The 51,786-nt window shown below is 73.8% G+C and carries 30 protein-coding genes; 7 read left to right on the top strand and 23 right to left on the bottom strand.

The genetic code is table 11. From position 1 onward, the window contains the following. From ACFVHI_RS26465 to ACFVHI_RS26390, 16 genes are all read right to left on the bottom strand, one after another. Positions 1–7,598: amino acid adenylation domain-containing protein (locus ACFVHI_RS26465; protein WP_380343396.1), on the bottom strand; the 7,598-nt coding region annotated here is incomplete at its 3' end. Positions 7,599–7,815: 217 nt separating this feature from the next. After that, positions 7,816–8,811 (bottom strand): TauD/TfdA family dioxygenase, encoded by a 996-nt coding sequence (locus ACFVHI_RS26460; protein WP_380343393.1) that lies wholly within the window; start codon positions 8,809–8,811, stop codon positions 7,816–7,818. A gap of 8 nt (positions 8,812–8,819) precedes the next feature. Beyond that, on the bottom strand, positions 8,820–9,032 hold the full coding sequence (locus tag ACFVHI_RS26455) for an MbtH family protein (protein WP_063350320.1): 213 nt from the start codon (positions 9,030–9,032) through the stop codon (positions 8,820–8,822). 143 nt (positions 9,033–9,175) lie between these two features. Further along, positions 9,176–10,360 carry a cytochrome P450 gene (locus ACFVHI_RS26450; protein WP_380343390.1) on the bottom strand — a complete coding sequence of 395 codons (1,185 nt, stop codon included), beginning with the start codon at positions 10,358–10,360 and terminating at the stop codon, positions 9,176–9,178. A 2-nt stretch (positions 10,361–10,362) separates the two neighbouring features. Then, positions 10,363–11,160 (bottom strand): thioesterase II family protein, encoded by a 798-nt coding sequence (locus ACFVHI_RS26445; RefSeq protein ID WP_380343387.1) that lies wholly within the window; start codon positions 11,158–11,160, stop codon positions 10,363–10,365. Further along, a complete protein-coding gene (locus ACFVHI_RS26440; RefSeq protein ID WP_380343384.1) occupies positions 11,157–12,926 on the bottom strand; it encodes a non-ribosomal peptide synthetase in 1,770 nt (589 codons plus the stop codon). The genes ACFVHI_RS26445 and ACFVHI_RS26440 overlap by 4 nt, the downstream gene beginning before the upstream one ends. A gap of 9 nt (positions 12,927–12,935) precedes the next feature. Next, positions 12,936–17,426: an amino acid adenylation domain-containing protein gene (locus tag ACFVHI_RS26435; RefSeq protein WP_380343381.1), complete on the bottom strand. Its 4,491-nt coding sequence runs from the start codon at positions 17,424–17,426 to the stop codon at positions 12,936–12,938. Positions 17,427–17,458: 32 nt separating this feature from the next. Beyond that, on the bottom strand, positions 17,459–22,189 hold the full coding sequence (locus ACFVHI_RS26430; protein ID WP_380343378.1) for an amino acid adenylation domain-containing protein: 4,731 nt from the start codon (positions 22,187–22,189) through the stop codon (positions 17,459–17,461). A 229-nt stretch (positions 22,190–22,418) separates the two neighbouring features. Further along, a complete protein-coding gene (locus ACFVHI_RS26425; RefSeq protein ID WP_380343375.1) occupies positions 22,419–23,690 on the bottom strand; it encodes a glutamate synthase-related protein in 1,272 nt (423 codons plus the stop codon). Beyond that, positions 23,687–24,679 carry an asparagine synthetase A gene (locus ACFVHI_RS26420; RefSeq protein WP_380343372.1) on the bottom strand — a complete coding sequence of 331 codons (993 nt, stop codon included), beginning with the start codon at positions 24,677–24,679 and terminating at the stop codon, positions 23,687–23,689. The genes ACFVHI_RS26425 and ACFVHI_RS26420 overlap by 4 nt, the downstream gene beginning before the upstream one ends. Positions 24,680–24,789: 110 nt before the next feature. Continuing rightward, positions 24,790–26,079, bottom strand: a complete 1,290-nt coding sequence (locus ACFVHI_RS26415; protein ID WP_063350314.1) for a methylaspartate mutase — start codon at positions 26,077–26,079, stop codon at positions 24,790–24,792. Then, on the bottom strand, positions 26,076–26,477 hold the full coding sequence (locus ACFVHI_RS26410) for a cobalamin B12-binding domain-containing protein (protein WP_380343369.1): 402 nt from the start codon (positions 26,475–26,477) through the stop codon (positions 26,076–26,078). The genes ACFVHI_RS26415 and ACFVHI_RS26410 overlap by 4 nt, the downstream gene beginning before the upstream one ends. Positions 26,478–26,719: 242 nt before the next feature. Continuing rightward, entirely contained in the window at positions 26,720–28,015 is a 1,296-nt protein-coding gene (locus tag ACFVHI_RS26405; protein ID WP_079136076.1) for a helix-turn-helix domain-containing protein, read from the bottom strand. Positions 28,016–28,278: 263 nt separating this feature from the next. Next, positions 28,279–28,731, bottom strand: a complete 453-nt coding sequence (locus ACFVHI_RS26400) for a MarR family winged helix-turn-helix transcriptional regulator (protein ID WP_063350313.1) — start codon at positions 28,729–28,731, stop codon at positions 28,279–28,281. After that, a complete protein-coding gene (locus ACFVHI_RS26395; protein ID WP_380343365.1) occupies positions 28,731–30,218 on the bottom strand; it encodes an MFS transporter in 1,488 nt (495 codons plus the stop codon). The genes ACFVHI_RS26400 and ACFVHI_RS26395 overlap by 1 nt, the downstream gene beginning before the upstream one ends. Positions 30,219–30,349: 131 nt before the next feature. Beyond that, positions 30,350–31,015 carry a LuxR C-terminal-related transcriptional regulator gene (locus ACFVHI_RS26390; protein ID WP_380343362.1) on the bottom strand — a complete coding sequence of 222 codons (666 nt, stop codon included), beginning with the start codon at positions 31,013–31,015 and terminating at the stop codon, positions 30,350–30,352. Positions 31,016–31,188: 173 nt separating this feature from the next. On the opposite strand from ACFVHI_RS26390, the gene ACFVHI_RS26385 reads away from it, so the two are divergent. Further along, positions 31,189–34,524, top strand: coding sequence for a cytochrome P450 (locus ACFVHI_RS26385; RefSeq protein ID WP_380343360.1), 3,336 nt, complete (start codon positions 31,189–31,191; stop codon positions 34,522–34,524). A 203-nt stretch (positions 34,525–34,727) separates the two neighbouring features. Further along, complete coding sequence (locus tag ACFVHI_RS26380; protein ID WP_244293523.1) at positions 34,728–35,984, top strand: hypothetical protein; 1,257 nt, start codon at positions 34,728–34,730, stop codon at positions 35,982–35,984. Positions 35,985–36,071: 87 nt separating this feature from the next. Here the strand turns inward: ACFVHI_RS26380 and ACFVHI_RS26375 are convergent, their stop codons facing one another. Next, positions 36,072–38,111 (bottom strand): transglycosylase domain-containing protein, encoded by a 2,040-nt coding sequence (locus ACFVHI_RS26375; protein WP_244293522.1) that lies wholly within the window; start codon positions 38,109–38,111, stop codon positions 36,072–36,074. 303 nt (positions 38,112–38,414) lie between these two features. Then, complete coding sequence (locus ACFVHI_RS26370; RefSeq protein ID WP_380343356.1) at positions 38,415–40,595, bottom strand: hypothetical protein; 2,181 nt, start codon at positions 40,593–40,595, stop codon at positions 38,415–38,417. A gap of 201 nt (positions 40,596–40,796) precedes the next feature. Here ACFVHI_RS26370 and ACFVHI_RS26365 point away from each other — a divergent pair, with 201 nt between their 5' ends. Further along, complete coding sequence (locus tag ACFVHI_RS26365; protein WP_380343353.1) at positions 40,797–42,908, top strand: phosphocholine-specific phospholipase C; 2,112 nt, start codon at positions 40,797–40,799, stop codon at positions 42,906–42,908. An 83-nt stretch (positions 42,909–42,991) separates the two neighbouring features. Here ACFVHI_RS26365 and ACFVHI_RS26360 read toward each other — a convergent pair whose 3' ends face one another. Further along, the gene (locus ACFVHI_RS26360; protein ID WP_380343351.1) at positions 42,992–44,002 is read right to left on the bottom strand and encodes an NAD-dependent epimerase/dehydratase family protein; all 1,011 of its coding nucleotides are present in this window, start codon (positions 44,000–44,002) and stop codon (positions 42,992–42,994) included. Positions 44,003–44,258: 256 nt separating this feature from the next. Between ACFVHI_RS26360 and ACFVHI_RS26355 the strand changes: the two genes are divergently transcribed. Together ACFVHI_RS26355 and ACFVHI_RS26350 are read left to right on the top strand one after the other, a co-directional pair. Further along, positions 44,259–45,290 carry a cytochrome c oxidase assembly protein gene (locus ACFVHI_RS26355; protein WP_380343348.1) on the top strand — a complete coding sequence of 344 codons (1,032 nt, stop codon included), beginning with the start codon at positions 44,259–44,261 and terminating at the stop codon, positions 45,288–45,290. Between the two features lie 74 nt (positions 45,291–45,364). Further along, positions 45,365–45,997, top strand: a complete 633-nt coding sequence (locus ACFVHI_RS26350; RefSeq protein ID WP_380343345.1) for a YdcF family protein — start codon at positions 45,365–45,367, stop codon at positions 45,995–45,997. A 19-nt stretch (positions 45,998–46,016) separates the two neighbouring features. On the opposite strand, the gene ACFVHI_RS26345 is transcribed toward ACFVHI_RS26350, so the two are convergent. The 4 genes from ACFVHI_RS26345 to ACFVHI_RS26330 all read right to left on the bottom strand — a co-directional run bounded on the left by ACFVHI_RS26345 (position 46,017) and on the right by ACFVHI_RS26330 (position 50,827). Continuing rightward, positions 46,017–47,303: an RICIN domain-containing protein gene (locus ACFVHI_RS26345; protein ID WP_380343342.1), complete on the bottom strand. Its 1,287-nt coding sequence runs from the start codon at positions 47,301–47,303 to the stop codon at positions 46,017–46,019. Between the two features lie 243 nt (positions 47,304–47,546). After that, a complete protein-coding gene (locus ACFVHI_RS26340; RefSeq protein WP_380343340.1) occupies positions 47,547–49,769 on the bottom strand; it encodes an NADP-dependent isocitrate dehydrogenase in 2,223 nt (740 codons plus the stop codon). Between the two features lie 165 nt (positions 49,770–49,934). Beyond that, positions 49,935–50,291 carry a DUF4180 domain-containing protein gene (locus ACFVHI_RS26335; RefSeq protein WP_063350303.1) on the bottom strand — a complete coding sequence of 119 codons (357 nt, stop codon included), beginning with the start codon at positions 50,289–50,291 and terminating at the stop codon, positions 49,935–49,937. Positions 50,292–50,392: 101 nt separating this feature from the next. After that, positions 50,393–50,827 (bottom strand): helix-turn-helix domain-containing protein, encoded by a 435-nt coding sequence (locus tag ACFVHI_RS26330; RefSeq protein ID WP_063350302.1) that lies wholly within the window; start codon positions 50,825–50,827, stop codon positions 50,393–50,395. Positions 50,828–51,063: 236 nt separating this feature from the next. On the opposite strand from ACFVHI_RS26330, the gene ACFVHI_RS26325 reads away from it, so the two are divergent. Both ACFVHI_RS26325 and ACFVHI_RS26320 read left to right on the top strand, forming a co-directional pair. Continuing rightward, positions 51,064–51,369, top strand: a complete 306-nt coding sequence (locus ACFVHI_RS26325) for an SAV_915 family protein (RefSeq protein ID WP_063350301.1) — start codon at positions 51,064–51,066, stop codon at positions 51,367–51,369. After that, entirely contained in the window at positions 51,366–51,692 is a 327-nt protein-coding gene (locus ACFVHI_RS26320; RefSeq protein ID WP_063350300.1) for a hypothetical protein, read from the top strand. Before ACFVHI_RS26325 ends, ACFVHI_RS26320 begins: the two co-directional genes overlap by 4 nt. Positions 51,693–51,786: the final 94 nt, after the last annotated feature.

The following is a 51,786-nucleotide window of genomic DNA, read 5'->3' as shown; positions in this document are numbered from 1 at the left end:
CGCTCCACCACCGCCCGCAGCAACCGCCCGAACCACACCGCCAGCGACTCCACCGTCTCCCGGTCGAACAGATCCGTCGCGAAGTCGATCGCGCAGTCGATCCCGGCAGGTTCGCCGTCCGGGCCGAAGACCTCCTCCATGATCACGTTGAGGTCGAACTTGGCGACCCCGGTCCCGGCCGGCAGGGTCTCGACGCGCAGTCCGGGCAGCTCCAGTTCGGCTTGCTCGTTGCTCTGCAGGACCAGCATCACCTGGAAGAGGGGGTGGCGGGCCAGCGACCGCGCCGGATTCAGCTCCTCCACCAGACGCTCGAACGGCACGTCCTGGTGCCCGAACGCCCCCAGATCCGACTCCCGCACCCGACCCAGCAACTCCGCGAAACTCGGGTCACCCGCCGTATCGGTGCGCAGCACCAGCGTGTTGACGAAGAACCCGACCAACTCGTCCAACGCCTCGTCCGAACGACCGGCCACCACCGTGCCGATCGGCACATCCGTCCCCGCACCCAACCGGGTCAACAACGCCGCCAACGCCGCCTGCACCGTCATGAACAACGTCACCCGATGCGCACGCGACAGCCCCACCAACCCACGATGCAGCTCCACACCCAGCGGCAGCACCACCCGGTCGCCCCGGTGCGACGCCACCACACCACGCGCACGATCCACCGGCAACGCCAACTCCTCCGGGAGATCGGTCAAGATCCCGCGCCAGTAGTCGAGTTGACGCGACAGCAGGCCGTTCTCGTCCGACTCCTCCCCCAGCAGTCGGCGCTGCCAGAGCGCGTAGTCCGCGTACTGCACCGGCAGCGGCTCCACCACCGGCACCTCGCCCCCGGACCGGACCGCGTACGCCGTCGACAGGTCCCGCAGCAGCGGACCCATCGACCAGCCGTCGCTGACGATGTGATGCAGCACCAGGAGCAGCACGTGGCTCTCCTCGGCCGTCCTCAGCAGGGTCGCGCGGAAGGGGGGTTCGGCCGCCAGGTCGAAGGGGCGGCGGGACTCCTCGTCCACGGCGTCGGCCAGCGCGTCGGCCGGGCAGTCCCGGCGTTCGACGGTGACCCGGGCCTCCTCGGGCGGCAGGATCCGCTGGTAGGGCTCGCCGTCCGCCTCGGCCACGAGCGTGCGCAGGCTCTCGTGCCGCGCCACCACATCACCCAGCGCCGCCTCCAGCGCCGCCACGTCCAGCTCGCCGCCCAGTCGCAGCGCGACCGGCACGTTGTAGAGCGCGCTGGGGCCCTCCATCCGGTCGATCAGCCACAACCGCTGCTGCGCGAACGACAACGGCACCCGCTCCGGACGCTCGACGCCCCCCGACAGCACCGGCCGGCCGGCCGCCGCACCCGAACGGGCCGCGAGCCCCGCCACCGTCGGCGCCTCGAACACGTCCCGCACCCCCAGCTCCACCCCCAGCACCGACCGCACCCGGCTCAACAACCGCGTCGCCAGCAGGGAATGACCACCGAGCGCGAAGAAGTCGTCGTCGGCGCCCACCCGTTCGACGCCGAGGACCTCTGCGAACAGCCCGCAGAGGATCTCCTCCTCCGCCGTCCGCGCCGCCCGGCCACCCGCGAACTCCGCGAAGTCCGGCGCCGGGAGCGCGGAGCGGTCCAGCTTGCCGTTGGCGTTGAGCGGCAGCACCTCCAGCCCCACGAAGGCGGCCGGCACCATGTGGGCGGGCAGTTCGGCCGCGACGGCGGCGCGCAGCTCGGCCGGGTCCGACGCGGCCGAGCCGACCAGGTAGGCGACCAGCCGCGCCCCGCCCGGGCCCTGCTCGTACGGCAGCACCGCGGCCTGGAGCACCCCGGGCTGCGAGGTCAGCGCGGTCTCGATCTCGCCGAGTTCGATCCGGAAGCCGCGGATCTTGACCTGCTGGTCGGTGCGGCCCAGGTAGTCCAGGTCGCCGTCCGGGCGGCGGCGCACCAGGTCGCCGGTGCGGTACATCCTCTCCCCGGGCTCGAACGGGCAGGCCACGAACCGTTCGGCGGTCAGCTCCGGCCGGTTCAGGTAGCCCCGGGCCAGACCCGCCCCCGCCAGGTACAGCTCACCGGGCACCCCGGCCGGCACCGGGTTCAACCGGGAGTCCAGCACGTAGGCGCGGAGGTTGCCGAGGGGGCGGCCGATCAGCGGGCGCTCGCTGTCGGCGAGGCGGTGGTACAGGGCGTCGACGGTGCACTCGGTCGGGCCGTACAGGTTGTACGCGATCAGGTCCGGGGCGTCCCGCAGGGTGGTCCACAGGGCCTGGCCGGTGGCCTCGCCGCCGAGCAGCAGCAGGGCCGGCGGGCAGCGGGTGAGCAGCCCCTCCTCGATCAGCTGGTCCGCGTAGGTGGGAGTGAGGTCGAGGACGTCGATCCCGGTGCGCTCGGCGTGGCGCACCAGCGCGGCGGCGTCGCGGCGCACGTCGTCGCCGATCAGGTGCAGCTCGTGCCCGGCCGCGAGCCAGAGGAAGCCCTCCAGGGAGGCGTCGAAGGACAGCGAGGCGGTGAGCGCGACCGTCAGCCGGCGGCCCGGCCGGGCTCGCTCGACGGCGGCCCCGACCTCGGCGCGGTGGAAGGCCAGCAGATTGGCGAAGTTGCCGCGGGAGACCACGACGCCCTTGGGCCTGCCGGTGGAGCCGGAGGTGTAGATGATGTAGGCGGCGTGCCCCGGGTGGGCGGTGCCGGGCAGGTCGTGGTCGTCGTGGAAGGCCCACAGCTCGTCGTCGACGGGCAGCACGGTGCGTCCGTCCAGCGACTCGGCGAGCGGCCAGCGGTGGTCGGTGAGCACGACCGCCGGGGCGGAGTCGGCCAGCATGTGGGCGATCCGCTCCGCCGGGTACTCCGGGTCCAGGGGCAGGAAGGCCGCGCCGGCCTTCAGTGTTGCCAGCGTGGCGACCACCGACTCCACCGAGCGCGGCACGGCGAGGGCGACCACGGTGTCCGGCCCGGCGCCCTCGTCGGCGAGGGCGCGGGCCAGCCGGTTGGCCCGGGCGTTCAGCTCCGCGAAGGTCAGCGACTCGGGGCCGCAGACCAGGGCGACGGCCCCGGGGGTGCGCGCGACCTGCTCCTCGAACACCGTCAGGTAGGGCACGCCGGCGTCCGGCAGCGCCGTGTCGTTCCATGCGGCGAGAGCGTCCCGCTCGGCCTCGCCGAGCACCTCCAGGGCGGCGACCGGGCGCTCGGGGTCCTCGACCGCCTGGCGCAGGATCAGCTCCAGGGCGGTGGCGAGCCGCCGGACCGTCTCCCGGTCGAACAGGTCGGTCGCGTACTCCAGGCCGCCGCTCAGCCCGGCCGGGGAGCCGTCGGCGGCGAGCCGCTCGACCAGGCTGAGGGTGAGGTCGAAGGTCGCGGTGCCGAAGTCGACCGGCTCCTCGGTCACGGTGACGCCGGGCAGGTCCGGCCCGTCCTCGGGGGTACCGGCGAAGGCCAGCATCACCTGGAACAGGGGGTGTCGGGCCAGTGACCGGGCCGGGTTCAGCGCCTCGACCAGCGACTCGAACGGCGTGTCCTGGTGCTCGTACGCCGCCACGTCGGTGTCGCGGACGCGGTGCAGCAGTTCGGCGAAGCTGGGGCGGCCGGAGACGTCGGTGCGCAGCACCAGGGTGTTGGCGAAGTAGCCGACCAGGTCGGTGACGGCCTCGTCGAGGCGGCCGGCCACCGGGGTGCCGATCGGCAGGTCGGTGCCGGCGCCGAAGCGGTGCAGCAGGGTGGCGTAGGCGGCCTGGAGGACCATGAACAGCGTGGCGCCGTGCTCGACGGCGAGGGCGCCGAGGCGTGCGTGCAGTTCGGCGTCGAGCTCCAGCGGGAGGACGGTCCCGCGGTGGCTGGCGACCGGGGGCCGGGGCCGGTCGAGCGGCAGCGGTAGCTCCTCCGGCAGGCCGGCCAGCGCGTCGCGCCAGTAGGCGAGTTGGCGGGCGGCCAGGCTCTGCGGGTCGCCCTCGTCGCCGAGCAGGGCGTGCTGCCAGAGCGCGTGGTCGGCGTACTGGACGGGCAGCGGCTCGCCGTCGGGGGCGCGGCCGGCGAGCCGGGCCCGGTAGGCGTCGGTGAGGTCGCGGTAGAGCGGGCCCAGCGAGGCGCCGTCCCCGGCGATGTGGTGCAGGACGAGGACCAGGACGTGCTCGTCCGGGCCCTCGGGCCGCAGGTAGGCGTGCAGGGGCAGGTCGGCGGCCAGGTCGAAGGTGTGGCGGGCGAGTTCGTCCACCGGCCGGTCGGTGGTGGTGAGCAGCGGGGCGGTCGGCCCGTCGAGGACGTGCTGGTACGGGACGCCGTCCTGTTCGCCGAAGACGGTGCGCAGGGCCTCGTGCCGCCGGACGGTGTCGCCGAGGGCGTCCGCGAGGACGGCGGGGTCGAGCGGGCCGCGCAGCCGCAGGGCGAGGGTCACGTTGTAGGTGCTGGCGGGGCCGTCCGCCTGGGCGAGGAACCAGAGGCGGCGCTGGGCGAAGGAGAGCGGCACCCGGTCGGGCCGGGGGCCGGGCCGCAGCGCCGGGCGGGCCGGGGCGGGCGCGTCGGCCGCGCGGTCGGCGAGCCGGTCGGTGAGCCCGGCGACGGTGGGGGCCTGGAAGAGGTCGCCGATGGCGAGTTCGATGCCGAGTTCGGCGCGGGCCCGCCCGGTGAGGCGGGTGGCGAGCAGCGAGTGCCCGCCGAGCGCGAAGAAGTCGTCGTCGATGGTGATGTCGTCGATGCCGAGCAGGTCGCCGAAGAGCTCGCACAGCGCCCGTTCGCGCTCGTCGCGGGGCTCGCGGCCGGTGCCGTCGGCGGCGACGTCCGGGGCGGGCAGGGCCCGGCGGTCGACCTTGCCGTTGGCGTTGAGCGGCAGGGCGTCGAGCAGGACGACGGCGGCGGGGACCATGTAGCCGGGCAGCGTGGTGCCGGCGAAGGTGCGCAGCTCGGCCGGGGTGAGCGAGGCGTCGGCGGTGCAGTAGGCGACCAGCCGGGTGTCGCCGGGGCGGTCCTCACGGGCGATCACGATGACCTGGCGCACGGCGGGGTGGCGGGAGAGCGTCGCCTCGATCTCGCCGAGTTCGATCCGGAAGCCGCGCAGCTTGACCTGTCCGTCGATCCGGCCGAGGAACTCCACGGCGCCGTCGGCGCGCAGCCGCACCAGGTCGCCGGTGCGGTACATCCTCTCCCCTGGCGCGTACGGGCAGGCGACGAACCGCTCGGCGGTCAGGGCCGGCCGGTTCAGGTAGCCGCGGGCCAGGCCGGCCCCGGCGATGTACAGCTCCCCCGGGACGCCGGGCGGGACGGGGCCCAGCCGGGCGTCGAGGACGTAGCTGCGCATGGCGTCGAGCGGGCCGCCGATCGGCACCCGGGGGCCGTCGAGGTCGGCGTGGACGAGCGGGTGGTGGGTCGCGAAGGTGGTGGTCTCGGTGGGCCCGTAGACGTGGGCGAGCAGCAGGTCGGGGCAGGCGTCCAGGACGCGCCGCATCAGGGTGCCGGAGGCGGCCTCGCCGCCGGTGCAGACGACCCGCAGGGCGGCGAAGGTCTGCGGGGCCTGCTCGGCGACGAGGTCGAACAGGGCCTTGGTGAGGAAGACGGCGGTGACGCCGTGGCGGGTGGTGACGGCGTTCAGGGAGGTGGCGTCGAGGGCGCCGGGCGGGGCGACCACGACGGTGCCGCCGGCCAGCAGGGGCGTCCAGATCTCGTAGGTGGCGGCGTCGAAGGCGTGCGGGGAGTGCAGCAGGACCCGCTCGTGCCGGCCGTCCTGCCAGCGCCGGTCGGCGGCGAGGTCGAGGACGTCGCGGTGGCGGACGGCGACGCCCTTGGGGCGGCCGGTGGAGCCGGAGGTGTACATCGCGTAGGCGAGCTGGTCCGGGTGGACGGGCACGCCGGGGCGGTGGGCGGGGGCGGCCGCCTCGTCGCCGGGGCGGACCACCACGGCCTGGTGCGGGAAGCCCGGGTCGGCGCGGTCGGTGAGCAGCACGGGGGCGCCGGTGTCGGCGAGCACGTCGGTCATCCGCTCGGGCGGCAGGCCGGGGTGCATGGGGACGTAGCAGCCGCCGGCCTTGAGGATCGCCAGGGTGGCGACGACGACCTCGACGGAGCGCTCCATCAGCATCGCGACGGGGGTCTCGGTGCCGACGCCGAGGGCGATCAGGTGGTGGGCGAGGCGGTTGGCCCGGGCGTCGAGTTCGGCGTAGTCGAGGGTGCCGCCGTCGTGGGCGAGGGCGGTGGTGTGCGGGGTGCGGTCGGCCTGGCGCTCGAAGGACTCGGCGAGGGTGCCGGGCCGGGCCGGGGCGCCGGTGGCGTTCCACTCGGTGAGGATGCGGGTGCGCTCGTCGGGGGCGAGGACGTCGAGGGTGCCGATGGGGGCGTGCGGGTCGGCGGCGGCACCGGTCAGCAGCAGGCCTAGCCGGGCGGCCAGCGCGGCGACGGTGGCGTGGTCGTAGAGGTCGGCGGCGTACTCGATCGAGCCGGTGAGCCCGGCGGGGGCGCCGTCGGGTCCGTGCCGTTCGGCGATGCCGATGTTGAGGTCGAACTTGGCGACCCGCAGGCCGATCGGCTCGGGCGCGGACTCCAGCCCGGGCAGGTCGAGTTCGGCGTCCTGCCCGTGGTTCTGGAGCACCAGCAGGGTCTGGAACAGCGGGTGGCGGCCGAGGGCGCGGGTCGGGTTGAGCTCTTCGACGAGGCGCTCGAAGGGGATGTCCTGGTGGGCGAAGGCGTCGAGCTGGGCCTCCCGGACGCGGCCGAGCAGCTCGGCGAAGCTCGGGTCGCCGGACGTGTCGGCGCGCAGCACCAGCGAATTGACGAAGAAGCCGACCAGGTCGTCCAGGGCCTCGTCGGCGCGGCCGGCGAGGCCGGTGCCGAGCGGGATGTCGGTGCCGGCGCCGAGCCTGGTGAACAGTGCGGCGAGGCCGGCCTGGAGGACGGTGAACAGGGTGGTGCGGTGCGTCCGGGCGAGGCCGAGCAGGGCGGTGTGCAGGTCGGCGCCCCAGGCGAGGTCGACGGAGTCGGCGGCGCCGGTGGGGGTGGGCGGTCGGGGGCGGTCCGTCGGCAGCTCCAGTTCCTCCGGGAGTCCGGCCAGGGCGGTTCGCCAGTGGTCGAGTTGGCGGGCGAGCAGGCTCTCGGGGTCGCGCTCGTCGCCGAGCAGGTCGCGCTGCCAGAGCGCGTAGTCGGCGTACTGGACGGGCAGCGGCTCCCAGTGGGGGGCGCGGCCGGCGAGCCGGGCCCGGTAGGCGGTGGCGAGGTCGCGCAGCAGCGGGCCGAGCGACCAGCCGTCACCGGCGATGTGGTGCAGGACGACGAGCAGCACGTGCTCGGTCGGAGTGAGGGTGAACACCGTGACCCGGATGGGCAGTTCGCGGCTCAGCTCGAAGGTCTCGGCGGAGGCCGCGTCCCGGCGGGCGGGGTAGTCGTCCGGTGCGCAGTCCACGACCAGGAAGCGCGGCTGTGCCTCCTCGGCCGGCAGGATCTGCTGCACCGGGACTCCCCCGTCCACCGGGAACACCGTACGCAGGGCCTCGTGCCGGGCGACCACGTCCACCGTCGCGGCGCGCAGCGCGGCGGTGTCGAGCTCACCGCGCAGGCGCAGGGCGAACGGAAGGTTGTACAGCGCGGTCGGCCCCTCGATCTGGTCGATCAGCCAGAGACGCTGCTGTGCGTACGAAACCGGGATCACGGTGCTTCCTCTACTCACGTCACGGCACGGGGTGGTCGGGAGGGCCTGTCTTCAAACCCCCGTCGTCCGCCCGGAGGGCGGGCGTGGCGGCGTTGGGGTGCGTGCATCGCAAGGCGGAGGAGGGAGTCCATGCGGAGCATCGGCGACCGACGACAACGCGGCGAGGTGCGTGCCCCGGCGTCGGCGCGCAGGCGGGGGTTTGAAGACAGGCCCTGAGTCAGGCGGAGGCCAGGGTGGGCCGGATGCTGGGCCGGCAGTCCAGGACGTCCAGGGGCTGCCCCATCGCGACGGCGATCCTGCGGTCGCCGCGGTACGGGTCCCGGCCGTGCGCGCACAGCACGTTGTCGACCAGCATCACGTCGCCGACCTGCCAGCGCTCGCGCACGGTCGCGGCGTGGTACGCCTCGTTGAGGGCGTCGACGTCGGCGCGCTCCAGCGGTTCGCCGTCCCCGAAGCCGGTGTTGAACGGGAAGCCGTCCGGGCCGAACTCGTCGGTCATCGCCTCGCGGATGTCCGGGTCGAGCGACCACTCGCTCCAGAAGGCGAGGTGGTTGAACCAGACCTCCTCGCCGGTCGCCGGGTGGTGGATGGTGCCGGGGCGCAACTGGCCGGTGCGCAGGTTGCCGTCCGGCAGCCACTCCCAGGTGATGCCGTTCTCCCGGCAGTAGGCCTCGACCACGGCCCGGTCCTCGGTGGCGAAGGCGGTGCGCCAGCCGAGGGAGACGTAGTCCGAGTAGTTGCGGGTGAGTGTCCAGCCGGACGTCCGCATCCGCTCGACCAGGTGGGCGGGCAGGTGGTCGAGCACCTGGCGGCAGTCGGCGGTCGGGGTGGCGCCGCCCTCCTCGGGGGCGGTCAGGCAGGCGAAGAGCAGCCGGCCCGGGAAGGTGAGGGTGTAGCTGTTCTCGTTGTGCATCCGGATCGGCTGGGGCGACGGCAGGTCGGTGGAGGAGAAGACGCCGTTGCCGTAGTCGCTGCGCGGAGTGGCCTTCTCCCGGTAGGGAGTGCGCTCGGGGATGAGGACGTCGCGCACGGCGGCGACGTCCTCGGTGCTCGCGACCGGCAGGCCGCGCAGGAAGATCGTGCCGTGCCGGTGGAGGGCTTCGGTGAGCTCGGTCTCGTTCTCGCGCAGCCACGCGCCGGCCTCGCCGATGTCGGCGGTGCGCGGGGCGTGGGCGAGGGCCGGGCGGCCGGGGTTCAGTTCCCAGGTCAGCATGGTCGCGCTCACTGCCGGGCGAGGGAGGCGGTCAGGCTGGCGGGCCGGATGTCGGTCCAGTTGGCCTCGATGTGGTCGAGGCAGCCCTGGCGGGTGTCCTCGCCGTGGACGGTGGTCCAGCCGGCCGGCACGTCGATCCAGACGGGCCACAGCGAGTGCTGGTTCTCGTCGTTGACCAGCACCAGGTAGCCGGCGTTGTCGTCCTCGAACGGGTTGCTCATGGTGTCCTCCTTGGGTTGCTTCGAAGGTAGGGGCGGGCCGGGGGGCGCAACGGCAGGAGTCGCGGCAGGAACGCGGCAGTTCGGTTCGGCCCCCGTCGGCGGTCCGCGGCGGGCAGGTTCAGCGCGGGGTGAGGCGGGCCGGTTCAGCGCGGGGTGAGGCGCACCGGGAAGTGGTCCAGGCCGAAGTTGATGATCGAGCGGTTGTGGACGACCGGCCCGGTCGGTTCGATCTCGGCGACGCGCTCCAGCATCGCCGTGAACAGGGCGCCGAGTTCGGCCTTGGCCAGCGGCGCGCCGATGCAGTAGTGGGCGCCGAGGCCGAGGGCGAGGTGCTTGTTGGGGGCGCGGTCGAGCAGGATCTCCTCGGGCCGGTCGAAGGCCTCCGGGTCCCGGTTGGCGGACCACACCCAGACCGCGACGCGGTCGCCGCGCCGGATGGTGCGGCCGTCGAGCTCGGTGTCGCGGCTCGCGGTGCGCAGGGTGTGCAGCCCGACGGACGTCCAGCGCAGGAGTTCGTCCAGCGCCGAGTCCATGCCGACCTCGCCCCGCTGCAACTGCCGCCACAGTTCCGGGTGCTGGACGAGGGTGTGGAGGCCCATGGCCGCGGTGTGGCGGACGGTCTGGACGCCGCCGACCACGATGTTGTCCAGGTTGAGGACGACGTCCTCGATCGGCAGCAGCTTGCCGCCGACCCGGTAGGTGGCCATCATGCTGATCAGGTCGTCGCGCGGGTCGGTGCGGCGCAGCATCACCTGGTGCAGCAGGTAGGGGATGAGCTGCTGGTGGCCGGCCCGGCGCTCCTCGGGGGTGCGGCCGAGGAAGGCGACGTCGCAGACCCGCTCGACCATCTCGCGGTCCTTCTCGGGGACGTCCAGGAGGTCGCACATGACGGACAGCGGCAGGGCGGAGACGGCGTCGACGAGGTCGACCTCGCCCAGCTCGACGGCCCGGTCGACGATCGAGGCGGCGAGTTCGGTGATGCCGCGGGATGCTCCGCGCACCGGGCCGGGGGCGAAGAACGGGTTGGCGGGCGCGCGGAGTTCGCGGTGCCGGGGCGGGTCGGTGAGGGCCATCATCCGGCCGGAGCCGACCGGGACGTTGCCTTCGCCGGCGCCGAGCAGCGAGCCCTGTTCGGAGCTGTAGAGCGTGGCGTTGCGCAGCACCTCCGCGGAGTGCCGGTAGGAGAGCACCGACCAGATCGGCCCGTCGTCGACGGTGTCGGTGCGGTGGACGGAGGCCTCCCGGCGCAGCTCCGCGACCAGGGCGGGGGTGTCGGGGCGGGCCCACAGTTCCGGGTCGGTGAGGTCGACCGGGGTGGTGGTCAGCATGGCTACTCCGTCGTGGACTGGTCGGCGGCGGCGCCGGCCCGGTGGCCCGGGCCCGGTCGCTCGATGAGGGAGGTCAGCAGGTCGACCGGGCCGGGCCCGTCGACGGTGGCGAGCAGGTGGCCGCCGGGGACGATGTGGTGGCCGCTGGCGCCGCGGGTGTGGACGGCCCAGCCCTGGAGTCCGGCGGAGCCGAGCATCGGGTCGTCGGCGCCGGCGACGGTGTGCAGGTCGGAGCCGATCGGCGGGTGCGGGCGGGGGCGGTAGGTGGCGACCACGGCCAGGTCGGTACGGATGCCCTGGAGCGCGTGCTCCTTCAACTCCTCGTCACCCTCGATGAGTTCACCCATACCGGCGAGGCGCAGCAGGTCGTCGGCGGTGTGCTGCGGGCGGTCCCGGCCGGCCCAGGTGGCGGGCGGCGAGGCGGAGGCGGCGACCACCAGTTCGGGCCGTCGCTCGGCGGGCAGCGCCCGGGCGACCTCGTAGCCGAGCAGGGCGCCGAAGCTCTGCCCGTAGAAGCCGAACCGGCCCGTCAGGTGCGGGGTGAGGGCGTCCACGACGGCGTCGACGAGCAGGTCGAAGCTCGCGGGCATCGGGTGGCCGAGGCGGCCGCCGCGGGCGGGCGGACGCACGGCCCAGACCTCGGCGGTCGGGGCGAGGGCGCGGGCGAGCGGGGTGTAGGCGGTGGCGTCTCCCCCGGCGTGCGGGAAGCAGAACAGCCGGAACGGGCGGTGTGGTTGGGGCGCGGGGACGAGCAGCCAGTCCCCCTCGACGCGGGGGCGCACCCGCGTGGCGGTGGTCATGCGCCGCTGACCCGGGCGCGGGCGGTCAGGGCGGGCCGGGGGGCGGCGGTGCCGGCCTCGACGGCCTTCCCGACGGTGGCGGTGAAGGCGGCCAGGTCGGCCGAGTCCAGCAGGTGGCGCAGCTGGAGCTCGATGCCGAGCCGGCGGCGCAGCAGGTGGACGACGCGCAGCGCGGCGAGCGAGTGGCCGCCGAGCGAGAAGAAGTCGTCGGTGGGCGTGACGCCGGTCAGGCCGAGCACGGTGCGCCAGACCTCGGCGACCTGCTCCGCCAGCCCGTCGGCGCCCTCGGCGGGCGCCTCCTCGGCCGCGGGGGCGGGCTGCGCCGCGGGGGCGGGCAGGGCCGCGTGGTCGACCTTGCCGTTCGGGGTGAGCGGCATGGCGTCCAGCACGGTGATCGCCGAGGGCACCAGGTGTGCGGGCAGGGTGGCCCGCAGGCGCTCGGTCAGCTCGGCGGCGGTGGCGGCGCCGGTGACGTAGCCGATGAGCCGGCGGTCGCCGGGGGCGGGCTCGTGGACGGTGACGGCGGCGGCCTGGACGCCGTCCAGCCGGGCCAGCGCGTGTTCGACCTCGCCGAGCTCGATCCGGTAGCCGCGCAGCTTGACCTGGCGGTCGACCCGGCCGATGTACTCCAGTCGGCCGCCCTCGCCCCGGCGGGCCTGGTCGCCGGTGCGGTACATCCTCTCGCCGGGGGCGGTCGGGTCGGCGACGAAGCGTCCGGCGGTCAGCCCGGGGCGGCCCGGGTAGCCGTGGGCGAGCCCGGGCCCGGCGAGGTACAGCTCGCCGACGAGGCCGTCGGCGACCGGGGCGAGCTTCTCGTCCAGCAGGTGGAGGCGCACGCCGGGCAGCGGCTCGCCCAGGTGCGGCCCGGGGCCGCTGATCGGCGCGGTGACGGCGTCGACGGTGCATTCGGTGGGCCCGTACAGGTTGAGCGCGTCGATGCCGCCGTCGGCGAGCTCCCGCCAGGTGTGCTCGGGGACGGGCTCGCCGCCCATGAACAGCCGCGGTACGCGGGCGCCGGTGAGCGGCTCGCGCAGCAGCTCCCAGTGCGAGGGGGTCAGGTCGAGGTCGGTGACGGCGTGCTCGGCCAGCAGGGCGGCCACCCGGGCCGGGTCGGCGCGGTCTTCGTCGCCGATGACCAGGACGGTGTCGCCGCGGCAGATCCGGGCCCACTGCTGGACGGAGGCGTCGAAGGAGACGCTGGCGTTCCAGCCGACCACCCCGGGCTCGGCGCGGTAGGCGCCGGTGGCCTCCAGTGCCTCCACCAGGGCGGCGACGGCGCCGCGCGGCACCTCGACGCCCTTGGGGAGCCCGGTGGAGCCGGAGGTGTAGATGACGTAGGCGGGGTCGAGCGGGTGCGCCTCCGGCAGGTCCGAGCCGTCGGCGACAGCGTCCGGCCCGGCGGCGTCCGGGCGCAGGACCGGCACGCCCTCGGCCGCCGGGAGGCCGTCCGCACTGATCAGGGCCGCGAGCCGCGCGTCGGCGGCCATGAAGGCCAGCCGCTCGGCGGGGTAGGCCGGGTCGAGCGGGACGTAGGCGGCGCCGGCCCGCCAGACGGCGAGCAGGGCGACCGGCAGGTCGGCGGTGCGGGCGAGGTGGACGCCGACCCGGTCGCCGCGGCCGACGCCGTGGGCGCGCAGGGCGCGGGCCAGCGCGGCGGTGCGCAGGTCGAGTTCGGCGAAGTCCAGGCGGGCCGTTCCGGCGAGGACGGCGGTGCGCTCGGGGTGGGCGGCGACGGCATCGCGCAGGCGGTGCAGGAGGTCGGTCATGACGGTTCCTCAGGACTCTCGGACGGAGGCGGCCATGGCGTGCAGGGCTGCCGTGTAGGTGTCGATGAACTGCTCGGCGGTGGTGTCGGTGACCAGGGAGCGCTGGTGGTCCACGGCGAGCAGCACGCGCTGCGAGACCGGGTCCTGGATCAGCGAGGCGCCGAACGCGAAGCTGTTGGGTTCGTGGCGCAGGGTCGGCTCGCAGCCGATCCGGCCGTCCACGATGCGGGCTGAGCTGAGCCGGCCCAGGGCGTGGAAGCGCAGGTAGCCGAACTGGCTGTCCAGCGCGGTGTCGGTCATCAGCCGGGCGAGCCGGGCGAAGGGCACCCGGCGGTGCGGCATCATGTCCAGTTCCTCCCGGTGCACCTCGCGCACCAGGGCGAGCAGGTCGCCGGTGGGCTCGCAGCTCAGCGGGACGGTGTTCAGGAACAGCCCGTACACCTCGGTGCCGCCGAGCCGCTCCAGCCGGCCGTTCACGGCGAGGCCGGTGGTGACGCGCCGTCGCCCGGTGACGGCGGCGAGGGCGTGCAGGTGGGCCGCGAGCGCGACCGACTTGAGGGGCACCGCGAGTGCGTCGGCGACCTGCCGCAGCTGCTCGGGCGCCTCGGGCAGCACCCGCTCGACGGTGCGCGGCGCCTCGTGCACGTCCTCGCTGCCGGGGAACAGCTGGCCGCTGACGCCGGACAGCCGGTCGCGCCAGTACGCGAGCGAGCGCTCGTCCCCGGCGGCCTGCCGTTCGACGGCCACGAAGTCGCGGAAGGCGGTGCGCGGCGGCGGGGTGGGGGCGCCGAGCGGGTCGGCGGCCAGGGCGGTGTGGCGCTCCAGGATCTCGGTGAACAGCGAGGTGAAGCTCCAGCCGTCGAGGATGGCGTGGTGCTCGGAGATGGTGAGCTGGAAGGCGTCCTCGGCGAGGCGCTGCACGGTGATCCGGAACAGCGGCGGGGTGGCGAGGTCGAAGGGCGTCCACCGGTGGGTGTCGAACACCTCGCGGACCGCCGTGTCCTGGTCGGGCTCGCCGCGCAGGTCGGTGAACTCGACGGGCGCGGGCAGCCGCCCGTACACGAGCTGGAGCGGTTCGCCGTAGCCGGACAGGTCGAGGCCGGTGCGCAGCACCGCGTGGCGCTCCATGGCCTCGGCGACCGAGCGGCGGAAGGCCTGTTCGTCGAGGTCGCCCGAGATCCGGTAGGAGTTGACGTTGTGGTAGCTGTCGGTGCCGCCGGCGATCTCCATGTGGAAGACCATGGAGAGCTGCATGGAGACCATCGGGTAGGCGTCGGCGAGGCCGGGCGGCAGGTCCTCGCGGTCCTCCGGGGTGATCAGGGCGAAGGGCTCGTGGTCGGCCGGGTCTTCGGCGACGGGCTCGGCCAGCGGCAGCAGGGCGGCGACCGTGGGCGCGTTGAAGACGTCCCGCAGGCTCACCCCCCAGCCGCGCTCGTGCAGCGCGCCGGCGAGTTGGACGGCCCGGATGGAGTCGCCGCCGAGGTGGAAGAAGTCGTCGTGGACGCCGATGCCGTCCACTCCGAGGACCTCCGTCCAGACGGCGGCGAAGGCCTCCTCCTCCGGGGTGCGCGGCTCGACGTGGCGGCCTCCGGTGGCCGTGCTGCGCTGGCCGGGGGCGGGCAGCGCGGCGCGGTCCACCTTGCCGTTGACGGTGAGCGGCAGCGACTCCAGGACGGTGAAGCTGGCCGGGACCATGTACGGGGGCAGCGAGCGGCCGAGGAAGGCGCGCACGTCGGCGGGCTCGCGCCCGGTGACGTACGCGGCGAGCCGGTCGTCGTGCACGGTGACGACGCAGGCGTCGACGTCCGGGTGGGCGGCGAGCGCGTTCTCGATCTCGCCGAGCTCGATCCGGAAGCCGCGCAGCTTGACCTGGAAGTCGGCGCGTCCGATGTACTCCAGGCCGCCGCCGGGCAGGCGGCGGGCGACGTCGCCGGTGCGGTAGAGCCGCGCGCCGGGCGGGCCGTAGGGGTCGGCGACGAAGCGGCCCGCGGTGAGGCCGGGGCGGCCCCAGTAGCCGTGGGCGAGGCTGCCGCCGCCGATGTACAGCTCGCCGGCCGCGCCGGGCGGCACCGGGCGCAGCCAGTCGTCCAGGACCTGGGCGGTGAGGTGCGGCATGGGCGCGCCGATCAGGCTGCGCTCGAAGCCGGCGCTGCCGGCCAGGTCGTGGGTGGTGACGTGGACGGTGGTCTCGGTGATGCCGTACAGGTTGCAGAGCCGGGCGGGGGGCGGCGGGTCGAGTTCGAACCAGCGCTGGACGACGCCCGGGTCCAGCGCCTCCCCGCCGAGCATGATCCACTTCAGCGCGGACAGGTCGCGCGGGCCGCGCCGCAGCACGGGCTCCAGCTGGCGCAGCGCCGAGGGGGTGAGGCAGAGGAAGGAGACCCGCTCCTGCTCCAGCAGTTCGGCGAACTCCTCCGGCGAGCGGCTGGTGACGTAGGGGACGACGACCAGGCGGGCACCGTGCAGCAGGGCGCCCCACATCTCCCAGACCGTCCAGTCGAAGGCGTAGCTGTGGAAGAGCGTCCAGGTCTCCTCCGGGCCGAAGCCGAAGTGCTCCGCGCCGTCCGCCATGAGCCGGCTGACGTGCTCGTGGGCGACGGCGACGCCCTTGGGGCGGCCGGTGGAGCCGGAGGTGAAGATGATGTAGGCGACGTCGCCGGGGCGCCCGGCGGCCGGCGGGCGGTGGTCCGGCCGGGCGGCCAGGTCGGCGGCCTCGGCGGTCAGGTCGTAGGCCTGCCAGGGGCCTTCGGGGGCCCGGTCCGGGCGGTCGGTGACGACGAGGGTGACGTCGGCGTCGGCGAAGACGAGCGCGGCGCGGTCGGCGGGGGCGGCGAGGTCGACGGGCACGTACGCGGCGCCGGTCTTGAGCACGCCGAGGACGGTGACCAGGACGTCGGCCGTGCGGTCCAGCAGCATGCCGACGCGGTCGCCGGGGCCGGCCCCGCGGGCGCGCAGGGCGTGGGCCAGGCGGTTGGCCCGGCGGTCGAGTTCGGCGTAGCTCAGGGTGTGGCCGGAGTCGCTGACGGCGGGCCGGTCGGGGTGGGCGTCGACGGCCTGCTCGAACAGCCGGTGCAGGCAGTGGCCGGGGGTGTCGGTGGCCCGGACGGCCTCGGCCGCGGCGGTGCGGCCGGTCAGCCGCAGCACGGTGGCGTCGGGGTCGTCCAGGGCCGCGGTGAGCAGGGCGCCGTAGTCGGCGGCCAGCCGGCGCACCGTCCCGGCGTCGAACAGCTCGCTGCGGTACTCGGCCTCGCCGCGCAGTTCGCCGCCGGAGCCGCCGGGGCCGCCCGTCCCGCCGCCGGCCCCGCTGCCCGTCCCGCTGCTGTCGAAGACGGACCAGGTGAGGTCGAACTTGCTGGTGCCGTTGGAGCGCACCCGGCTCTCGGCGGTGGCCGGGCCGAGCACCAGCGGGGTGCGGTCCTCGCCGTGGGCGCCGAACACCACCTGGACCAGCGGCGGGTGCTGCGCGGTGCGGGCGGTGCCGAGCTGGTCGACCAGCTGGTCGAAGGGCACGTCGAGGTAGCCGTAGGCCTCGAAGGCGACGTCCTGGACGTGCTCCAGCAGGGCGCGGAAGCTCAGCCCGGGCGCGAGCCGCAGGCGCAGCGGCAGCAGGTTGACGAAGTAGCCGAGCAGGTGCTCCAGTTCGGGCCGGTTGCGGGTGGTGACCGGGGTGCCGATCACCAGGTCGTCGGCGCCGGTCCAGCGGTTCAGCAGCAGGGCGAAGGCGGCCAGTTGGACGGTGAAGGGGGTGACGCCCTCCGCCTCGGCGAGGGCGCGCACCTTCGCCGCCGTGCCGGGGGCGAGCCCGAACTCCTCGGTCCGTCCCGCCGCGCCGCGCTCGGCGGGCCGGGGCCGGTCGGTGGGCAGCTCCAGCAGGGCGGGTGCGCCGTGCAGCTGCTCCTTCCAGTAGGTCAGGTGCTCCTCGAAGGAGGTGTCGAGCTCCTCCACCGCGTAGTCGGCGTACTGCACGGTCAGTTCCGGCAGTTCGGCGGGCCGGCCCTGCACCGCGGCGCCGTACAGGTCGGCGAGTTCACGCTCGAAGACCTCGGCGGACCAGCCGTCCCAGATGATGTGGTGGACGGTGAACAGCAGCGTGGTGCGCTCGTCCGCCAGTTGGAAGGCCTCGGCCCGCAGCAGCGGGCCGGCCGCCAGGTCGAAGGGTTCGGCGCAGCGGGCGGTGAGCAGTTCCTCCAGGCGTCCGGCCTGCTCGGGGCCGCCCTGCGGGCGCAGGTCGGTCACCGCGAGCGGCAGGGCGAGGGTGTGGTGGACCTGCTGGCGCGGGCCGTCGGGGTGCAGCGCGAAGGTGGTGCGCAGCACCTCGTGCCGGGCCACCAGGGCGTCCAGCGCGCGCTGGAGCAGCGGGAGGTCGAGCGGGCCGGTGACGTCGACCGTCCAGGGCGTGCAGTAGGTGACCTGCCGCGGATCGAGGCGGTCGAGGAACCAGAGGCCGCGTTGCAGCCCCGAGGCGGGCGCGGTGCGCGCCGGGTGGTCGGACGGGCTCACGGCCTCGTTCCCTTCGTGTGCGGTGCGGCCCGTCATCGGGCGGCCAGCCGTTCGGCGATGGCGCTCACGGTCCTGGCCCGGAACACCAGTTGCGGGGGGACGCGGGTGCCGGTCTCCCGGGACAGCCGCATCGCGACCCGGACGGCGGCCAGCGAGTTGCCGCCGATCCGGAAGAAGTTGTCCTCCCGGCCGACCTCGGTGAGGTCGAGGACCTCGCACATGGCCTCGGCGACCAGCCGTTCGGCTTCGGTCAGCGGGTCGCGGGCGGCGGCCCGGCGCCCGGCGGGGGCGGGCAGCGCCTTCCGGTCGACCTTGCCGTTGTGGTTGAGCGGCAGGGCGTCCAGGACGTCCAGGGTGGCGGGCACCATGTGCTCGGGCAGCAGGCCGGCCAGGTGGTCGAGGAGCACCTCCGGGTCCGGCGCGTCGGCCCCGACGGTGACGTAGGCGGCCAGGCGGTGGTCGCCCGGGGCGGGTTCGTGGACGGTGACGGCGGCCTCCTGGACGGCGGGGTGCCGGGTGAGCGCGTCCTCGATCTCGCCGGGCTCGACCCGGAAGCCGCGGATCTTGACCTGGTCGTCGATCCGGCCGGTGACCTCCAGCAGGCCCCCGGTGCTGACGTAGCCGAGGTCCCCGGTGCGGTAGATGCGCTCGCCGGGGGCGCCGAACGGGGAGGCGACGAAGCGCTCGGCGGTGAGGCCGGGCCGGCCGAGGTAGCCGTAGGCGAGACCGCCGCCGGAGGCGTACAGCTCGCCGGTCACGCCGGGCTCGACGGGGCGCAGCAGCTCGTCCAGGACGAGGATGCCCTTGCCGTTCAGCGCGACGCCGATCGGGACGGAGCTGCCGGTGACGTCCTCCGGGCCGACCTGGTGGCAGGTGGTCAGGCCGAGGCTCTCGACCGGGCCGTAGCCGTTGGCGACCACCAGGCCGGGGTAGGTCTCCAGGGCCTTGGCCACATGGGTGACGGAGGCCCGCTCGCCGGCGGTGATGGCCAGTTTGAGGCCGTCGTAGGTCTCCGGGAGCTCCTCCAGCAGGAAGTTGAACAGGCTGGCGGAGAGCTGGAGTTCGGTGACGCCGTGGCGGCGGGTCAGCTCGGCGATGGCCTGCGGGTCGGGGCGCTGGCCGGGCTGCAGGACGCACGCTCCGCCGAAGCAGAGCGCGCCGTAGAGCTCCAGCGCGAAGGCGTCCCAGGAGACCGGCGAGCACTGCAGCCAGACCTCGTCCGGGCCGAAGCGGGCGTAGTCCTGGCCGAGGTAGGTGGTGGTGAGCGCGCGGTGCGGGACGGCCGCGCCCTTGGGGCGGCCGGTGGAGCCGGAGGTGAACATCACGCAGGCGAGGTCGCCGCCGTCGACCGGCAGGCCGAGGTCGTGCGCCGCGCACCGGGCCAGTTCGGCGGCCGCGGCGTCCAGGTCCACCTGGCGCCGGACGGCGAACGGCACGGTGGCGTGGCCGTGGGTGATCACCGTGGCGGCGCCGGTGTCGGCGACCGCGCCGGCCAGCCGCTCGGCCGGGAAGTCCGGGTCGAGCAGGGTGTAGGCGGCGCCGGTCTTGAGGGCGGCCAGCAGCGCGGTGACCATCTCCGGCCCGCGCTCGGCGAGTACGGCGACGGTGTCGCCGCGGCCGATGCCGAGGCCCACCAGGTGGCGGGCCAGCCGGTTCGCGGCGGCGTTCAACTCGCCGTACGGGACAGTCCGTTCACCGGAGATCAGGGCGGTGGCCTGCGGGGCCCGGGCGGCCTGCGCCTCGAACAGGGCGTGCCCCGGCACCTCCAGGGCGGCGGCCAGGGTACCCAGCCACTGCTCGCACAGGCCGGCCATGGTGGAGGCCTCGAAGAGGTCGCTGTCGTACTCGAAGCGGCCGGTGAAGCCGGTGCCCCGGTCGTCCACCGAGACGGACAGGTCGAAGCGGGAGACGGGGTTGGAGTGCAGTTCGCGGGTGACCTCGCAGCCGCCGACGGTCAGCGGGCGGGTGTCCAACGGGTGCAGCTCCAGCAGCACCTGGCACAGCGGGTTGCGGTCCTCGGGGCGCTCCTCCACCACCGCGTTCGCGATGTCGTCGAAGGGCACCTCCTGGTGCCGGTAGCCGGCGATCGACACCTCGCGCACGTGCCGGACCAGCTCGCGGAAGGAGACGCCCTCCTCGACCTTCAGGCGCAGCGGCAGCAGGTTGACGAAGTAGCCGATCAGGCCGTCGAGTTCGGCCCGGCCACGGACGTTCACCGGCGAGCCGAGCACCAGGTCGCGCTGCCCGGAGCGGCGGTGCAGGGTGAGCGCCAGCCCGGCGAGCAGCACCATGAACGGGGTGGCGTCCTCACTGCGGGCGAGCGCCCGGACGGCCCCGGCCACCGGATCCGCCATCGCGAAGCGGTGGAACGCGCCGCGGAAGGCCTGCTCCTCGGGGCGGGGGTGGTCCGGCACCAGCGCGTCGGCGTCCGGCGCGTCGGACAACTGCTCGCGCCAGTAGTCGAGTTGCCGCTCGGCGGTGTCGTCCTGGTACTGCCAGGCCGCGTAGTCGCCGTACTGGACGGCGAGTTCCGGCAGCTCGGCCGGGCGCCCCTCGGCCGCCGCGGCGTACAGCTCCTGGAGTTCGGCCTCCAGCACCGGCAGCGAGCCCTCGTCCCAGACGATGTGGTGGAAGAGCAGCAGCAGCGTGGTCGCGCCGGCGGCCCGGAAGACCCGCGCCCGCACCAGCGGCCCGGCCTCCAGGTCGAAGGGCTCCAGCGCGGCCTCGGCCACCAGGTCGTCCACCTGGTCGGCGGTGGTCTCGGTGAGCGTGAACGGCAGCTCCACGGCCGGGTGGACGACCTGGCGCGGGCCGTCCTCGGCGAGCTCGAAGGTCGTCCGCAGGCTCTCGTGCCGCGCCACCACCCCGGCCAGCGCCTGGCGCAGCAGCTCGGGGTCGATCGGCCCGGCGAACCGGAACACCCAGGGCACCACGTAGGTCGGCGCGTCCGGGTTCCACTGGTCGAGGAACCAGAGGCCGCGCTGGAACTTGGACAGCGGGGCCTCGGCGGCGCCCGAGCGGACCAGCGCCGGGCGCTCACCGCCGGAGGCGGCGGTCACCGCGGCGGCGAACTCCGCCAGCGTCGGCGCGTCGAAGATGGTGTACGGGGACACCATGCCGAAGACGTCGAAGACCCGGCCCACCACCCGCACGGCCGTCAGCGAATCGCCGCCCAGGTGGAAGAAGTTGTCGTCAGCCCCGACCTCGGGCACCCCGAGCACGTCCGCCCAGACCGCCGCGATCAGCTGCTCGGCGGGCGTGCGCGGCGGGCGGCCGGTCGGCTGGCCCTCGGGGGCTGCCTGCGGCTCGGGCAGGGCCTGGCGGTCCACCTTGCCGCCGCCGGTCAGCGGGAAGGCGTCCAGCGCGGTGAGCGTCGCCGGGATCATGTGCTCGGGCAGCCGCTCGGCCAGCCAGGCCCGCGCCTCCGCGTACTGCGGCGCGGCGCCGGTCAGGTAGCCGGCCAGCCGGCCCTCGCGCGCCACCACCACACAGCCGGTGACGCCCGGGTACCCGGCCAGCACCTGCTCGATCTCGCCCGGCTCGACCCGGAAGCCGCGGACCTTCACCTGGTGGTCGCTGCGGCCGACGAACTCCAGCGGGCCGTCCTCGGTCGTGCGGCGCACCACGTCGCCGGTGCGGTACATCCGCGCGCCGGGAGCGCCGCTCGGCGCTGCGGGCGCCTCCCCGCCCGGGTCCGCGAGCGGGGCCACGAGCGGGTCCGCGAACGGGTCCGCGACGAAGCGGTCGGCGGTCAGGCCCGGGCGGCCGAGGTAGCCGGAGGCCAGCAGCGGCCCGCCGACGTACAGTTCGCCGGCCGTGCCGGGCGGCACCGGACGCAGCCGCTCGTCGAGCACGTAGAGCCGCCGCCCGCCGAGCGCGGTCCCGATCGGCACACCCGCCTCGGGCTGCTCGCCCGCGAGCCGGTGGGTGGTGGCGGTGACCACGGTCTCGGTCGGTCCGTACGCGTTCAGCAGCGGCACCCCGGTCGCGGCCCACCAGGCGGCGGCGGTGGCGGGCTCCAGCTTGTCGCTGCCCGAGATCATCAGCCGCAGGGTGCGCGGCACCCGGCCGCCCAGGGCCGCCACCACGTCCTGGAAGTAGCCGGCGGCCAGGTTGGCGACGGTGACGCCCTCGGCGTCCAGCAGGTCCAGCAGTTCGGCCGGGGAGAGGAGTCGGTGCTCCGGGAGGACCAGGCAGGCCCCGGCGGACAGCGCGCCGAGGACCTGCTCCACGGCCACGTCCACCGTCGGACGGGCGAACTGCAGCACCACGTCCTGCTCGGTCAGGCCGAAGGTCCGGACGGCGGCGGCCAGGTGGCCGGTCAGCGCGGCGAGCGGGACGTGCACGCCCTTCGGGCGGCCGGTGGTGCCGGAGGTGTAGATGACGTAGCCCGCGCCGGCACCGGCAGCGGCACCGTCGCTGAGCCCGGTGAGCTCGGTGAGCTCCTCGCCGCCGAGGGCGAGGGAGGCCCCGGCGTCCTCGGTGATCCAGCGGTTGCGCTCCTCCGGGGCCTCCCGGTCCAGCGGCAGGTAGGTGGCGCCGGCCCGCAGGACCGCCAGCAGCGCGACCACGTGGTCCAGCCGGTCGCGGCCGGTGACGGCGACCGTCCCCCCGGGGGCGAGCCGGGCGGCGAGCGCGGCGGTCAGGCCGTCCAGCTCCCGGTAGCTGACGGTCCGGCCGCCGGTGCGGACGGCCGGCCGCTCCGGAAAGCGGCGGACGGCGGAGGCGAACGGCTCGAAAGCGGGCGGCTCGAAAGCGGACACCGTTATTTCAGGCACCGTGATTTCGGGCGCCGTGCTTTCGGGCGCAGCATTCTCAGTAGGAAAACCGCGAGAGGACATCATCCAGCCCCAGAAGTGAGATGAATCGGCGACGAGTTCGACGATAGGGGGAATTCGACGGCCCTATCGGCAGGAAAGGAGGAAGGAAATCGGCAGTTTTCCGCTGCCGCTTTCCGGGCATGCCGCAGGAATCGACCCGGGCAGGCCGGGGCTACCGGCCGGCGGTGATTCCGCATTCCTCGGGGGACCAGACGTCCTCCCGGTCCAGTGCCTGCGGAGCGTACTTTCCGAGCGCGCTGATCAGCAGTCGGAGCTCCAGCGCCAGACAGTCCACGAAACGGCGGAGCCCGGATTCCCGGTCCTCCGCCACGGCGATCAGCGCCGCCCGCCCGAGGCCCACCGCACGGGCCCCCGAGGCCAGGCTCTTGACCGCTCTGGCGCCTTCCCAGATCCGCCCGGAGACCAGCAGCGAGGGCGGCGGCGCGACCGCCAGCCGGCGCAGGCACTCCGCGAGCGGCAGTCCGACGTGCGGCAGGAACACCCCGGGCGCCCAGCCGGTTCCGCCTTCGGCGCCGTCCACCACGACGGCGTCCGCCCCGGCCTCGTGCGCCACCCGGGCGGCCTCGGCCACGTCCCGGCCGGGGTAGAGCTTCACCCAGATCCGCACCCGCGGGTAGTTGTTGCGCATCAGCCGGATCTGCTGGCGCAGGATCTCCGCGGTGAAGGTGCCCGGGGTGGCGGCGCGCAGCACACGCCCGTCGCCGAACAACGGGTCCAGCCCGAAGCGGTCGCCCAGCGCGGCGGCGGCCTCGGCCTCCAGCACCGTCATGCCGCCCAGGCCCGGTTTGGCGCCCTGGCCGACCTTCAACTCGAAGGCCAGCCGCCCGGATTCCAGCAGCGGCAGGGCGGCCGGGTCGCTGTGGACGAGGTTCCACACCTCGGCGTCGGCGTCCTCGGTGCTCTGCTGGACGGCCACGCCGCCGAGGCCGTCCGGAAGTTCTTCGGTGTAGGCGCGCAGCCGGCCGAGCAGCGTACGGTCGGCCGCCTCGCCGAGCCGGCCGTAGCCGTTGACCGGCACCACGTTCTCGCCGATCACCATCGGGATGCCGAGTGCCCCGGCCTGCCGGCTCAGCGCCAGCCCGAGGTCACCGCCGGCGGCCCGGGTGGAGCCGGTCGCGGAGACGTACACCGGCAGCGCGGAGGCGAACCCGCCGATGACGGTGGCGAGTTCGACGTCCCGGTAGTCGGGCTCGCGGCCGAGGTCGATCAGCTTGGCCAGCCGCTGCGGCAGGAACAGCGGCGGGACGATCCGCAGCGCGTCCAGGGCGTCCGGCGGCGCCGCCCGGTCCGCCGCGCCCGACTGGCCGGCGCCGAACAGCACGTGTCCGTACTCCTCGGCGGGCGGGAAGGCGGCGGCCGCCCCGGCGCGGGCCCGGTGCCGGACCTCCTCCTCCGGGAATCCCGGCGCGCTGAGGTCGCTCACGGGGACACCACCCCGGCGATCTTCGGGAAGGCGCTGGCCTGCCAGACGGCGTCCAGCCCGGCGACGTACCGGGTGAGCCGCTCGACCCCGATGCCGAAGCCCGCGCTGGCCGGCACGCCCTCGCGCACCAGGTCCAGGTACCAGCGGTACTTCTGCGGGTTCTCGCCGGTCTCCCGCATCCGGGTGACGATCTCCGCGTAGTCGTTGGTGCGCTGGCTGCCGCTGCACAGTTCGCCGTAGCCCTCGGGCGCCAGCAGGTCGAAGTTGCGCAGCAGGCCCGGGTCGTCGGGGTGCTCGCGGTCGTAGAAGCCGCGCGAGCCCTTCGGGTAGTCGGTGACGAAGAACGGCCGGTCCCGCCGGGCCGACAGCAACGCCTCGCCTTCCCAGTCGAGTTCGGCCTCGGCGCTCTGCGGGTGCCCGATGCCCTGGAGTTCGGCGACCGCCTCCGCGTGCCGGATGCGACCGAAGGAGCCCTGCAGCAGTTCGGCGAAGGCCTGCGGGTCCCGGCCGAGTTCGGCGAACTCCTTGGGCAGCGCGCGGACGGTGCTGTCGACCATGTGCACCACCAGGTCCTCGGCCAGCTGGACGACGTCGTCCCGGCTCGCCCCGGCGACCTCCACGTCCAGCTGGTGGAACTCGGCCAGGTGCCGGTTCGTCCCGGCGGTCTCCAGCGGTTCCAGGCGGACGTTCGGGGCGATGCAGAAGATCTTGTCGAAGGCGAGCAGCGAGGCCTGCTTGTACAGGATCGCGCTGGTCATCAGCTTGTAGCGGTGGCCGTAGAAGTCGATGTCCACCTGCTTGGAGCCGCGCGCACCGGGATCGGTGACCGGGCCGATGATCGGCGGCAGCAGTTCGGTGAAGCCCCGGCCGCGCAGGAACTCGCGGGCCGCGGTGAGCAGGTGCTGCTGGATCCGGAGCGCGCTGCGGGTGGCCGGCGCGGTCAGGTGCCGGCCCGGGTCGGTCGGCGGCAGGGGCGTGGTGTCGGGCATGGTCGGGGTCCTCTTCTCTCGTTCTCTCGTGGAGCGTGGAGCGTGGTTTCTCAGCGGGCGTTTCACCGGGCGTTTCACCGGACGTCTCAGCGGGCGCCTCACCGGGCGTCTCACCGCGCGGCGGGCAGCCCCCGCAGTGCGGGTGCGGGCGAGCGCCCGGCCCGGTCGTCGTAGCGCTGCTGGACCTGGGAGAGCGCGGCCAGCAGCCCGGCCGAGCCGAGGATCGGCGCGCGGCCGCCCTCGGCGAGCCCGGCGATCGGCATCGAGCCGACGGCGGACCACAGCAGCCGCCCGTCCGGGCCGAGCGAGCTGCGCGTCCGCCCGGCGTTGTCGGGGTGCAGGCAGTACGGCACGTCCAGGTACCCGGCCGCGAACGCCCGCACCAGGGCCCGCCCGAGGTCGGCGTCCAGGTCGAGCACCGCGCCGATCAGCGCCCTGGCCTCGGCCTCGATCCCGGTGTCCGGCGGGGCGGCGGGCCGGGGGCGGGCGCGTTCCGCCGTGGCGGCCGCGGCAGCGGTCTCCAGCGCCCGGACGTTCTCGGCGACGGTCGGGATGCGGTGCGCCTCGGCCGTGGTCTTGACGATCAGCCGGGCGGCGCCGCCGCGCACCGCGAGCCGCGCGGCGTCCTCCAGCAGCAGTCGGGCGCCGCCGGGCGAGCGCGGGTACACGCCCATGTACGCGTACACCACGAGGTGGTGGTCGACGTCCGCGAGCAGTTCGCCCGCGATCCGGCCGAGCGCGGCCAGCGCCTCCTCGTCCTGGCGGGCGTTGGCCTGCTGGGCGTAGCTGAGCGAGATGCTGCGCAGCCCGTGCTGGCGGAAGAACAGCGCCTCCAGGACGCTGATGGCGATCAGCAGCGAGGGCGGGCAGAGCTGGCCCATCATGCAGCCGCCGAAGGTCTCCAGGTGCGGATCCGCACCGAACTCCCGTATGGACGACAGTAGTTCGCAGCTGCGCTGCCAGCGGGCCACCGCCTCGTGCAGCGGGGTGCGGCCGTACGGCAGGCAGTAGGAGACCGGTCCGCCCTCGGTGGCGTCCAGGCCGGCCGCCAGCAGCGCCCCGATGATGTGCTCCGGCGCGGCCGAGCCGTGCCGGACCTGTACCGGGAAGCCCGCGTCCGCCACCCCGGCCAGGACCGACCGGGTGACGTCGACCGGGTGGGTGGCGATCGGGTAGCCGTTGAGGCCGGCCCCGGCGGCCAGGGCCCGCCGCGCGGCGTCGAGGTCGCCGGTGCGGGTGTAGCTGTCCAGGGTGATGGTGCCGACGGTGACGGCGGCCGCCGCCCGGGTGGCGAGCAGGCCCTCCCGCATCCGGGCCGCCTGCGCCATCCCCATCCGGGGCTGGACCACCAGTGCGCCGGCCTCCGCGGCCTGCGCCACGAACGCGCCGAAGCTCGTCACAGCAGGACCCGGGAGTGCAGCCCGTCGACGAACTCGCGGAACCCGGCCACCGCGGAGTCCTCCTCGAAGACCCGGTCGAAGCCGGCCGCCAGCAGTGTCCTCTCGCGGTCGGGGTCGTCGGTTCCGGCGATGCCGAGCTTGCCGCCGATGACCGTCGGGGTGCGCCGCAGTTCCGGGCAGGCGCGCAGGGCCGGGATCACCCGCAGCCCTTCCTGGTAGCCGTGCCCGTTGACGCTGCTGACCACGATCAGGTCCGGTTCGATCCGGCGGCATTCGGAGAGCAGCAGGGCGTCGGGGACGCACGCGCCCAGGTTCGTCACCCGGTGGCCCATTTCCTCCAGCAGCAGTTGCAGGAACACCAGGTTCCAGGTGTGCGAATCCGAGGCCGTCGTCGTCACGACGACGTCCAGTCTGCTCTCTCTTGCATTTCCGTGCTCCACAATCCAGCCCTCGTCGGTAGCGATCCTCGATGGAATTCCGCCGACGCCCCAGCCGGCGGCCCGGGAATTCCGGCGCGTATTCCGCGGCGGTCCAGCCCCACGGAGAACGCTAGGAACGATCGGGCCCGGCGACCGGCAGCTCGTGCGGCAAGATGCGGGCAAGATGCGGCAGTATCGACACCCGGCCGGCCGCCGCGTGGTCAGCCCGCGACGGCGAGCAGCTGGACGTCCCCGGCCGGCGCGAACCGGTGCCCGGGCTCCTCCCGGAGGAGGCGGCGGCACACGTTGAGCACCGTGAAGCGCACCCCGTCGCGGGCGGGCACGCTGCGGATCAGTCCGCGCGACAGCAGTTCGTGCACCGTCGCCAGGCAGGTCTGCGGCGCCCAGCCGCTGCGGACCACCGCGTCCTCCCCCGACCAGTCGCCGGGCTCGTCCACGAGCACGTCCAGCAGGGCCCGCTGGCGCTCCGTCAACCGCTGGATCGCCGGCTCCACCTCGTCCCGGACGTCGCCGCGCGTGCCGTACACCACCGGCGGTGCCGCCAGCGTGAACGGGCCGACCGACAGCCGGGCCAGCAGCTGGGCGGTGGACTGCACCAGCGTCCACCCCGCCGCGCGCTCCAACGCCCCCGGCAGGCCGTCCAGGTGGCGGCAGAGCGCGGCCACGGCGGGGGCCTCGGAGCGCTCCAGGGTGTAGCCGGGGCGCAGCCGGCGCAGGTGCGAGAGCAGCAGCCGGACGGCGCCGATCTGCGCCAACGCCTCCGGCTCGACGTCGAGTTCGGGGGCCGGTACGGGCAGCGGCGCGAGCGGGACGACCTGCCCGCCGGGCAGCGGCCAGGCCTCCCGGGCGGTGATCAGCACCCGCAGCCCGGGGCAGTGGTGGAACAGCCCGTCCAGCCGGCCGGCGTCCACCCCGCCGTCGGCGCCGTCCAGCACCAGCAGGGCGGGCCGGTCGCCGATGTCCCGGACGATGTCGTCCATCCGGCCGTGCCAGGGGGCCGGGTCGCCGGCGCAGTCCACCCAGCGCACCGACCAGCAGGCGGCCAGGTGCAGGCGGCGGGCCACCTCCAGGGCGAGCCGGGTCTTGCCGACCCCGCCGAGCCCCACCAGCGAGACCAGCCGGTCCCCGTGCACGGCGAAGGCGTCGGACAGCACCTCGGCCTCCATCTCCCGGCCGACGATGGCCCCGCGCGCCACCGGCGGGGCGACCGGCGCCACGGCCGCCGGCTCATCGGCGAGCGGGTGCCGACGGGCGGCCTCCTCGAAGTCCGTCCGGCTGCGGCCCTCCAGCCGCAGCGCGTCCGCCAGCAGCCGGACGGTCTCGTTCCGCGGCCTTCTGACTCGGCCGCTCTCCATGTCCCGGATCGCCCGCACGCTCAGGGTGGCGTGATCGGCCAGGCACTGTTGGGTCAGGCCGATCCGCTCGCGCCGTACCCTCAACTGCTCGCCGAAGCCCGCCGCCGGCCTCACCGCTTGCACCCACTGCCCGCCGTCCATGCCTCGTCTGCCCTTCGTGGTCCGGACTCCTGATGGGGGTCGGGACCGGTGGCGGCATCAGCGCTGGGCACCCGCGCGGTCCGTGGTCCGACCGCGTGGGTCCCGGTGGTCAGGCTGTGGCCTCCGAACCGGTCCCCTCCGGTTCCAGATGCTGCAGGCTTGCCGTCTACGCCCGATCAACGGCCGATCACCGGCCCCACCCATGACCTTCACGCTGGCCTCACAGCCCGTCGGCGGCCACGACGGCACCCGCCGGGGGGGGTTCAGTCCAGGAGCTTCGCCAGGACGCGGTCGAGCGCCTGGATGTCCTCCGGGGGCAGGGCGAGCAGGTCGTCGGGCGGGGTGGTGAGGATCCTGGCGGCGAGGGCGGCCTTCGTCTGGCCCTCCTCGGTCAGATGGACCAGCTTGGACCGGCGATCGGCGGGATTGGTGACGCGTTCGGCGAGGCCGCGCCGCACCAGGTCGTCGACGATGACGGTGGTGTAGGGCGGGTCGCTGCCCAGCCGCTCGGCCAGGTCCCGCAGGGTGATCGGGTCGGCGCCGAGGCGGCGCAGCGCCCTGACCCGGCTGAAGCTCATGCCGAGGGCTTCGGCGACGGTCTTGCGGCGGTCGTAGCGCTCCAGGACGAGCACGTTCAGCCCCTGCCAGACCCTGGTCGCCGTACTGGTGGCGGCCTCGTCCCCCTCGTGGTGCTCGCCGGTGTGCGGGCGGTCCATCAGGTGTTCACCGTCTCCTTCATCTCCCTCGCCCCCGGCGCCTCCGGCGTCTCAGGCGCCTCAGGCGTCTCCTCGGCGGCGAGCCGCTCCGCCGTGCGCAGGGCCGCCTCCCGGGCCCAGCGGCCGGAAGTGAGCGTACCCGTGACCAGCACGACGGCGCCGCAGCCTGCGATGATCCACCACGCCGTCCGCCCGGCGTCGGTGAAGGCCGCCGTGTGCGCGTACGCCCCGCCCGCCATCAGGGCGCCGACGACGGCCACGCCGAGGGACTGGCCGATCTGCCGGCTGGTGGAGGCCACCGCGGCCGCGACACCGGCCTGCGAACGGGGCATGCCCGAAACGGCGGTGTTGGTGATGGGCGCGTTGACCAGGCCGAAGCCGGTGCCGAAGAGCAGGTACGCGACGACCAGCACGGCCGTCGGAAGGTGCTCGGAGTAGGTGAGCGCCTGGAGCACGGCGCTCGCGCACAGGGCCGCCCCGGCGAGGAGCAGGGGGATGCGCGGACCCCGGGAGGCGACCATGCGGCCGGACACCGGCGCGGTCAGCAGCGCCATCACCGCCATCGGCAGCATGAACAGACCGGCGTGCAGCGGGGTGAGCCCGCGCACGTTCTGCAGGTAGAGGGAGCTGACGAACAGGAACCCGCCCAGGGAGGCGAAGGCGGCGACCGCGATCACGGTGGCGCCCGCGAACGGCGCGGACCGGAAGAACCGCAGCTCGATCAGCGGGTCGGCGCGCCTGGGCTCGTACCACAGCAGGCCCAGCAGCGCGCCCAGCGCCGCCGCCGCGCAGCCGACGACGAGCGGCGAGGTCCAGCCGCGCTCCGGCGACTCGATGATCGCGTACGTGAGCGCGGTGAGCAGGACGATGACGAGCACCTGGCCGACCGGATCGACCCGGCGGGGCCGCGGCGCCCGTGATTCCGGCACGTACCTGCGGGTCAGGAACAGCGCGGCCAGGCCGATCGGCACGTTGATCCAGAAGACGGCCCGCCAGCCGGCCGACTCGACCAGGGCGCCGCCGACGATCGGTCCGGCGGCCATGCTGATGCCCACGACGCCGCTCCACACGCCGATGGCGCGGGCACGCTGCCGGGAGTCGGTGAAGGTGTTGCTGATGATCGACATGGCGACGGGGTTCAGCATCGATCCGCCCACCGCCTGGAGCATCCGTGCGGCGACGAGCCAGCCGAGCCCGGGGGCCAGGCTGCACAGCAGCGACGCCGCGGTGAAGACCACCAGCCCGATCTGGAAGACCCGGCGGCGGCCCACCCGGTCGGCGGTGGAGCCGGAGAGCATCAACAGGCTGGCCAGCACCAGCGTGTAGGCGTCGACCGTCCATTGCAGCCCGGACACCGAGGTGTGCAGGTCGCGCTGGATGGCGGGCAGGGCGACGTTCAGGATCGTGTTGTCGAGGCTGACGATCAGCAGGCTCATGCAGCAGATGGCGAGCACGAGCCAGGGCCGTCGTGGGGCGGCGTCCGGCATGGTAGGGGCTCCACAAGTATTTGTATTGTTGAAATCATTGTGAGCATATAACTAAATCACCGAACGGCCCAGCCCCGTGCAACCCAGCCCGCGCAGCCCAGCCCGCCGGCCTCCCCCGCGAGCCGCCCCCGTCATGGTCGGGGGGCCGGCTCCGGCGGCCAGGCGCCGGCGGCCAGGACGCCGGTGGCGTAGGCGCGGGCGACCAGTGCGGTGCGGTTGGGCAGCTGCCAGCGGCGGGTGAGCCGGGCGAGGTGGTAGTTGACGCCGTCCGGGGTGAGGCCGATCTCCCGGCCGATCTGGGCCGTGGTGGCGCCGCGGGCGGCGGCGGCGAGGATCCGGGCCTCGATCGGGCTCACCTCGGGGCGGGGGGCGGCCGGCGGGCCGGCGGGCCCGGTGCGGACCGGCAGCGAGAGCAGCAGGTTCGGGGCGTCCTCCGGGGTGTCGCCGACCAGGGCGACGGTCATCTCGCCGCTCCGCTCGGTGCCGTCGGCGGCCGACCAGGAGACCGGCGCCGGGTACTGCGAGCGGCGGTGCAGGCGGACGGCCTCGGCGAGCGCCGGTATGGTGGCGCTGTCCCGGAGGGTGAAGAACTCCAGGATCTTCCGGTTGCGCAACTGCCCGGGCAGCAGGCCGAATTCGGCGGCCATCGCCCGGTTGACGATCATGATCCGGCCGCTGAACTCGCACACCGCCAGCGCCACCGGCACGTGGTCGAGCAACCGCAGCGTCCGGTTGCGCCAGATGACGGCGAGGTCCTGCCAGCTCTCCGCCGTCGACTCGCAGTCGGTCAGTCTCATCCCGGCCCCTCCCGTGTACAACTTGCGCGTGCAGCAGACCTGACGGTCCGTTGACAAGTCTTCCGCGACCGCCGCTACTGCACAAACATGTAGTCCTCGGGCCCGGGTTCCTGCCCTGTTCGGGCGAGAGTGGAGGACGACGAGGTTTCTCCTGCCACGGAAGGCGACAACCCATGACCGAGACGATGACCCCGGCGGCAGCCGAGGCTACGAATCCGGCTGGAGCCGGGCTCCCGCCCGGGACCCTGGTGCCCCGGCAGAGCCCCGCCGGGGTGCCGCTGGTCGACATCTCGTCGGCGCCGCCGATCGCCGCCCCCTTGCTGCGCACCATGGAACTGGCCCGGCGGCACGCCCCGGCCTTCGTCCAGCGCCTGCACGGGCGGGACACCCTGATCGTCAGCGGCCTGGACCTGGTCGAGGAGCTGGCCGACGAGGAGCGGTTCACCAAGTCGATCGGACCGGCCCTGGAGAACGTCCGCGAGTTCACCGGGGACGGCCTGTTCACGGCGTACAACGCGGAGCCGAACTGGGCCAGGGCGCACGACATCCTGATGCCCGCCTTCGCGCTCGGCTCGATGCGCACCTACCACCCCGTGATGCTGCGGGTGGCCCGCCGCCTGATCGAGTCCTGGGACGGCCGGTCGGCCGCCGGGCTGGTCGTGGACGTGCCCGGCGACATGACCCGGATGACCCTGGACACCATCGGGCTGGCCGGTTTCGGCTTCGACTTCGGCTCCTTCGACCGGGAGGAGCCGCACCCCTTCGTCGAGGCGATGGTCCGCTCCCTGAACTGGGCGATGAACAAGCTCCTGCGCGACCCGGAACTCGACCACAACGAGCCCGACGAGGCCGCCCGGGGCGACGCCCGGTACCTGGCCTCGGTGGTGGACGAGGTGATCGCCGCCCGCGCCGGCAGCCCCGAACAGGGCCCGGCCGAGGACCTGCTGGGCCTGATGCTCGACGCCGTGCACCCCGCCGACGGCAGCAGACTGGACGCCGAGAACATCCGCAACCAGGTGATCACCTTCCTGATCGCCGGCCACGAGACCACCTCGGGCGCGCTCTCCTTCGCCCTGTACTACCTCGTCAAGCACCCCGCCGTGCTCCGCGAGGTCCAGCGCGAGGTGGACGCGCTCTGGGGCGACCAGGCCGATCCGGAGCCCTCGTACGAGGACATCGGCCGGCTCCGGTACACCCGGCAGGTGCTCAACGAGGCGCTGCGACTGTGGCCGACCGCCCCCGCGTTCAGCCGGGAGGCCCGCGCGGACACCCTGCTCGGCGGCCGGATCCCGGTCCGCGCCGGGGAGCCGGTCCTGGTGGCCACGATGATGCTGCACCGCGACCCCGTCTGGGGCGACAACCCGGAGCTGTTCGACCCCTCCCGCTTCGACCCCGAGCCGGAGGCGGCCCGCTCACCGCACGCCTTCAAGCCCTTCGGCACCGGCGAACGCGCCTGCATCGGGCGGCAGTTCGCGCTGCACGAGGCGACCATGCTGCTCGGCATGCTGGTCCACCGCTACCGGCTGATCGACCACGCCGACTACCAGCTGACCATCAAGCAGACGCTCACCATCAAGCCCGACGACTTCACCCTCGCCCTCGCCCCGCGCACGGCCACGCCCCCGGCGGTGGCGGACGCACCCGTCCGCGCCGCCGACCTGCCCGGGCGGGTCCGCCAGGGCACCGGCCTGCTGCTCCTGCACGGCTCCAACTACGGCGCCTGCCGCGAGTTCACCCGGCAGCTGGCCGACGCGGCGGCCGCGCTCGGCTGCGACACCGCCGTCGCCCCGCTGGACGCCTACGCGGACGGGCTGCCCACCGACCGGCCGGTGGTGATCACCGCCGCCTCGTACAACGGGCAGCCGACGGACGACGCGGCGGAGTTCGTCCGCCGGCTCCGGACGGCGACCGAGCAGGCCGAACAGGCCGAGGGCGGCGAAGGCGCGGGCGCCAGCAGCCAGGGCACCGCCGGGTTCGCGAAGGACGTCCGGTACGCGGTGCTCGGCATCGGCGACCGGACGTACGCCGCCACGTACCAGCGCGTGCCGACGCTGATCGACGAGGGCCTCGCCGCCCTCGGCGGCACCCGGCTGCTCGCCCGGGGCGCGGCCGACGCCTCCGGCGATCTGGCCGGGAAGGTGGCGGAGTTCACCACGGCGCTGAGCCGGGCCCTGCTGGAGCGGTACGGCGACGCCGCTGCACCCGTCGTCGCCCCCGGCACCGGCACCGCGCCCGCTCCCGCCGAGGCCGCCGCCCTGGAGACGTACACCGTGACCGAGCTGGCCGGCGGCCCGCTGGACGCCCTGGCCGCGAAGCGCCGCGTGATCGGGCTGACCGTCACGGCGGTCGGCAGCCTCACCGACCCCGCCTACCCCCGGGTCAAGCGCCTGGTCCGGCTGGCCCTGCCGGAGGGCGTCGACTACCGCACCGCGGACCACGTCTCGGTGCTGCCGGCCAACGACCCGGCCCTGGTCGAGCGCGCCGCCAAGGTGTTGGGCGCCGACGCGGACACCCTGCTCGGCATCGTGGCGAACCGGCGCACCATCCTGGCCGTGGACCGGCCGCTGACGGTCCGCGAACTGCTTACCCACCACGTCGAGTTGCAGGACCGCCCGAGCGCCGCCCAGCGCGCGACGCTGGCCGACCTCAACCCGTGCCCGCCCGAGCAGGCCGCGCTGCGGGCGCTGCCCGAGGACGACCCGCGGACGCTGCTGGAGCTGGTCGAGGACCACCCGGCCCTGCGGGAGGTCCTGACCTGGCCGGTGCTGCTGGAACTGCTGCCGCCGATCCGACCCCGGATGTACTCCATCTCCACCTCGCCGACCAGCGCCCCGCGCCACGTGGACCTGATGGTCTCCGTGCTCGACGCCCCGGCCCGCTCCGGCCGGGGCTCCTTCCGGGGCGTCGGCTCCGGCTACCTCGACCGGGTGGCCGTCGGGGACACCGTGCTGGCGCGCCTCCAGCCGTGCCGCGAGACGTTCCGGATCGGCCACCGCGCCCCGGTGATCATGATCGCGGCCGGCACCGGCCTGGCGCCGTTCCGCGGCGCGGTCGCCGACCGCCGCGCCCTGCTCGCCACCGCCACCGCCGACAAGGCCGCCGCCACCGACGAGGCCAAGGACAGGGCCACCGAACTCGCCCCGGCCCTGCTCTACTTCGGCTGCGACGCGCCCGACGCCGACTACCTGCACCGCGACGAACTGCTCGCCGCCGAGCAGGCCGGCGCCGTCTCGATGCGCCCGGTCTTCAGCGAACAGCCCGTCGACGGTCGGCGCTTCGTCCAGGACCGCATCGCCGCCGAGGGCGCGGAGGTCTGGAGCCTGCTCGCCGCCGGCGCCGAGGTCTACGTGTGCGGCGACGGCGCCCGGATGGCCCCGGGTGTCCGCGCCGCCTTCCGCGAGCTCTACCGGAGCCGGACCCCCGGCGCCGACGAAGGCCGGGCCCAGGCCTGGCTCCAGGGCCTGATCGACGAGCGCCGCTACGTCGAGGACGTCTACGCGGGCCGCTGAGCCCGCCCGACCGGAGGCCGGCCGCACCCACCCGGGGCGCGACCGGCCTCCGGTCGCACACCTATCTCCCAACTCCCGTCCCATGCAAGCCTCGACACATTGTCGATCAAGGTGTTCTGATGTTCGCACCATACGTATGACTATCTGACCAGCATTTGACGGCAGGTCGGAGAAACGGAGGAACGGTGCGGCCTGCTCGTGGCGTGGCTGTCCTGCTGGCAACGGGGGTCGTCGTGGCCCTCGGCCTGGGCACGGGAGGCCCCGACTCGAAGGGCAGACCGGCCACCGCCGGCGCCGCTCCGGAGAGCACACCCGACCCGAGCGGCACACCCTCCGACAGCCCCAGCAGCCCCGGTGCCACCCCGACCCCCAGCGCCACGCCGACCTGGGACGGCCAGGTCAAGGTGCTCGGCGACGGCTCCACCTCCGACACCGGCCCGCAGCCCAGACAACCCCGGCCCGAGAAGCTGAAGCCCGGTGAGAAGCCGCCGCAGTTCGTGGTGTTCTCCTGGGACGGCGCGCTGGAGGGCGACGACGAACAGTTCTCGCGCTTCCGCAAGCTGGGCACGGAGAACAACGCCCAGATGACGTTCTTCCTCAGCGGCATCTACACCCTGCCCAAGTCCAAACGCACGCTCTACCACCCGCCGCAGCACGACGCCGGCGCCTCCGCCATCGACTTCGCCACCGACGCCCACATCAAGGACACCCTGGAGCAACTGCGCCTGGCCTGGCAGGACGGGAACGAGATCGGCACCCACTTCAACGGGCACTTCTGCGACTCCAAGGGCGGCGACGACTGGAGCACCGAGGAGTGGAAGAGCGAGCTCGACCAGGCGATCTCCTTCGTCACCAACTGGAAGACCAACACCGGCTTCAAGAACCTCCCGCCGCTGCCCTTCGACTACACCAAGGAGGCGGTCGGCGGCCGCGCCCCCTGCCTGCAGGGCCAGAAGAACCTGCTCGCGGCCGAGAAGGCGGCCGGCTTCCGGTACGACGCCAGCTCACCGGGTGAGTTCCAGGTCTGGCCCGGCAAGAAGGGCGGCATCTGGAACTTCCCGCTCCAACTGCTGCCCTACCCGGGCAAATCGACCCAGGTCCTCTCGATGGACTACAACTTCCTCGCCAACCAGTCCGAGGACACCACCAAGGGCGATCCGAAGAAGTACGACGCGTGGGAGAAGGAGACCCGCAACGGCTACCTCAACGGCTTCGAACGGGTCTACAACGGCAGCCGGGCCCCGCTCTTCATCGGGAACCACTTCGAGAGCTGGAACGGCGGCATCTATATGCAGGCCATCGAGGACGTGATGAAGAGCGTCTGCACCCGGGAGGGCGTCCGCTGCGTGTCCTTCCGCCAGGTCGCCGACTGGCTGGACGCCCAGGACCCCAAAGTGCTCGACCAGTTGCGCGCGCTGGACCCGGGGCAGCCGGCCGACTGGTCCCGCCTGGTCAAGTGACCAGGCCCGGACGGCCGCGGGGCCGTGACACCACGCCCCGCGGCCGCCCGGCCCCACCGGCCCCAGGACCTACCGGCGCCCCAGGCCCTACCGGCCGCTCGCGCCTCCCGGGCCACCGGCCGCCTTCATGTACGAGGTCCAGATCTGGGTGGGCAGCGCGGAGTCCGGGGTGTCCGGGGCGGCGCCGCCCAACCCCTCCAGTGAGAGCAGCTTCATGTCCTTCAGGTCCGCCCGGAAGACCGTGACGGCCGTGGACATCCGCGCGTCGTAGCCGACGAACCACCCCGCCGTGCGGTCCGGAGTCGTTCCCGGCTTCCCGGCCAGGTCCGGCCCGGCCTCCGCCACCGACCTGGCGCTCCCGGTGCGGACCGCGCTCTTGAGCGCCGCGTCCACCTCCCCCGCGACCTGCGGGGTCAGCGCCTGTACGGCGGTCGGCAGGCGCAGCCCGAGCGGCTCGCCGTTCCGGGTGATCCGCAGGACGGAGTACGGGTCCGTGTGGCTGCCTCCGGCGGCGAAGGCGGCGTAGGCGTCGGCGGTCCTGATCGCGCTCGGTGTGGAGTTCCCGACGCCGAAGGCCGGCACCAACTCCCCCATGCTGCCCGGGAGCAGGCCCAGGTCGGCGGCGGTCTTCTGCACCCGGTCCAGGCCGACGTCCATGGCGAGCTGCATCATCGGCCCGTTGACGGACTGCTCCACCGCGCTCCTCAGGGTGACCGTCCCCCAGCTCCGCTTGCCGTCGTTGGCGGTCTTCGCTATCCGCCCGTTACGCCCCCAGTACGGCCCCTCCGGGGTCATCACGTTCACGCCGTCGTCGCCGTCGTAGGTGGTGGCGGGCGTCACCGGGGTGCGGCTGCCGCCCCGCTTGCGCTGCACGCCCTCGCTCAGGCCCGCTGCGTAGACCAGCGGGGTGAAGGCCGAACCGACCGGCACCGTGGAGGTGTTGGCGTTGTCGAAGCCCTGTTTCAGGTAGTCGGTTCCGCCGTAGAGCGCGACGATCCTCCCGTCCGGGGCCACCGAGGCGGCACCGACCTTCAGTAACCGGTCGGCCTCGCGGCTGTCGGGGTCGATCCCCTTGGTGGCGTCCCGCACCGCGGCGGCCAGCGCGTTGACCTTCGGCTTGTCGAAGGTGGTGAAGATCTGGTGGCCGCCGAGGTCGAACTGGGCCTGCGTGATGTCGCTGTGGCCCTCCACGTAGGTCCTGGCCATGTCCACCAGGTACCCGACCTGGCCGCTCAGCCCCGCCGCCTTCGGCTGGGTCCTGGGCTCGGGGAACACCGTGTACCGGGCGCGCTCGGCGGCGGAGAGCCTGCCGACCTTCACCATCCGGTCCAGGATCCAGGACCACCGCTCCTCGGCCCGCCGGTGGTTGTTCGCGCTGATCCCCGGATCGAACTGCCCGGCCCCCTTCAACAGGGCGGCGAGGAAGGCCCCTTCGCTCGGGTTGAGCTGCGAGACGTCCTTGCCGTAGTACGCGGCCGCGGCCCGTTCGATGCCGTAGCTGCCGCGCCCGAACCAACTGGTGTTCAGATAGCCGGCCAGGATGTCCGGTTTGCCCATCCGCCGGTCCAGCTTGATCGCGATGACGATCTCGCTGAGCTTGCGCGAGAAGTCCTGACGCTGGTTCAGGTAGTTGTTCTTGACGTACTGCTGGGTGATGGTCGAGCCGCCCTGGGTCTCACCGCCCGAGACCATCTGGTAGACCGCGCGGCCGATGCCCGTGAAGGAGATCCCCGGGTCCGAGTAGAAGGTCTCGTTCTCGGCGGCCAGTACGGCCCACTGCACCGACTCCGGCACCTGGTCGAGCGGCACCTCCTGCCGGTTGGTCTCGCCGATCCGTGCCATCTCGGTGCCGTCCGCCCAGAAGTAGACGTTGTTCTGCTGGGTGGCGAAGGCGTTCAGGTCCTCCGGGACGTGGGTGGTGACGTAGAACCAGGTCAGCCACCCCGTCAGCACCGCGGCCCCGGCCCCCGCCACCAGGAGCAGCTGCCGCCAGGACGGGAGCCAGCGGCGGACTCCGCGCCGCCCTCTGCGCGGGTAGTCGATCCACCGCCGCCCTCCGGGCTCCTCCCCTCCGGCCTCCCCTCCGGGCTTCTCCTTCTCCGCCCCGCCACCTTGGTCAGCACGCACAGTCCGGTCTCCGATTCGCTCGTGGGCACAGACCCCCGAACTCAGACGCGATGGGGGCCGGACCACGGCACAACGGAATTGATGTGATCACGGTCATACCGAGCGGACCGACGGGACGGCACGGACCCACCCGGCCTGGGGCGGAACAACGCCGGCCGAGGAGGTGGACCACGGGGAAACGACGACGCCGGGGTGCCTTGTGGCACCCCGGCGGGTGGTCGAGGGCGAGGAAAGCGAACGGGCTATGTCAGGTGGTGTGAGAAGGAAGCCCGTTCATGGCCTCGCCGGGGCCAACGCTAGCAGTCAGGCGGGGATCAGGTCACGCAGGTTTTCCGGGGTGATGACGACGGAGTCCGGGTGCAGGCCCTCCGGGCGTTCCAGACCGATGTACGTGACCGGGCCGGCCGGGAGCGACGTGCCGTCCCACAGCGTGGTGGCGGTGGCACGCTCGCCCATCAGCTCGGTCAGATGGCGGACCGTCAGGTGGTCACGCCCGACGATGCCCCGCAGCAGCGTGGCGACCGACATCCGGTTCCCCTCGACCCGGTTGGCGTTCGGGTTGCCCTTCAGGTACAGGTGCAGCCACTTGGCGTGCCAGCGGCCGTCGTCCCCGCGCAGGAAGGCCAGCGGCAGGGCGACCCTGCCCGGGCCGCGCAGGTCCGACTTCATCCGGACGGTGCGCGGTTCGAAGGGGCGGCCCTGCTGTTCGGCGTCGCGCAGCATGAAGCCGAAGAAGGACTCCTCGACCTCCTCGAAGCCCTCACCGGAGAAGATGTTGACCTGCGGGACGATGGCGCTGCCGCGTACGGCGCCCAGGCGCAGGTTGATGAACTCGGAGCCGCCGTCGGGGGCGTCGGTGACGTCTCCGGAGTGCTCGCCCTCGACCTGGCTGAGCGAGGTGTAGGAGAGCCAGCCGAGCGTCTCGTAGGAGTCGTCGAGCATCAGGGCGGACAGGTCGAAGTCGGTGCTGTGACCGGTCTGCTTCCAGTAGACGAAGAAGCGCAGCAGTTCGCCGTCGACCGGGGTGAGGGAACCGCGGGGCAGTACGCCGAGTCCGGCGGTGGTGGCCTTGCCGCTGAGCGGGAGTGCGACGTCGAGTACGTCGGGGTCGATCAGCAGGTGCCCGGGGTCGGGGAGGCGGCGGCTCGTCTCGGCGTCCAGGGCGGCGAGCAGGCGGTCGCGTTCGGGTGCCGGCAGGGGCGGTCGGGTGTCGGTGGTGACCCAGGCGCGGCCGAGGCGGTTGACGAAGAGGCGGCGCCCGTCCGCTTCCCCGGTGCGGTTGTGGAGGTGTTCGCGGACCGACAGCAGGACCCGGCCGGAGACCAGCGGGGCGGCCTGCTCGACGGCGGCCACGACGGTGTCGCGTTCCTCCGGGGTGCGGCCCGCGCGCAGCAGACGGTCCAGGGAGCGGAACAGCATGCCCGGGGCGGCGGCCAGCAGCCGTACCGCGCCGGTGACGTCGCCGGCGCCGAGGAGTTCCTCGACGCGGCTGGTGAGGGAGCGGGCCGTCACCTCGCCCCGGGCCACGGCGAACACCTCGGCGGCGCGCGGCCAGCGCGGGTACTCGTGCGGGTGGAGGCGCTCACCGAGGCGCTTGAACGCCTCGCGGTGCCCGCTGACGTCGGCGAGCTTGGCGGGGTTGGCGCCCACCACGGCGTCGAGGCCGGCCAGCAGGGCACGGCGGGCCGGTCGGGACAGCGCCCGGAACCGGGTCGGTTCCGCCAGGGTCACGTCGCCGTCGGACAGTGCGCAGGCCAGCCGGAGCACGTCGGTGACGGTGTCCAGGAGGAGGTCGGCGCCGGCCTGGAGGCGGGCGAGGTTGACGACGGCGCGGTTCTCCCGGACCGGGATCGCCTCTGGCTGCGGACCGGCGACGCAGTGCCCGGCGAGCACGCCGAGGTCGCGCAGGCCCTCCTCGCCCAGCGGCGTGGTGCTGCCGGCCAGGGCCAGGTAGAGGGCCGTCACCTCCTCCTCCAGGGCGCCGCCCAGGTGCAGGACCGTCATGCGGTCGCCCGCAGCTGCGATCAGCTCGTCGTGGGCGGCGAGCAGTTCTGCGTAGCTGTGCTGGTAGCGGCCGTAGGACGGGAGGGTCAGCAGGTCGACCACGCCGGTGCGCAGTTGGGCGAGCACACTGCCTCGCGACGCGTCGTCGGCGAGCGCCCCGGCGATGCAGTGCGTCCAGAACTCGAAGGTGTCCGGCACGTTGAGCGGGAAGTCGATGAAGTAGGCGTTGTGCCCGACGTGGTCGCCCACCGACTCGCGGACGGTGCCCAGGGTGCGGGCGGCGGTGTCGACGACCGTCGCCTCGGGCAGCCCCGACAGGTACTCCAGCAGGTCCGCCGAGAGCTTGAAGCCCACGGACATCAGCGCGGCGTCGAACTGCCGCGCCACGACAGCGCCTTGCCCCGCCGGAGCGCCCGGCCGGGAGGGGGCGGGGAGGCGATGGGTGTGCCGGACGACGATGGGTTCGAGACGGTGGACCATGCGGTCATGCTCGCAGAACGGTGCGGGGCGACGCATGCGGGTTTCCGGGCCCGCCGCCGGTGGGTCCGGGGAAGTTGGCTAGACAGGAATTGGCTGAAAACTCATGCGGCGTTCGCTGGGGGACCTCGTACGGCCTGGCTGCGGCACCTATGTTCGAACCTTCTTGGCACCCCCCTGTACCCCGAGAAGGAAGGACACCACGTGGCCTCCATCGACCGGCGCCGATTCCTCCAGCTGAGCGGCGCATCCGCAGCCGCCGCAGGCCTCGGCGCGTTCCCGCCCGCGGTCAGCAAGGCCCTGGCACTGCCCGCGATCGGCCGGACCCGCTCGATCGAGGACGTCGAACACGTCGTCGTCCTGATGCAGGAGAACCGTTCCTTCGACCACTACTTCGGCACCCTGCGCGGCGTGCGCGGGTTCGACGACCCGCGCCCCACGCTGCTGCCCGACGGCCGGCCGAACTGGCACCAACCCGCCGCCGCCGTGAAGACCGGCCGCTACCACGACCGCGGTCTGCCCGCCTCCGAGCAGGAGGTGCTGCCCTGGTACATCGACCCCAGGAACACCACCGAGTACCAGGCCGGCACCGACCACGGCTGGAGCAGCGGCCACCTCGCCTGGAACGAGGGGCGCCACGACCAGTGGGTGAACCAGAAGCAGGACGTCATGACGATGGGCCACCTCAAGCGCCAGGACCTGGCGTACCACTTCGCCCTGGCCGACGCCTTCACCCTCTGCGACTCGTACTTCTGCTCCGTCCACGCCGACACCGCGCCCAACCGCATCTACCTGTGGACCGGCACCAGCGACCCGCGCAACGTGTACGGCCGCAAGCCCAACGGCCCCGGCCTGGAGGAGCGCAACAACACCAACGGCTACACCTGGACCACCTACCCCGAGCGCCTGGAGAAGGCCGGCGTCAGCTGGAAGCTGTACCAGGGCGGCTCCGGCGAGCCGGGCACCCCCACGGACAACTACACCGACAACTCGCTGATGTTCTTCGAGCGGTACCAGGTCGCCGAGGGCGCGTCGGGCCCCCTGGTGGACAAGGGCGCCACCGACCACACGCTGAAGGAGTTCCGCGCCGACGTCCAGCAGGGCCGGCTGCCGCAGGTCTCCTGGATCGTCCCGCCGTACAAGTACAGCGAGCACCCGTCCGCGACGCCCACCGACGGCGCGTACTACATCAACCTCGTGCTGGACGCGCTCACCTCCAACCCCGAGGTCTGGGGCAGGACGGTCTTCCTCATCAACTACGACGAGAACGACGGCCTGTTCGACCACGTCGTCCCGCCGATGCCGCCGGTCGTCAGCGGCCCGGGCGGCCAGGGCATCGTCTCCGCCGACCTGAGGGCGAGCCTGCGCGACGAACTGCTCGACCTCGGCAAGCACCCGGGCGAGATGGGTCCGCTGGTCCCCGGCGCCGACCCGGGCGGCCTCCAGCCGATCGGCCTCGGCCCGCGCGTGCCGATGCTGGTCATCTCCCCGTGGTCGCGCGGCGGCTGGGTCTGTTCGGAGACCTTCGACCACACCTCCGTCCTGCGGTTCCTGGAGGCCCGGTTCGGCATCGAGGAGCCCAACATCAGCGCCTGGCGCCGGTCGGTCTGCGGCGACCTCACCTCGGCGCTCGACTTCTCCGGCGCCGACCCGCGGCCGGTCTCGATCCCGGTGCCCGCTCCGATCGCCTCGCAGGGCAAGCCGTACCAGGTGCCGCTGCCCCAGCGGATGCCCACCCAGGAGCCCGGCGTCCGGCCGGCCCGCGCCCTCCCGTACGACCTGGTGGTCAACGAGGAGGAGACGGACACCCCCGGGCGGTTCCAGCTGGATCTGGAGAACCGGGGCGAAGCGGGCGCCTGGCTCTACATCTACGACCGGACCGCGCCGAAGGCCGCCCCCCGCCGCTACACCATCTCCGGCGGCGACACCCTCGGCGACTTCTGGCCGCACTCCGCCTCCGGCGACTACCACCTCGCCGCCCACGGCCCGAACGGGTCGGTGTACGAGTTCGAGGGCAGCGCCCGGACCGAACTGGTCGCGCTGTTCGACCCGCAGAAGTCCAAGGTGCGCGTCAAGATCACCAACAACGGGCCGGCCGCCCGGACGGTGACCGTCACCAACGCCTACGCCAAGGGCTCGCAGCAGAGCCGCAGCATCCGGCGCGGCGCCTCGGCCCAGTTCACCTTCGACATACGCCCCGACAGCCGCTGGTACGACATCACCGTCGCCGCCACCGACGGCCCGACCTTCCGCCGCCGCTGGGCCGGCCACCTGGAGAACGGCCGCCCCGGCACCAGCGACCCCGGCACCAGCTGACCGACGGCGCGGCCCTGACCGTCGGCACAGCGCCCGACCGACGGCACGGCGCCTGAACCGGCGCGCCGCACCGGCGTTTCGTCCTACGCCGGTGCGGCGAGCCCCAGCGCCTGGCGGTACCAGGGGGCGGCGGCGGGCAGCCGGGCGAGGGGGCCGGGGCCGGGCGGGCAGGCGGCGAGACGCCAGACGTCGTCCCCCCGGTACCAGTGGTCGCGGGCGATCAGGGAGAACTGCCGCTCGGAGACGCGGCCCGGGGTGGCGGCGAGCAGACGCCGGCATTCGTCCCACGAGGCGCCCGGGCCGTCCGGGCCATCCGCGCCGTCCGCGCCGTCCGGGCCGTCCGCGCCGGGCAGGGCGGGCAGCAGGCCGAGGCCGGCCAGGGCGGCGAGCAGGTCGCCGGCCCGGACCGGGTCGGGGTGGCTCGCGTGCTGGACGCCGGGCGGGACGGCGTGGTCGTCCAGGGCGAGCGCGGCGATCAGCCGGGCCAGGTCGGCGCGGTCCACCACGGAGAGCCTGGCGTTCCCGCCCGCCCAGGGCACCGGCACCCGGCGGACCAGTTCGGCCAGCGCGGGAACCACCCAGCGGTCGCCCGTCCCGGTCACCAGGCCGGGCCGCAGCACGACGGCGCCGGCCGCCAGCGCGACGCGTTCGCCGAGCAGCCTGGTCCGGCTGGCCTCGGAGACCGGGGCGGCCGGCACCTCGTCGACCCCGATGCCGGAGTGCGGCCCCTCGCCGTACACCGCGGTCGTCGACAGGTGGACGATCCGGCGCACCCCGGCCCGGGTCGCGGCGGCCGTCACCGCCTCGGTGCCGTGCACGTTCACCGCCGCGCACTCCTCGGCGCCCCCGGAGACCCGGGAGGCCAGGTGGAGCAGGACGTCGGCACCCTCGCAGAGCACGGCCAGCGCCGCCCCGTCGGCGAGGTCGCCCGGCACCCAGACGGCCGGGCCGCGCCCGTCCGGCACTGCGCGGGCCAGCGCGCGCACCCGCGCGCCGCGGGCGGTCAGGGCGGCCAGCACCGCGGAGCCTATGAAGCCGGTCGCCCCGGTCAGCGCGACCGTGGTGCGCTCCGGGTGCCGCCGTCCCGCCGCCATGCCGCACCCCTCGCCGTCCCACCGTGTCGCCGTCTCGGCGTGTCCCGTGTCGCCGTATCGGCGTGTCGCCGTCGACCGGCCGGTCAGTCTATCCAGCCGCCACCCGCCCGGCGGCCACCCGTACGGAGGGGGCGGGGCACGGCCCGAGGTAAGGCCCACCTAGGCTGTAGGCCAAGCAAAACGGGCGAACCGGACCCCCTCCAGGGGCCACCAGGACGGAAAGCAGGGCCCCCCGATGGGCGACGGAATGTCAGGCATGCACCACCACGGCGGGATGACCCAGCTAGGCCCGTTCACCTTGTCCAACGTCTGGACCTGGTCCCCCGACTGGGTGTTCCTGCTGGGCGGCCTGGCCGCCCTGGCGCTGTACGCGGCGGGCGTGGTCCGGCTCCACCGGCGCGGCGACCGCTGGCCGGTCGGCCGGATGGTCGGCTGGGCGGCCGGTGTCGGCAGCCTGATCCTGGTCACCTGCACCGGGCTGAACGACTACGGCATGGTGCTGTTCAGCGCACACATGATCCAGCACATGGTGCTGTCCATGCTGACGCCGATCCTCCTGCTGCTGGGCGCCCCGATCACGCTGGCGCTGCGCGCCCTGCGGCCGGCCGGCCGGGGCCGCCCGCGCGGGCCGCGCGAGCTGCTGGTGGCGCTGCTGCACAGCCGGTACGTCCGGGTGATCTCGCACCCGGCCTTCACCATCCCGATGTTCATCGCGAGCCTGTACGGGGTCTACTTCACCCCGTTGTTCGACTTCCTGATGCAGTACCGCGCCGGGCACATCTTCATGATGGTGCACTTCCTCCTCACCGGTCTGACCTTCTTCTGGCCGATCATGGGCGTGGACCCGGGCCCGCACCGCCCCAGCCATGTGATGCGGATCATCGAGCTGTTCATGGGCATGCCGTTCCACGCCTTCTTCGGCGTGGCCGTGATGATGGCCAGCCACCCGCTGGTCACCACCTTCACCGTGGAGGGCTCGCCGCCGGGCACCGACCTCCTGGAGGACCAGAAGCTGGCCGGCGGCATCACCTGGGCGTTCGGCGAGATCCCGACCGCGATCGTGCTGATCGCGCTGGTGTACCAGTGGATGCGTTCCGAACAGCGGCAGGCCCGCCGCAGCGACCGCGCCGAGGAGCGCAGCGGCGACGCCGAGCTGGAGGCGTACAACGCCTACCTGGCCTCGCTGCACAAGCGCGGCCCGGGCCCGGCGGCCCCCGCCGCCCCGGCCTCCCCCGCTGCCGCTGTCACCCCCGTCACCCCCGTCACCCCGGCGGCCGACGTCGGCTGAGCCCGCCGCCGCCTGCACCACGGAACCCCCGTCCCCCTGTGGAACGGGGGTTCCGCCGTATACGTTCGGACGGTATGCACGTTCTGCTGATCGTCGCCGTCCTGCTCGGCGGGTACGTCCTGCTCTGGCTGCTCGGCTTCCTCGGCTGCGCGCTGCGGCAGGGGCGCCGCCCCGCCCCCGCCGGGGCGGACTACCTGGTGGTCCTCGGCGCCGCCCTGGACGGCTGCGAGCCCGCCCCGCCGCTGGCGGCCCGGCTGGACGCCGCGCTGGAACGTTTCGCCGCCGAGGAGGCCGCCGGGCACGCGCCGCTGCTCCTGGTCACCGGCGGGAAGGGCCCGCACGAGGAGTGCACCGAGGCCGCCGCGATGGCCCGCTACCTGACCGCCCGGGGCGTCCCGGCCGACCGGATCCGGCGCGAGGAACGGGCCGTGAACACCGTCGAGAACCTGCGTTTCAGCGCGGCGCTGATGGCCGCCGAACGGCCCGGCTACCGGTGCACGGTCGTCACCAGCGGCTTCCACACCGCCCGCACCGCGCTCGCCGCCCGCCGGGCCGGCGCCCCCGGCCGGGTGGTCGGCGCGGACGGACTGCTCGCCCACGGCCCGTACGCACTGCTGCGGGAGGCGGTCGGCACGGCACTCGCGTACCCGCGCGCCAACGCCGCCGCCCTCCTGCTCCTCACGGGCACCGGGGCCCTCCTCGGCTAGGTCCCGGGCCCGGCGGCTGCTACTGGAGCCTCCACTGCTGGTTCCAGCCGCTGTCGCACGTCCAGACGCCCAGGGCCTTGGCGTCCTCGTCGTAGGTCAGGCAGTCCTGGTCGGTGATCCGGATCCGGTACTGGCCGTCGCCCTGCGCGACGAGCTGCCACTTCTGCTCGTCGGCGCCGGTCCACGGCTTGGCGTCGGCGACGTAGCCCTTGGTGTTCTCGGTCAGCGCGAGGCCGGACACGGCGCTGGTGATCTTGTAGCGGCCGTTGCCCAGCGCGGTGAACTGCCAGCCGGTGTTCTTGGGGCCGCTGGTGCCGGCGAGGATCGAGGGGCCGGAGGCAGCCCCGGTGGCCACCGGGCCCCGGCCGGTCTTCACCTTCGGGTACAGCAGCCCGGTCACGGCGTCACCGCCGCCACCGCCGCCCTGGTGCGCGGGCACACCGGGAGTGGCGGTCCCGCCGGTGCCCACGCCCGGCACCGTACCGGGCTTGGCCGGGACACCCGGGGTGGCGGTCCCGCCCGTATTGACGCCCGGCACCGTACCGGGCTTGGCCGGGACGCCCGGGGTGGCGGTCCCACCGGTGCCGACGCCCGGCACCGTACCGGGGATGCCGGGAGTGACGGGAACGCCCGGGGTGCCGGGGGTCCCCGCGATGTCGGCCGGGATCTCGCGGGCCGGGAAGTGGATGATCCGCTTGCTGTCGTAGCAGCGGATCAGCACGCAGGACCGGGAGGTGGTCACGGTCCGGTCCGAGTCGCTGCCGACGAAGGCCCAGTTCCCGTAGCCGCCGTCGCCCTTGTTGGTGAAGGTCGACTCGCCCGCGAAGACCCAGATCCGGAAGTCGTCGTAGCCGGTCGGGCCGCCCTCGCTGTCGTGGTGCTCCAGCTTGACGGTCTGGTCGATCAGCACCCCGCGCATGTCCGCCTCGTAGACGTTGCGGAACCAGAGGGTGTCGTACAGGTCGGTGCCGTCGTACTTGAACACCATCACGTTGAACCCCGGTGCGGCGGCGCTCAGTTGGCCGGCCATCCCCTGGGTGAACGCCGCGTTGTCGGCCTGCGCGGTGAGGGCCGCGCTGCGGAAGCCCCCGATCATGGCGCCGATGGAACTGATCAGCGCGCTGTAGCAGTTGCCGTTGCCGATGTTGGCGGGCCCGCCGACGCCCGGCTCGATGCCCGGGCAGTCGGTCGCCGCCGAGGCCTGCTGCGGCACGGCCATCAGGCCGGTCGAGGCCAGGGCCGCCAACAGGGTTCCGGCGACGGCCCGTTGGGTGGCCCTGGCCGTCCGGCGGGAGGAAGCGCGCATGCTGAAGTGCCCCGATCATTCGGCGAGGTGGCGTCCGCCTGCGGATCCGCGGCGGAGAACGGTCCTCCGGATGCTAGGGCCGCTCACCGGCACCACCCGTGATCTTGACGGCTCCCTGACGAACCGTTGATGATCTTCCTCCGCACTGGCGCCGCAGCGCCGCGGAGGCCGCCCGGAAAGCCGGGAGGCTCCCGGGTCCGGTACCGGACCCGGGAGCCTCCCGGTGCTTCGACTCCCCTGGGATCAGGCGAGGTTGGCGAGCGCCTCGTTGAAGGTCTTGGACGGGCGCATCACCGCCGCGGCCTTGGCCGGGTCCGGCTGGTAGTAGCCGCCGAGGTCGACCGGCGAGCCCTGCACGGCGATCAGCTCGTCGACGATGGTCGTCTCCTGCTCGCCGAGCGCCTTGGCCAGGCCCTCGAACGCCTGGGCCAGCTCGGCGTCGGCGGTCTGCCGGGCCAGCTCCTGGGCCCAGTACAGGGCCAGGTAGAAGTGGCTGCCGCGGTTGTCGATGCCGCCGAGGCGGCGGCTCGGCGACTTGTCCTCGTTGAGGAAGGTGCCGGTGGCGCGGTCCAGGGTGTCGGCCAGCACCTGGGCGCGGGCGTTGTCGGTGCTGGTGGCCAGGTGCTCGAAGCTGGCGGCCAGGGCGAAGAACTCGCCGAGGCTGTCCCAGCGCAGGTAGTTCTCCTTGACCAGCTGCTGGACGTGCTTCGGGGCGGAGCCGCCGGCACCGGTCTCGAACAGGCCGCCGCCCGCCATCAGCGGGACGACCGACAGCATCTTGGCGCTGGTGCCCAGCTCCAGGATCGGGAACAGGTCGGTCAGGTAGTCGCGCAGCACGTTGCCGGTCACCGAGATGGTGTCCTCACCGCGGCGGATGCGCTCCAGCGAGAACGTGGTGGCCTCGACCGGGGACTTGATCTCGATCTGCAGGCCGGTGGTGTCGTGCTCCGGCAGGTACTTCTTGACCTTCTCGATCAGGACGGCGTCGTGGGCGCGGTTCTCGTCCAGCCAGAACACCGCCGGGTCGCCGGTGGCGCGGGCGCGGGTGACGGCCAGCTTGACCCAGTCCTGGATCGGCAGGTCCTTGGTCTGGCAGGCACGGAAGATGTCGCCCGGCTGGACGGCCTGCTCCAGCACCACGTTGCCCTCGGCGTCGACGAGGCGGACGGTGCCGGCCGCGGCGATCTCGAAGGTCTTGTCGTGGCTGCCGTACTCCTCGGCCTTCTGGGCCATCAGACCGACGTTCGGGACGGAGCCGATGGTGGCCGGGTCCAGGGCGCCGTGGGCGCGGCAGTCGTCGATGACGGCCTGGTACACGCCGGAGTAGCTGCTGTCGGGCAGCACGGCGAGGGTGTCGGCCTCCTGGCCGTCCGGGCCCCACATGTGGCCGGAGGTGCGGATCATGGCCGGCATCGAGGCGTCGACGATGACGTCGCTCGGGACGTGCAGGTTGGTGATGCCCTTGTCCGAGTCGACCATCGCCAGGGCCGGGCCCTCGGCGAGCTCGGCCTCGAACGAGGCCTTGATCTCCGCGCCCAGGTGCGGCACGCCGTCCAGGCCGTTGAGGATGCCGCCGAGGCCGTTGTTCGGGTCCAGACCGGCGGCGACCAGCACCTCGCCGTACTTGGCGAAGGTCTTCGGGAAGAAGGCGCGGACGACGTGGCCGAAGATGATCGGGTCGGAGACCTTCATCATGGTGGCCTTGAGGTGGACCGAGAACAGCACGCCCTCGGCCTTGGCGCGCTCGACCTGGGCGGTCAGGAACTCGCGCAGGGCTGCGACGCGCATCACCGAGGCGTCGACGACCTCGCCGGCCAGCACCGGGACGCGCTCGCGCAGCACGGTGGCGCTGCCGTCCTCGGCGACCAGCTCGATGCGCAGCGCGCCGTCGGCGGCGATCACGGCGGACTTCTCGGTGGAGCGGAAGTCGTTCTCGCCCATGGTGGCGACGTTGGTCTCGGAGTCGGCCGACCAGGCGCCCATGCGGTGCGGGTGGGTCTTGGCGTAGTTCTTCACCGAGCCCGGGGCGCGGCGGTCCGAGTTGCCCTCGCGCAGGACGGGGTTGACGGCGCTGCCCTTGACCTTGTCGTAACGGGCGCGGACGTCCTTGTCCTCGTCGGTCTGCGGGTCGTCCGGGTAGTCCGGGAGCGCGTAGCCCTGCGCCTGCAGCTCGGCGACGGCGGCCTTCAGCTGCGGGATGGACGCCGAGATGTTCGGCAGCTTGATGATGTTGGCGCCCGGGGTCTTGGCGAGGTCGCCCAGCTCGGCGAGGGCGTCCTCGATCCGCTGGCCCTCGGCGAGACGCTCCGGGAAGCTCGCGATGATCCGCCCGGCCAGGGAGATGTCGCGGGTCTCCACGCGCACACCCGCCGTCGAGGCGTATGCCTGGACAACCGGCAGGAACGAGTAGGTCGCCAGGGCCGGAGCCTCGTCGGTGTGCGTATAGATGATGGTCGAGTCAGTCATCGGTACTCCGCTTCACGTCTCCAACGTCTTGACGTCAAGATATCTCGTCACGGCCCCCTAGCTCCACCTCCCCCCGCCCCGGAGCGTGCGCCGGGTGCCCCGGGGGCGCGCCGACGGTCAGCTCCACCGTGGTCCCGGGGCGGGTGCGGGGCAAGCGGAGAACGCTCAGACCTCGGCGAACCTGGCCGCCAGCTCCGTCTCGTCGGCGAGGAACCAGAGCTGTCGGCCGCGGTTGCTCTCCCGGACGAAGTCGCGCAGCGGGTCGCTCGCCGCGACGTGGTCGGCGATGTCTCCGAGGACCACCAGGCCGACGCGGTAGTTGACGAATTTCTGCACGATGCCGCCGGCGACCCGGGTGCGCAGTGTGAAGAAGTCCGGGTGCAGCCGGGCGACGGGGACGACCACCCAGGAGGCGCCGCGGCCGAACGCGTCGCCGATCACGTCCATGGCGTCCTGCTCCTCGCGGATCGGCGCGCCCTCGGCGGGCAGCCGCAGGACCGTCGTGCCGTACTGCTCGGACATTGCCGTTCTCCCTGGTCGATGTGGGTTCGCTGTGGATCCGATGTGGATCCGGTGTGACCGACGCCATCCGGCGCGGCCGGCGTCAGCGCCTGGACGAGGCCTCAGTGCATGGACGAGGTCATCGTGTGGACGATGCCGAGCAGCGCGGCGGTGTCGGCCGGATCGCCGAGGACGACGAGCCGCAGGGTCTCCCGCTCCTCGTCGTGGACGGTCTCGACGTGCAGTGGCCAGCCGCCCTCGCGCGGGCCGGCGATCGCGGCCAGCACGGCGTTGGACAGCCGGTCGGCGGCGACCCGGTCGACGTTCTCGATCCGGACGACGGCGGACACCTCGGCGCGCCGCGGGCCGGCACCGGGCACGGGTGCGGGCGGGGCGGCCGGGGCACCGGTGAAGGCCTCCAGGTCCGCACGGGCGATCCGGTACTGCTTGCCGATCCTGGTCGCGGCGAGCCGGCCGTCGCGGATGTAGCCGCGGACGGTGCGCACGTGCAGGCCGAGCAGTTCGGCCACCTGTTCCACCGAGTAGTACTGCGCCACCTGCGACCATCCTCTCGAACGTCCTCATCCGCAGGAAACATACCATCCGATAGGGATGTTTACGTAATGATAGGGAGTGGTTTAGTCCACTCGGGTGAACCGACCGTCAGGGGTGCGTCAACGCACCACCTCATTCGGTCAACGCCGCGTCAGGACCGGCGACGCCCGGCGGAACCCGGCCTAGCGTCGAAGCAGCAGTTCCGGCAGGCACCACCACCCCACCCGGGAGCACTCGCATGGCCCGCGTCGTCTGGCACGTTCCGGTCACCGTCTCCAGTACCGGCACCACCACCGCCCTCCGCCTCTTCCGCCTGCGCGACGGCCGCCGCTGCGCCGTCGGCTTCTCCAGCCCCGAGTCGCTCGCCGCCCTCTTCGGGCCGGACCAGGCCTTCACCGAATTCGGTGAACCCGCCCTGCGCGCGCTCACCGCCCCCCTCGGCATCGACACCCTCGTCCTCGACCCGCGCCTGGTCGCCCCGCCCGTCACCGCACCCGCCACCCCGCTCGCCCCCGCCCCGACCGCACAGCTCCAGCACCGGTGACCGCCCTCCAACTGGTCCCCGAGGATCCTGACCCCGAACCGGAACCACCCGAGCCGGCCCGGGCGCTGCACGCGCTCGCCCGGGTCAGCTACGGGCCGGTCCCGCTCGACTTCGACCGGCTGGCGGCCGAACACCCGGCCGTCCAGGGCGGACTCTCCCTCGCCGGCGACGCCGACCTGGAGCTCCGCCTCGCCTGCACCGGCCCCGAGGAACTGCGGGCGGTCGCCGCCGCCCTCCAGCGCGCCGGGGCCGCCAGGATCCGGATCGACCTGGTGCTGCGCGCCCTCACCCCCAGACCGGTCACCCTCCGCCCGGTTCCCTAGGCCCTGGCGACCTCCTCCCGCGCCCCGGTCGGGGGGGGGGGCGGCGGCGCCCCCCCCGCCCCCCCCCCCCCCACCCGGGACGAGCCCCCCCCCC

Origin of the sequence: Kitasatospora sp. NPDC127121, assembly GCF_042677305.1 — a bacterium.
In the GTDB taxonomy this organism is placed as follows: domain Bacteria; phylum Actinomycetota; class Actinomycetes; order Streptomycetales; family Streptomycetaceae; genus Kitasatospora.
Note: the sequence above shows the minus strand (reverse complement) of the source record. Positions and strands in the feature narration are given on the sequence as shown.

Bases quoted from the DNA above. Each gene is read 5' to 3' on its own strand.
- ACFVHI_RS26370 (WP_380343356.1), bottom strand. From the start codon at position 40,595: ATGGTCCACCGTCTCGAACCCATCGTCGTCCGGCACACCCATCGCCTC.
- ACFVHI_RS26350 (WP_380343345.1), top strand. From the start codon at position 45,365: ATGCACGTTCTGCTGATCGTCGCCGTCCTGCTCGGCGGGTACGTCCTG.
- ACFVHI_RS26360 (WP_380343351.1), bottom strand. From the start codon at position 44,002: ATGGCGGCGGGACGGCGGCACCCGGAGCGCACCACGGTCGCGCTGACC.
- ACFVHI_RS26355 (WP_380343348.1), top strand. From the start codon at position 44,259: ATGCACCACCACGGCGGGATGACCCAGCTAGGCCCGTTCACCTTGTCC.
- ACFVHI_RS26460 (WP_380343393.1), bottom strand. From the start codon at position 8,811: ATGCTGACCTGGGAACTGAACCCCGGCCGCCCGGCCCTCGCCCACGCC.
- ACFVHI_RS26405 (WP_079136076.1), bottom strand. From the start codon at position 28,015: ATGGACGGCGGGCAGTGGGTGCAAGCGGTGAGGCCGGCGGCGGGCTTC.
- ACFVHI_RS26390 (WP_380343362.1), bottom strand. From the start codon at position 31,015: ATGAGACTGACCGACTGCGAGTCGACGGCGGAGAGCTGGCAGGACCTC.
- ACFVHI_RS26450 (WP_380343390.1), bottom strand. From the start codon at position 10,360: ATGCTGACCACCACCCCGGTCGACCTCACCGACCCGGAACTGTGGGCC.
- ACFVHI_RS26385 (WP_380343360.1), top strand. From the start codon at position 31,189: ATGACCGAGACGATGACCCCGGCGGCAGCCGAGGCTACGAATCCGGCT.
- ACFVHI_RS26440 (WP_380343384.1), bottom strand. From the start codon at position 12,926: ATGACCGACCTCCTGCACCGCCTGCGCGATGCCGTCGCCGCCCACCCC.
- ACFVHI_RS26445 (WP_380343387.1), bottom strand. From the start codon at position 11,160: ATGACCACCGCCACGCGGGTGCGCCCCCGCGTCGAGGGGGACTGGCTG.
- ACFVHI_RS26340 (WP_380343340.1), bottom strand. From the start codon at position 49,769: ATGACTGACTCGACCATCATCTATACGCACACCGACGAGGCTCCGGCC.
- ACFVHI_RS26455 (WP_063350320.1), bottom strand. From the start codon at position 9,032: ATGAGCAACCCGTTCGAGGACGACAACGCCGGCTACCTGGTGCTGGTC.
- ACFVHI_RS26420 (WP_380343372.1), bottom strand. From the start codon at position 24,679: ATGCCCGACACCACGCCCCTGCCGCCGACCGACCCGGGCCGGCACCTG.
- ACFVHI_RS26395 (WP_380343365.1), bottom strand. From the start codon at position 30,218: ATGCCGGACGCCGCCCCACGACGGCCCTGGCTCGTGCTCGCCATCTGC.
- ACFVHI_RS26325 (WP_063350301.1), top strand. From the start codon at position 51,064: ATGGCCCGCGTCGTCTGGCACGTTCCGGTCACCGTCTCCAGTACCGGC.
- ACFVHI_RS26345 (WP_380343342.1), bottom strand. From the start codon at position 47,303: ATGCGCGCTTCCTCCCGCCGGACGGCCAGGGCCACCCAACGGGCCGTC.
- ACFVHI_RS26335 (WP_063350303.1), bottom strand. From the start codon at position 50,291: ATGTCCGAGCAGTACGGCACGACGGTCCTGCGGCTGCCCGCCGAGGGC.
- ACFVHI_RS26400 (WP_063350313.1), bottom strand. From the start codon at position 28,731: ATGGACCGCCCGCACACCGGCGAGCACCACGAGGGGGACGAGGCCGCC.